44 protein-coding genes and 1 tRNA gene (1 of these 45 running past the window's edge) are annotated in these 57671 nt (G+C 61.7%); 17 read left to right on the top strand and 28 right to left on the bottom strand.

Translation table 11 applies throughout. The features are described 5' to 3' along the window. From ACR9Y2_RS33920 to ACR9Y2_RS33905, 4 genes are all read left to right on the top strand, one after another. Nucleotides 1-1521 carry the 3' portion of a bifunctional homocysteine S-methyltransferase/methylenetetrahydrofolate reductase gene (locus tag ACR9Y2_RS33920; protein WP_435046317.1) on the top strand. 360 nt of this gene lie to the left of the window's left edge, so the window shows 1521 of its 1881 coding nt (coding positions 361-1881); its start codon lies off the left edge, out of view; it ends in the stop codon at nucleotides 1519-1521. A 29-nt stretch (nucleotides 1522-1550) separates the two neighbouring features. Next, entirely contained in the window at nucleotides 1551-2189 is a 639-nt protein-coding gene (locus ACR9Y2_RS33915; RefSeq protein ID WP_435046316.1) for an L-threonylcarbamoyladenylate synthase, read from the top strand. Nucleotides 2190-2205: 16 nt separating this feature from the next. Beyond that, nucleotides 2206-2958, top strand: a complete 753-nt coding sequence (locus ACR9Y2_RS33910) for a hypothetical protein (RefSeq protein WP_435046315.1) — start codon at nucleotides 2206-2208, stop codon at nucleotides 2956-2958. A 275-nt stretch (nucleotides 2959-3233) separates the two neighbouring features. Then, on the top strand, nucleotides 3234-4016 hold the full coding sequence (locus tag ACR9Y2_RS33905) for a TIGR00282 family metallophosphoesterase (protein WP_435046314.1): 783 nt from the start codon (nucleotides 3234-3236) through the stop codon (nucleotides 4014-4016). Here the strand turns inward: ACR9Y2_RS33905 and ACR9Y2_RS33900 are convergent. Further along, nucleotides 3995-4369 (bottom strand): hypothetical protein, encoded by a 375-nt coding sequence (locus ACR9Y2_RS33900; protein WP_435046313.1) that lies wholly within the window; start codon nucleotides 4367-4369, stop codon nucleotides 3995-3997. The two genes, ACR9Y2_RS33905 and ACR9Y2_RS33900, sit on opposite strands and share 22 nt — an antisense overlap. Before the next feature lie 254 nt (nucleotides 4370-4623). Here ACR9Y2_RS33900 and ACR9Y2_RS33895 point away from each other — a divergent pair, with 254 nt between their 5' ends. Next, the gene (locus ACR9Y2_RS33895; RefSeq protein WP_435046312.1) at nucleotides 4624-6039 is read left to right on the top strand and encodes an ExeA family protein; all 1416 of its coding nucleotides are present in this window, start codon (nucleotides 4624-4626) and stop codon (nucleotides 6037-6039) included. Here the strand turns inward: ACR9Y2_RS33895 and ACR9Y2_RS33890 are convergent, their stop codons facing one another. Next, nucleotides 6040-6714, bottom strand: coding sequence for a class I SAM-dependent methyltransferase (locus ACR9Y2_RS33890; protein ID WP_435046311.1), 675 nt, complete (start codon nucleotides 6712-6714; stop codon nucleotides 6040-6042). Between the two features lie 304 nt (nucleotides 6715-7018). On the opposite strand from ACR9Y2_RS33890, the gene ACR9Y2_RS33885 reads away from it, so the two are divergent. Beyond that, nucleotides 7019-7267, top strand: a complete 249-nt coding sequence (locus ACR9Y2_RS33885; RefSeq protein ID WP_435046310.1) for a hypothetical protein — start codon at nucleotides 7019-7021, stop codon at nucleotides 7265-7267. Between the two features lie 82 nt (nucleotides 7268-7349). On the opposite strand, the gene ACR9Y2_RS33880 is transcribed toward ACR9Y2_RS33885, so the two are convergent. Further along, the gene (locus ACR9Y2_RS33880; RefSeq protein WP_435046309.1) at nucleotides 7350-7661 is read right to left on the bottom strand and encodes an ArsR/SmtB family transcription factor; all 312 of its coding nucleotides are present in this window, start codon (nucleotides 7659-7661) and stop codon (nucleotides 7350-7352) included. A gap of 135 nt (nucleotides 7662-7796) precedes the next feature. Between ACR9Y2_RS33880 and ACR9Y2_RS33875 the strand changes: the two genes are divergently transcribed. The 3 genes from ACR9Y2_RS33875 to ACR9Y2_RS33865 are packed head-to-tail and all read left to right on the top strand — an operon-like array spanning nucleotide 7797 to nucleotide 14121. Further along, a complete protein-coding gene (locus ACR9Y2_RS33875) occupies nucleotides 7797-10940 on the top strand; it encodes an efflux RND transporter permease subunit (protein ID WP_435046308.1) in 3144 nt (1047 codons plus the stop codon). Next, complete coding sequence (locus ACR9Y2_RS33870) at nucleotides 10937-12313, top strand: efflux RND transporter periplasmic adaptor subunit (RefSeq protein ID WP_435046307.1); 1377 nt, start codon at nucleotides 10937-10939, stop codon at nucleotides 12311-12313. The genes ACR9Y2_RS33875 and ACR9Y2_RS33870 overlap by 4 nt, the downstream gene beginning before the upstream one ends. Continuing rightward, nucleotides 12310-14121, top strand: a complete 1812-nt coding sequence (locus tag ACR9Y2_RS33865; protein ID WP_435046306.1) for a TolC family protein — start codon at nucleotides 12310-12312, stop codon at nucleotides 14119-14121. Before ACR9Y2_RS33870 ends, ACR9Y2_RS33865 begins: the two co-directional genes overlap by 4 nt. 74 nt (nucleotides 14122-14195) lie before the next feature. On the opposite strand, the gene ACR9Y2_RS33860 is transcribed toward ACR9Y2_RS33865, so the two are convergent. Both ACR9Y2_RS33860 and ACR9Y2_RS33855 read right to left on the bottom strand, forming a co-directional pair. Next, nucleotides 14196-17435, bottom strand: coding sequence for a M4 family metallopeptidase (locus ACR9Y2_RS33860; protein WP_435046305.1), 3240 nt, complete (start codon nucleotides 17433-17435; stop codon nucleotides 14196-14198). 26 nt (nucleotides 17436-17461) lie between these two features. After that, nucleotides 17462-18280, bottom strand: a complete 819-nt coding sequence (locus ACR9Y2_RS33855; RefSeq protein ID WP_435046304.1) for a NosD domain-containing protein — start codon at nucleotides 18278-18280, stop codon at nucleotides 17462-17464. A gap of 342 nt (nucleotides 18281-18622) precedes the next feature. Between ACR9Y2_RS33855 and ACR9Y2_RS33850 the strand changes: the two genes are divergently transcribed. Together ACR9Y2_RS33850 and ACR9Y2_RS33845 are read left to right on the top strand one after the other, a co-directional pair. Then, nucleotides 18623-19204: an ECF-type sigma factor gene (locus tag ACR9Y2_RS33850; RefSeq protein ID WP_435046303.1), complete on the top strand. Its 582-nt coding sequence runs from the start codon at nucleotides 18623-18625 to the stop codon at nucleotides 19202-19204. Then, on the top strand, nucleotides 19189-21009 hold the full coding sequence (locus ACR9Y2_RS33845; RefSeq protein WP_435046302.1) for a protein kinase domain-containing protein: 1821 nt from the start codon (nucleotides 19189-19191) through the stop codon (nucleotides 21007-21009). The genes ACR9Y2_RS33850 and ACR9Y2_RS33845 overlap by 16 nt, the downstream gene beginning before the upstream one ends. Nucleotides 21010-21024: 15 nt before the next feature. Here ACR9Y2_RS33845 and ACR9Y2_RS33840 read toward each other — a convergent pair whose 3' ends face one another. From ACR9Y2_RS33840 to ACR9Y2_RS33805, 8 genes are all read right to left on the bottom strand, one after another. After that, nucleotides 21025-21588 carry a DJ-1/PfpI family protein gene (locus ACR9Y2_RS33840; protein ID WP_435046301.1) on the bottom strand — a complete coding sequence of 188 codons (564 nt, stop codon included), beginning with the start codon at nucleotides 21586-21588 and terminating at the stop codon, nucleotides 21025-21027. Between the two features lie 149 nt (nucleotides 21589-21737). Continuing rightward, nucleotides 21738-23066 carry an MFS transporter gene (locus ACR9Y2_RS33835; RefSeq protein WP_435046300.1) on the bottom strand — a complete coding sequence of 443 codons (1329 nt, stop codon included), beginning with the start codon at nucleotides 23064-23066 and terminating at the stop codon, nucleotides 21738-21740. Next, on the bottom strand, nucleotides 23053-25176 hold the full coding sequence (locus ACR9Y2_RS33830; protein ID WP_435046299.1) for a TIM-barrel domain-containing protein: 2124 nt from the start codon (nucleotides 25174-25176) through the stop codon (nucleotides 23053-23055). The genes ACR9Y2_RS33835 and ACR9Y2_RS33830 overlap by 14 nt, the downstream gene beginning before the upstream one ends. A 79-nt stretch (nucleotides 25177-25255) precedes the next feature. Beyond that, a complete protein-coding gene (locus tag ACR9Y2_RS33825) occupies nucleotides 25256-27529 on the bottom strand; it encodes an FAD-dependent oxidoreductase (RefSeq protein WP_435046298.1) in 2274 nt (757 codons plus the stop codon). 2 nt (nucleotides 27530-27531) lie between these two features. Beyond that, complete coding sequence (locus tag ACR9Y2_RS33820) at nucleotides 27532-28275, bottom strand: glycoside hydrolase family 16 protein (protein ID WP_435046297.1); 744 nt, start codon at nucleotides 28273-28275, stop codon at nucleotides 27532-27534. A 376-nt stretch (nucleotides 28276-28651) separates the two neighbouring features. After that, nucleotides 28652-29278: a response regulator gene (locus ACR9Y2_RS33815; protein WP_435046296.1), complete on the bottom strand. Its 627-nt coding sequence runs from the start codon at nucleotides 29276-29278 to the stop codon at nucleotides 28652-28654. Further along, nucleotides 29275-32235, bottom strand: coding sequence for a two-component regulator propeller domain-containing protein (locus ACR9Y2_RS33810; protein WP_435046295.1), 2961 nt, complete (start codon nucleotides 32233-32235; stop codon nucleotides 29275-29277). The genes ACR9Y2_RS33815 and ACR9Y2_RS33810 overlap by 4 nt, the downstream gene beginning before the upstream one ends. A gap of 163 nt (nucleotides 32236-32398) precedes the next feature. After that, nucleotides 32399-33592 (bottom strand): cytoplasmic protein, encoded by a 1194-nt coding sequence (locus ACR9Y2_RS33805; protein WP_435046294.1) that lies wholly within the window; start codon nucleotides 33590-33592, stop codon nucleotides 32399-32401. Between the two features lie 398 nt (nucleotides 33593-33990). On the opposite strand from ACR9Y2_RS33805, the gene ACR9Y2_RS33800 reads away from it, so the two are divergent. Then, the gene (locus tag ACR9Y2_RS33800; RefSeq protein ID WP_435046293.1) at nucleotides 33991-36264 is read left to right on the top strand and encodes a 2OG-Fe(II) oxygenase; all 2274 of its coding nucleotides are present in this window, start codon (nucleotides 33991-33993) and stop codon (nucleotides 36262-36264) included. A 116-nt stretch (nucleotides 36265-36380) separates the two neighbouring features. Here ACR9Y2_RS33800 and ACR9Y2_RS33795 read toward each other — a convergent pair. The 7 genes from ACR9Y2_RS33795 to ACR9Y2_RS33765 form a co-directional block, all read right to left on the bottom strand. Continuing rightward, nucleotides 36381-36467 (bottom strand) — tRNA-Leu (locus ACR9Y2_RS33795). A 48-nt stretch (nucleotides 36468-36515) separates the two neighbouring features. Beyond that, the gene (locus ACR9Y2_RS33790; RefSeq protein ID WP_435046357.1) at nucleotides 36516-36947 is read right to left on the bottom strand and encodes an arsenate reductase ArsC; all 432 of its coding nucleotides are present in this window, start codon (nucleotides 36945-36947) and stop codon (nucleotides 36516-36518) included. A 44-nt stretch (nucleotides 36948-36991) separates the two neighbouring features. Beyond that, nucleotides 36992-37558 carry a pyridoxal 5'-phosphate synthase glutaminase subunit PdxT gene (pdxT, locus tag ACR9Y2_RS33785; protein ID WP_435046292.1) on the bottom strand — a complete coding sequence of 189 codons (567 nt, stop codon included), beginning with the start codon at nucleotides 37556-37558 and terminating at the stop codon, nucleotides 36992-36994. 33 nt (nucleotides 37559-37591) lie between these two features. Then, nucleotides 37592-38479 carry a pyridoxal 5'-phosphate synthase lyase subunit PdxS gene (pdxS, locus tag ACR9Y2_RS33780; protein WP_435046291.1) on the bottom strand — a complete coding sequence of 296 codons (888 nt, stop codon included), beginning with the start codon at nucleotides 38477-38479 and terminating at the stop codon, nucleotides 37592-37594. A 54-nt stretch (nucleotides 38480-38533) separates the two neighbouring features. After that, nucleotides 38534-40012 (bottom strand): PLP-dependent aminotransferase family protein, encoded by a 1479-nt coding sequence (locus ACR9Y2_RS33775; RefSeq protein ID WP_435046290.1) that lies wholly within the window; start codon nucleotides 40010-40012, stop codon nucleotides 38534-38536. Nucleotides 40013-40096: 84 nt separating this feature from the next. Next, a complete protein-coding gene (locus ACR9Y2_RS33770) occupies nucleotides 40097-40570 on the bottom strand; it encodes a deoxycytidylate deaminase (RefSeq protein ID WP_435046289.1) in 474 nt (157 codons plus the stop codon). 39 nt (nucleotides 40571-40609) lie between these two features. After that, entirely contained in the window at nucleotides 40610-41080 is a 471-nt protein-coding gene (locus ACR9Y2_RS33765) for a hemerythrin domain-containing protein (protein WP_435046288.1), read from the bottom strand. A 185-nt stretch (nucleotides 41081-41265) separates the two neighbouring features. Here ACR9Y2_RS33765 and ACR9Y2_RS33760 point away from each other — a divergent pair, with 185 nt between their 5' ends. Genes ACR9Y2_RS33760 through ACR9Y2_RS33750 form a run of 3 tightly spaced genes read left to right on the top strand, consistent with a single transcriptional unit; the run spans nucleotide 41266 to nucleotide 44106 of the window. Then, nucleotides 41266-41949, top strand: coding sequence for a cyclase family protein (locus ACR9Y2_RS33760; RefSeq protein ID WP_435046287.1), 684 nt, complete (start codon nucleotides 41266-41268; stop codon nucleotides 41947-41949). Next, a complete protein-coding gene (locus tag ACR9Y2_RS33755; protein ID WP_435046286.1) occupies nucleotides 41942-42958 on the top strand; it encodes a hypothetical protein in 1017 nt (338 codons plus the stop codon). The genes ACR9Y2_RS33760 and ACR9Y2_RS33755 overlap by 8 nt, the downstream gene beginning before the upstream one ends. After that, complete coding sequence (locus ACR9Y2_RS33750) at nucleotides 42955-44106, top strand: mandelate racemase/muconate lactonizing enzyme family protein (protein WP_435046285.1); 1152 nt, start codon at nucleotides 42955-42957, stop codon at nucleotides 44104-44106. Before ACR9Y2_RS33755 ends, ACR9Y2_RS33750 begins: the two co-directional genes overlap by 4 nt. 30 nt (nucleotides 44107-44136) lie before the next feature. Here ACR9Y2_RS33750 and ACR9Y2_RS33745 read toward each other — a convergent pair whose 3' ends face one another. From ACR9Y2_RS33745 to ACR9Y2_RS33715, 7 genes are all read right to left on the bottom strand, one after another. Then, nucleotides 44137-44982: an amidohydrolase family protein gene (locus tag ACR9Y2_RS33745; protein WP_435046284.1), complete on the bottom strand. Its 846-nt coding sequence runs from the start codon at nucleotides 44980-44982 to the stop codon at nucleotides 44137-44139. After that, a complete protein-coding gene (locus ACR9Y2_RS33740; RefSeq protein WP_435046283.1) occupies nucleotides 44982-45689 on the bottom strand; it encodes an RraA family protein in 708 nt (235 codons plus the stop codon). Before ACR9Y2_RS33740 ends, ACR9Y2_RS33745 begins: the two co-directional genes overlap by 1 nt. A 19-nt stretch (nucleotides 45690-45708) precedes the next feature. Beyond that, entirely contained in the window at nucleotides 45709-46140 is a 432-nt protein-coding gene (locus ACR9Y2_RS33735) for a hypothetical protein (RefSeq protein WP_435046282.1), read from the bottom strand. Next, complete coding sequence (locus tag ACR9Y2_RS33730) at nucleotides 46133-46576, bottom strand: hypothetical protein (protein WP_435046281.1); 444 nt, start codon at nucleotides 46574-46576, stop codon at nucleotides 46133-46135. Before ACR9Y2_RS33730 ends, ACR9Y2_RS33735 begins: the two co-directional genes overlap by 8 nt. A gap of 123 nt (nucleotides 46577-46699) precedes the next feature. Further along, nucleotides 46700-49432, bottom strand: coding sequence for a hypothetical protein (locus tag ACR9Y2_RS33725; protein WP_435046280.1), 2733 nt, complete (start codon nucleotides 49430-49432; stop codon nucleotides 46700-46702). 86 nt (nucleotides 49433-49518) lie between these two features. After that, entirely contained in the window at nucleotides 49519-50265 is a 747-nt protein-coding gene (locus ACR9Y2_RS33720) for an SDR family NAD(P)-dependent oxidoreductase (protein ID WP_435046279.1), read from the bottom strand. Between the two features lie 63 nt (nucleotides 50266-50328). Then, nucleotides 50329-51117, bottom strand: a complete 789-nt coding sequence (locus ACR9Y2_RS33715) for an IclR family transcriptional regulator (RefSeq protein WP_435046278.1) — start codon at nucleotides 51115-51117, stop codon at nucleotides 50329-50331. 148 nt (nucleotides 51118-51265) lie between these two features. Here ACR9Y2_RS33715 and ACR9Y2_RS33710 point away from each other — a divergent pair, with 148 nt between their 5' ends. Both ACR9Y2_RS33710 and ACR9Y2_RS33705 read left to right on the top strand, forming a co-directional pair. Then, nucleotides 51266-54475, top strand: a complete 3210-nt coding sequence (locus ACR9Y2_RS33710) for a carboxypeptidase regulatory-like domain-containing protein (protein WP_435046277.1) — start codon at nucleotides 51266-51268, stop codon at nucleotides 54473-54475. A 167-nt stretch (nucleotides 54476-54642) separates the two neighbouring features. Continuing rightward, a complete protein-coding gene (locus ACR9Y2_RS33705; protein ID WP_435046276.1) occupies nucleotides 54643-55965 on the top strand; it encodes a tetratricopeptide repeat protein in 1323 nt (440 codons plus the stop codon). Between the two features lie 18 nt (nucleotides 55966-55983). Here ACR9Y2_RS33705 and ACR9Y2_RS33700 read toward each other — a convergent pair whose 3' ends face one another. Next, complete coding sequence (locus ACR9Y2_RS33700; RefSeq protein ID WP_435046275.1) at nucleotides 55984-57657, bottom strand: tetratricopeptide repeat protein; 1674 nt, start codon at nucleotides 57655-57657, stop codon at nucleotides 55984-55986. Between the last annotated feature and the right edge of the window lie 14 nt (nucleotides 57658-57671).

Genomic DNA, 57671 nt, shown 5'->3' with positions numbered 1-57671 from the left:
CTGGGTGTCCACCTGGAGCCGCTGGGACCGACCTCGTTTGCCGAGGCGCGCGAGATGTTTCGCGAACAGATTGCGGTCTTCCTGGACGAAGGCGTGGATCTGCTGATTTTTGAGACGTTTTCGCAGTTGAGCGAACTGCGGGAGGGGCTGGCGGCGGCCCGCGAACTGGCCGGACCGGAGATGGTGATCGTGGCCCAGGTCACGATTGACGACGACGGCAACATGCCGGACGGCACGTCCACCGAGACCTTTACGCGGTTCCTGGATTCGTCGCCTGCCGATGTGGTGGGTTTGAACTGCTCAGTGGGGCCGAAGGCGACGCTGGAGACGCTGGAACGGATGATGGCGTTCACGGACAAGCCGGTCTCCGGTATGCCGAACGCCGGCCACCCGACCCAGGTTGAGGGGCGCGCCATCTACCTGAGTTCACCGGAGTATCTGGCGCAGTACGCTCGGAGGATGCTGTGGGCGGGCGTCAAGATGGTGGGCGGCTGCTGCGGCACCACGCCGGAGCACATCAAGAGCATCAAGAGCGAAGCCCGTTCGCTGCAGCCCGGGATTCATAAACTGAGTATCACGGTGGAGGAGCCGAAGGCCAAAGTCCAGTCGATGGAGAAGGTGCCGGTGGCGCAGAAGTCGTCATTGGGCGCCAAGTTGGCCGCCGGAAAATTTGTCGCTTTCGTAGAGATTCTTCCGCCACGCGGCGTGGATCCGGCGAAAGAAGTGGCCGGCGCGAAGCTCTGCAAGGACGCTGGAATCGATGTCATCAATGTGCCGGACGGTCCGCGGGCCAGCGCCCGGATGTCCGCCCAGGTGACGTGTCAGATCATCGAGCGGGATGCGGGCATCGAATCGGTGCTTCATTTCTGCTGCCGCGACCGGAACATCCTGGGCATCCAGAGCGAATTGCTGGGTGCGCACGCGGCCGGGATCCGCAACCTGATCTGTATCACGGGCGATCCGCCGCGCATGGGTTCGTACCCGGATGCGACGGCGGTATTTGACGTCGACTCGATTGGCCTGACGAATATCGTCAATAACTTGAACCATGGCCTGGATATTGGTGGAAACCCAATTGGTTCCCAGACGGCGCTGCTGCTGGGCGTCGGAGCCAATCCGGGTGCGCTGAACATTGAAGAGGAGATCCGCCGGACGGAGTGGAAGGTGCAGGCCGGTGCGGAGTACATCGTCACGCAGCCCGTTTTCGATATCCGCCAGGTGGAACGGTTCCTGAAGAAGATCGAGGGGTTCCGGATTCCGGTGATCACGGGCATCTGGCCGCTGACCTCGTTCCGCAATGCCGAGTTTATGGTGAATGAACTGCGCGTCCCGGTTCCGGACGAGTATATGAACCGGATGAGGAGCATGGAAGATCCGGAGCGGGCGCGGGCTGAAGGCGTGAAGATCGCGCAGGAGATGGTCGCGAGCGTAAGGCCGATGGTGGACGGCGTCCAGTTGAGCGCGCCGTTCGGGCGGTATGCGATGGCGGTAGAGGTTGCCCAGGCCATCGGGTCGCGCTAGACTGACGGCTTCCGCGGACAGGTGAACGAGTGGCAACAGATCTGATCGAAATCAATTCCGAACAGCCCAGCGTTGAAGCGATTGAACGCGCGGCGGTTGCACTGCGGCGGGGCGAGATTGTGGCGATTCCCACCGACGCTCTCTATACGCTGGTGGCGGATCCCTTCAATTTGCACGCCGTGGGCAGAGTTTTCGCCGCGAAGGGCCGTGAGCCGCACCGGTCGTTGCCGCTGCTGGTGGGCGATTTCCTGATGGCGGAGGACCTGGTGACGGAGCTTCCGGCGCGGTTTTACCTGCTGGCGCGGAGATTCTGGCCGGGTCCGCTGACGATTATTGTGCCGGCGTCGGCCAAGGTGCCGTTGAAAGTGACTGGAAACACGGGGCGGCTGGCGCTGCGGCAGTCGCGTTCGCGGGTGGCGCAGGCGCTGATCGACTGGATGGGCCAGCCTTTGATTTCTACGAGCGCCAACGTGAGCGGCCAGCCGACCTGCCAGACCGGAATTGAGGTCTTCGGCACGATGGACGGGCGCGTCGACCTGGTGCTGGATGGCGGCGGCTGCATTGGGACGGGTTCGACGACGGTCGATATTACGGAGCCGTATTGGCGGCTGATCAAATCAGGCAGCATCCAGGAAAAAGAGATCGCGGAGTGCCTGAAGGGCGCGTAAGGAAGTACTGTTTACGATGAGACGGATTGTCGGATGGCCGCTCGGACTCCTGTTGAGCCTGGGCAGCCTGGGTGCGCAGCCAGCCGGGAAGGGCTTGGATCTGGGCCGTCAGTGGAAGGTCCACCAGTGGATACTGCCCGCAGCCAACCTGGACGGCAAGTGGACGCGAATCGGCACCAGCAACGACTTTGACGTGGACTACACGAACCGGGTGACGAAGCTCAAGGTCTACTCACGGGTCACGGTAGTGTCGAGGACGGCCACGAAGATTGTGATCTCGATCCCCAAGTCCAACGCCAAGCTTGTGGGGAACTTCGGGATGGACGGCCGGACGATCCGAGGGACATTGGAGCCGTGTCCGCCTGGCAGCAGTTGCGGGTGGTCGGCCGAGACGGATATTCAGCCGCCACAAGCGGAGGTCGCCAGGAAGAAGGCAGAGACTCGAGGACTTTCGACCGACGATCTGGGCACGATCTGGCGAGTCCACGACTTCACCAACGAAGACTATGACTACTATGGGACCTGGACCATGCCGAAGCCGGGGACGGATGCGATCGAGTTTTCGTACAAGAACAAAGCGGATGGCGCGGTGGCGAAGGGTTCGTTTGTCATTGGGACGTTGTCGGGCCGGGTGTTGTTGATTTTCCACCAGGGCCGGCGGAAGTACATGCGGGGCACGATCCAGGCGGATGGAAAGACGGTTAAAGGCACGGCGGACTGGTGCAGGAATCCTTCACAATGTGGCTGGGAAGCCACGATTCTGAAGTAAGCACACAGGCCGTTGCGACGGCGAAGAAGGAATTCCTTTGAGGATCCACCCATGGCAGGGTATCCTTGCAGCTAGGGAGCGTTCCTGCGGAACGCGTGCTGGCTTCTATAATTGATCCGTATCAAGCGAATCTGGAGCTCTACTCGAACAATGGCGCCGGTGAGCATGCTCCGCAAGGAGAAGCCTAAAGGTGTCCGGAGGGCTCCCCCCATGTTATGCATCGGGGTCGATTCCGAGGCTGGGACGGTTGCTGTGGTGCGCTCCTCACTTCTTCCATGAAAATTCTCTTTATTGGGGACATTTTTGCGTCACCGGGACGCAGAATTGTCGCCGAGCATCTCCAACAGATCATTTCTGACGAGCATATCGATCTGGCGATAGCCAACGCGGAGAACTCCGCGGGCGGTTTTGGTGTGACTCCGAACGTGGCGCAGGAGCTGTTTTCGTTTGGCCTGGACGTGCTGACGACTGGGAACCACGTGTGGGATAAGCGGGAAGTCTACGATTACCTGAACCGCGAGCCGAGGCTGCTGCGCCCGGGCAATTATGCGGCTTCCCTGCCCGGCACGGGGCTCTACATGGGAAAAGCGCGCAACGGCGTGCAGTATGCCGTGATGAACCTGCAAGGGCGCGTGCATCTGCCTCCGATCGAGTGTCCGTTCCGAAAAGCCGACGAATTGCTGGCTTCGATCCCCGCGGACGTAAAAGTGAAGTTTCTGGACTTTCACGCCGAGGTGACCAGCGAGAAGATAGCGCTGGGTTGGTATCTGGACGGCCGGATCACGGGGATGGTGGGTACGCACACGCATATCCCGACGGCCGATGCGCGCATTCTGCCGAAGGGTACCGCCTATCAGACCGACTGCGGAATGACGGGCCCCTACGATTCGGTGATTGGGGTGGAGAAAGACACCGTGATCCAGCGGTTTCTGACACAGTTGCCGATGCGTTTCGAGGCGGCGAAGAACATGGTGGAATTGCGGGCCGTGATCATCACCCTGGATGAGACCACCGGCCGTGCGACCGAGATCAAGCCCTACGCAATTATCGAAGAGTGAACCCAGGTGGTGTACCGCATGCGGCGGATGACGCAGCGGTAGAAGACGCCTGAGCCGAGACCCGGGACGATGGCGAAGCCAGCAGCCACGAAGCGGGTGAGTGCGTCTTCATACCACGTGAACATGGGGTTATAGCCTGCGACCGCATGGGCGAAAGCGTTCACGGCGGGTGCGCCGGCGGCGAGGATCAGGCACCAGGCCCAGACTGGACGGGGCCAGCGGAGGCCAATCATCATGGAGAAGCCGAACAGCATGCCTGCATAGGCCAGGAACCAGGACGAGTGGTCCAGAATGCCAATCAGCACGCTGGCGATGGCAAGCGGAACGAACGGACGTGCGTCCGGGTGTTTCATGAACAACCTCCCTGGTGAGTTGATCGGCATTTTGGCGAAAGCCTTATAGGGGGAAGATTACCTATCCTTCACTTTAAGGTGATCGCCTGGGAACAAGCGGCGTCGATTGGCGGGTGTGACGCCGGATTGGACCCGAGTTCTTAGGACTATCGTTCCCTTCAGGAAGTGCATGTTTGTGGACATTCAGAGAGGCCGGTTTCCCATTTGGCCGCGCACTTTCGTAGGCTGTAAAGATGACTAGTCCCAGCAGTACTATGGGCCCTACGGAATGGCGCATTGAGACGCCAAGCCTGGTGATTGGTGCGCCGGGCTATCTGTTGGCGGAATTGGGTGATCTGGTGATGGCCGATAGGCAGACGCCGGGCCGGGAGAGCCTGGAAACAGGAGGCGTTTTGTTCGGCCGGCGGACCCTGGAGGGCGTGCGGGTGGAGGCTTACCGGACCGTTGCCTGTGAGCACGCGGAGGGGCCTGGATTCCGCCTGTCTCCCAGCGATCATGAGATGTTGGCGCAGGTGTTGGAGACGGCCTGCCAGGAAGAGGCGATCGCGGATCTGGAGCCGGTGGGCTGGTATCGATCTGAGTACCGCGACATGTTCTTTTCTGAGCGGGACCAGGAGCTGTACCAGCAGTATTTTCCCCACCCCTGGCAGATCGTGCTGATTCTGCGGTGGAGCAAGACGGAGCCGGTGCAGGCAGGCGTCTATACCCGCGATTTGAACGGCCGCGCCAAGTTCCGTTGTTCGGTGTTGACGGCCGTTGCGAAACAGGATGCGAGCCGTCGGGATTTGGAGGATTCGATCGCACCGGGGCTGGAGCAACCGGAGCAGGAGGAGAGTGTGGAGAACCCGGCCGCCTGGGCGAGGCTGGGGCTGAAGCACGACCCGTTTCCGCCGCGGCTGGATACGAGCTTTGTGCGAGTGAGCACGCAGCACCGGGAGGCGGTGGCGGAACTCTACTATGGCGTGAAGAAGCGGGCGGGGCTGATGCTGTTGACGGGTGAAGCCGGAACGGGCCGGCGCGAGGTCCTGGAAAGCCTGGGCGATCTCTTCAACCAGCAGCGCATTGAATTCGCTTTTCTCATCGAGGCTCCGAAGACGCTGGAGCGGTTCTATGAACTGGTGAGTTATGATCTGGCGCTGCCCTGCGGAGGCGCCACAAAGGTGGATGTTCTGTCCAGCCTGACGGAACTGGCGGCACGGCAGAACGCAGCGCAGAGCACGCTGGTGTTGATCCTGGACGAAGCGGACGCGTTACCGGCCGAAGTAGTGGCGGATCTCTGCCTGCTGGACAATCTTCAGAACCGGCACGGGAAGCTGCTGCAGGTGGTGCTGGCGGGGTCACCGGAGCTGGAGACACGCCTGGCTGCTGAGGACTTACGGGCCCTGAACCTGCTGATCCCGCAAAGGCTGCGGCTGCACAGGATGGATGAAGGCGAGGTAGCGGAGTACGCCGAGGGGCGCCTGCAGCGGGCCGGGGCGGCCAAGCAGGGTTTGATACCGGCGGCGCAACTGGCCGTGATCGCCTCGACCTCAAAGGGCCTGCCGATGGAAGTGCACCGGTTGTGCGGCGAGTTCCTGGAAGTGCTGGCGGCGGGTTCGAGCTCATCCGATTCCGCCCTGCGGTTACAGAGTGTATTGAACCGACTGCGGCAGGATGCGGCGCCGGAGTGATTACGCGCGGAAGTGCAGTTCCAGGAGTAACGGGAAGAGCGGGCCGCGCTTAAAAGATTTGCCGGTGAGCGGCGGCTGAAAGTCGCAGGGCCGCCACTCGCGGCAGGAAATCACCTGCAGACCCAGGCCGGCGCAGGCGTTCAGGTAGGCCTCGAACTGGTGCGGGTAGGCCGGCATATGGACCTCCTGCTCTCCGTCCTGAAAATGAGCGGCCACGCCACTGAGCGAGAGGAACGGATGGATCTCAAGGATGGCGATGCGACCGCCGGGCCTGAGGAGGCGGCGGGCTTCGCGCAAGGGCGCATCCAGCGCGCTGATGTGTTCCAGGGAGAGGCAGAAGAGCGCCAGGTCAAACGTGCCGGAGTCCAATGGAAGAGGCTCGGCCATGTCGTGTTGCAGCAGTTCGAGGCGCGCGTCGCGCTGACGGGCCTGCTGGAGCATGCCGGCCGAGAGATCGCACCCCGCGGCGCGGGCGGCGCCCGACTCCAGGAAGGCGGAGAGATTGCGGCCGGTTCCACAGCCGAACTCGAAGACCGACGCGTCCTGGACGCCTCCCAGGCCCTGGGCGACTACGCGTGTGGCGGCAGCGACCATCGGGTTGTCATAGGTGTCATAGAAGCGGGACCAGCGATCGTAGGCGCCGGTGACAGAGAGATGAATGGGGTCGACGGACATGGGCTCACTTCTTCACAGTTTCCACCGCCGGGATCTTCTGGATCAATTTCAGTTTTGCGCCTGACCAAACGAAGGAGCATGTGGCGCTGTCCTCCAGCTTCAGTGGGCGCGTACCTGCCGTCGTAGCGCAGAAGCGGGAGACCCCAACCCAGGATTTCGAATGGCGCGCGGTAAACTTCGCCGGATTTCCCATTGATGAGTGCAATGGAAATGCAGCCAGAGCCGCAGCCCCAAGCCGAAGGCTAACCTTACGAAGTTGGTATTGATTTTATCAACGGGTGTCATCCACTCCAAAGATCCCCGTATGACCCCGCCAACACCACCGGTCTATCTGTACCCGACAACTGTGTCGCTGCTCAGTCTGTATGGAGTGGGGGTACTCTACGGACTATTGTCAACCTCGAACGATCCGCAGCGGGGGATGGCGAACGGGTTCCTGATATTCGTGTTGTTGTTGCTGGTGGGGCTGGGTGCGTTGAGCTGGCTGGGGACGCATCCATACCGGCCGTGGCTGGCGCGGCTGGTGTTTGTGATTTGTGTACTACCGCCCTGAGCTTTACTGCACAGGGCGTCTTTTGGGTGATCCGGACACTGCGCAAGGAGTAGCCTTCGCCGGCGGCGGCCGCCGCATCCAGTCAGAGTCGGTTGCAGATCGCCCCGACGATGGAGCTCAACAAACCCGGGAATCTTGTATTGAGGTCGTCCGCGCGCAGGGAGTTGAAGTGGCGCGTACCCTCGATGCGCGTGGAGATCACCCCGGTTTCGCGCAGCACCTTGTAGTGATGTGACAGGCTTGATTTCGGCATATCGACACAACAGGTGCTGCAGGGCTGCTCACCGCGTTGCGCGAGGAACGCGACGATTTCCAGACGGACAGGATCGCTCAAGGCGTACATGACCTCACTGAGCTCGATCTGATCTTTGGTTGGTTCCTTACCCGCTCTCATACAAAAACCACCTTCCTACTCTACTCAATTGATGCTTGAAACATGCGGGGAGGTTGAATCGTTCGAGAACTGTCGAACATCAATCTGGATGACACCGTCAGGCTTCGAACGCCAGCGTGTCTGAGGAGCACAAGAATGTGGATCGTCAGACTTGCTCTCGACCGGCCGTACACCTTTGTCGTGGTGGCCATTCTCATCCTCCTGCTGGGAGGATTCTCCGTTGCGAAGATGCCCACAGACATCTTCCCGGTGATTGATATTCCGGTCGTTAGCATCATTTGGACCTATCAGGGGCTGCCTACGCCCGAGATGGAGAAGCGTGTAACAACATTCAGTGAATTTGTTTTAGCACTAGTCAACGATGTGAAGTCGATTGAGTCGCAGACCTTGAATGGCGTGAGCGTCATCAAGATCTACTTTCACCCGCAAGTGCACATCGATGCGGCGATGGCACAAGTATCCACGGCCGTGCAGGGGATCCGGTTCCGCATGCCTCCAGGCATCAATCCGCCCTGGATTCTGCGTTTTGGCGCCGATACCGTGCCGGTGATCCAACTAAGCCTGTCGTCCAAGACACTGTCGGAAGCGGCGCTCTACGACTACGGCATATTCCGAGTGCGCCAACAGTTGTCGACCGTGCCGGGCACGCTGCTGCCTGCTCCTTATGGCGGCAAGCCGCGCCAGATCATGGTCGACATCGACCAGAACCGCCTGCTCTCCAAGGGCCTGACATCGATCGACGTTTCAAATGCGATCAATACGCAGAACCTGTCGCTGCCCAGCGGCACGCAGAAGATAGGCAACCGCGATTACACGGTGAGCCTGAACGGCAATCCCACCTCGGCGCTGGAGTTGAACGATGTGCCGTTGAAGTATGTCAACGGCGCTACGGTTTACATGCGCGATGTGGCGAATGTTCGCGATGGTTACGCCGTGCAGACGAACGTCGTACGTTCGAATGGCGAACCGGCCGCGCTGTTGAGCATCATGAAGACCGGTGCGGTTTCGACGCTGGACATTGTCGATGAGGTAAAGAACCGGATTCTGCCGACGAGCCGCGCGGCAGCCCCGAAGGGACTGCAGATCAACGAACTGTTTGACCAGTCGTTCTTCGTGCGTGCCTCCATTCAAGGGGTGCTCAAGGAGGGCCTGATTGCGGCGTGCCTGACCGCGGCGATGATTCTGCTGTTCCTGGGCAGCTGGCGCAGCACGCTGATCATTGCGATCTCGATTCCGCTGTCTATTCTGTCTTCCATCATCATCCTCAGCGCGATGGGACATACGTTGAACATCATGACCCTGGGCGGACTGGCCCTGGCCATCGGCATCCTGGTGGACGACGCGACGGTGGAGATTGAGAACACCCATCGAAACCTGGCGATGGGCAAGCCACTGCGGCAGGCGGTGCTGGATGGCGCGGCGCAGATCGCGGTGCCGACCTTTGTGTCGACATTGACCATCTGTATCGTGTTCGTCTCCGTACTGTTCCTGACGGGTCCGGCGAAGTATCTGTTCACCCCGATGGCGCTGGCGGTGGTCTTCGCGATGGCTTCGTCGTATTTCCTCTCGCGTACCCTGGTGCCGCTGATGGTGAACTTCCTGCTCGCCCAGGAAGATCACAACACCATGCATGAAGGCCCCATCGGCAATGCTCACCAGCGTTTCAACAAGATCTACGAGGCGTTGCGCATGCGGTACGAGGCGGCGCTGCAGCGGGTACTGATGAGCCGCCGCGCGGCGTTTTACGCAATGGGTGGCGCCGTGGCCGTGGCTGTGGTGCTGATCCCGTTCGTCGGGCGCGACTTCTTCCCGTCGATCGACGCGGCGCAGATCCGCATGCACATTCGCGGGCCGGCCGGGCTGCGGGTGGAAGAGACACAGAACCTGTTCGCCCGGGTAGAGCACGAGGTACGGCGTACGATTCCGGCCGATGAGGTGCAGCTTGTACTGCAGAACATCGGCAAGTCGCCGGACTCCTTCAACCTCGCATTTGGTGACGGCGCGATGATCGGCACGTTTGACGGCGAGATGTCGATCTCGCTGAATCCCGAGCATCATGGGAGTGCGGCGGCTTACATCCGTAAATTCCGCCAGGAGCTGCCGAAACAGTTTCCGGGTGTTACGTTCTATTTCCAGCCGGCCGATATTGTCACGCAGGTGCTGAATTTCGGCCTGCCGGCTCCGATCAACATTCAGGTGGCGGGCTACGATCCGAACAACTATCAGATTGCCAGGCAGATGTCGGAGCGGCTGAAGGGCGTGCCTGGAGCGGTGGACGTGCATCTGCACCAGGTGGTGGACGGGCCTGACATCCGAATCGATGTGGACCGTACACGCGCCGCCGAATTTGGTTTGACGCATCAGGATGTCTCGAACAACCTGTTTGTGTCGTTGGCATCCAGCGGCCAGGTTCAACCGAACTTCTGGCTGGATCCGCGCATGGGCATCACCTACCTGGTGGCGGCCCAGACACCGCAGCGTGATCTGCAATCGATCAACGATCTGCAGAACACGCCGGTGTATGCGGGGCGGAACGCGGCGCAACCCCAGTTGCTGAGCAATCTGGCGAACCTGCGGCGCGGCGTAACACCGGTGAATGCGAACCACACGAACGTCCAACCGGTGTTCGACGTTTACGCGAGTATTCAGGACAGCGACCTGGGCTCAGTGGCTTCGGACGTTCAGAAGCTGGTGAAGGAATTCACGCCGAAGCTGTCGCCGGGCAGCACGATCAAGGTGCGCGGGCAGGTTCAGAGCATGAACGAGGCGTTTACGCGCCTGGGCCTGGGCCTGGTGTTCGCGGCGCTGATGGTCTACCTGCTGATGGTGGTGAACTTCCAGAGCTGGCGCGATCCGTTCATCATCGTGACCGCGCTGCCGGGCGCCTTCGTCGGCGTCGTGGTGGCCCTGTTCCTGACGCAGAGCACATTCAATGTACCCAGCCTGATGGGCGCCATCATGTCGATCGGCGTTGCGACGGCGAACAGCATCCTGCTGGTGACGTTCGCCAAGGAGCGGATGGATGAGGGCGAGACTCCGCTGCAGGCCGCCATTCAGGCGGGCTCGGCGCGTTTGCGTCCTATCTTCATGACGGCCTGCGCCATGATCATCGGCATGTTGCCGATGGCGTTGGGCCTGGGTGAAGGCGGTGAACAGAATGCTCCGCTGGCACGTGCGCTGGTGGGCGGATTGACGATGGCCACGGTCGCCACGTTGTTCTTCGTACCTGTGATGTTCACGACACTAAGCCGGAATCAGTCCGTGGGAGAGGCTCAATGAGTACCGAAAACACTTCGTCCTATACGAAAGAAGTTTCCCTGAAGCCGGGCAACCGTCGGCGGCCGGGGGTGGCCGCCACGATCCTGCTGGTGCTTGTTGTTTTTGGCGCGGTGGCTGCCGCGAAGTTCCAGAAGAGGGAGTCCGCCGTTCATTTTTCGCAGGAGGCCACTGGCGGGAAACCGCTGGTGAACACCGCGCTCGCCACCTCGGCTCCGCCGACCACGGAATTGACGCTGCCGGGCAATACAGAAGCCGTGGTGGTGGCGGATATCTATGCGAGAGCCACGGGCTATGTCCGGACACGGTCGGCGAATATCGGCGATCGCGTGAAGCGGGGCCAGGTGCTGGCGACCATCGAGTCGCCGGAACTGGACCAGGAACTGGCGCAGGCACGGGCGACGGTAGAACAGTCGCGTGCTTCGTGGAGACAGGCGCAGGCGAACGTGGCGCGGGCGGAAGCGAGTGTCGTGGAGGCTCGGGCGCGGTTGGAACAGACCAAGGCGAACGAGGCCCTGGCCTCGGCTACGTCAGACCGTTGGACGCGACTGGTGGATAAGGGCGTCCTGCCCAAGCAGGAAGGTGATGAGCGGCAGTACGCGTACAGCGCCCGGAAGGCGGAAGTCGCGGCTGCCGAGGCGTCGATTCATACGGCGACGGCATCGGTGAATGCGGCTCGGGCCAGTGTGGTTTCGGCTGAAGCCAACATCCGGGCGAACGAAGCCAACGTATCCAGGCTGCAGCGGTTGGTGGGCTTTGAGAGTGTGGTGGCTCCGTATGACGGCATCATTACGGAGCGACTGGTGGAACAGGGCGACCTGATTTCCTCCACCGGAGGGCTGGATGGCGGACGAAAGCTGTTTGCCATTGCACAGCCCAGCACGCTGCGGGTGCAGGTGAACGTGCCGCAGACGTTTGCTCCGGACATTCAGGTGGGCCAGGAAGCAAGGCTGGGCGTGAAAGAACGGTCGGGCGCGGAGTTCACGGGCAAGGTGGTGCGGACAGCAAGTTCGTTGAATGCGTCGTCGCGCACCATGCTGGTGGAAGTGCAGGTGGATAACCGCGACGGTGCGTTGCTGCCGGGCATGTTCTCGGAAGTGAAGTTCGCGTTGCCGAGGAGCCATCCGGCGACCGTGGTGCCGGCCGAAGCGCTGCTGGCGAATGCGAAGGGGACACGCGTAGCGACCGTGGATCCGAGCGGCAAGATCCGCTTCCGAACGATTGAGGTATCGCGCGACCTGGGTACGCAGATTGAGGTCGCGTCGGGCCTCAACCCGAATGAAGTGGTGATTCTGAATCCGGGCGAGATGCTGGCCGAGGGACAGGAGGTCCAGGCCGCGGGTCCGGTGACTCACCAGGAAAGAGCAAGAAGATGAATTTGAGGTTTGTCCTTGCAGGATTGCTGACCGCGCCGCTGTGGGCCCAACCCGCGGCGCCGCGGTTGGAGAATTCAGCTCGAATCGATCAATTGGTTCAGGATGGCAAGCTGCGGCTGTCGCTGCAGGACGCCATTGCGCTGGCGTTGGAAAACAATCTGGACGTGGAGTTGCAACGGTACAATCGCCGGCTGGCGGAGACGGATGTATTGCGGTCGAAGGCGGGCGGCGCGCTGCGGGGCATACCTTTGTCCGTGCGGGAGGGGCCGAACAGCCTGGGGGTGCCGGTGGTGACGGGGTCGGGCCTGGGCGGCGGAGATACTCCGACACTGGACCGGTTCTCGGGGACGGGCGCGCAACTGGACCTGTCGCTGCTGGGTTCCCTGCCCCTCTCGACCGGGCCGGTGGTACCGAACCTGGATCCGACGCTGACGGGGACACTGGGTTGGAACCACACATCGACGCCGCAGAACAGCACGTTCCTAGCGCCGCTGCGGTCGTTGAATGCGGACACGACGACAGCCAATGTCGGAATTGAGAAGGGTCTCAATACGGGCGGCACGATTGGGCTGAGCTTCCTGAATCAGCATCAGGACATCAACAACCCGCTGCTGAGCTTCAGCCCTTACTCGACGTCGACCTTGCGGCTGGACTTCCGGCAGCCGCTGCTGCGAGGGTTCGGACCCGCGGTGACGACGCGGTATATCCGGATCGCCAAGAACAACCAGAAGGTCTCGGACCTGGTATTCCGGCAGCAGGTGATCAGCACCATTCACGCGGTGATCCGGCTGTACTGGGACCTGGCGAGCCTGACGGAGGATGTGCGTGTGCGGCAGGATGCGGTGGTCTCGGCAGAGCAGTTGCTGAGGGACACGCAGGAGTCGGCCAAGCTGGGCGTCCGGGCCTCGATCGATGTGACCCGTGCCCAGGCTGAAGTGGCGCGGCGGCAGCGCGATATCGTGATTGCCCGCAGCCTGGCGCGGCAACAGAGCGAACTGCTGAAGGATTATCTGGTGCGGGCGTCGGAGAACAAGCTGCAGGAAGTGGTGATCGAGCCAGTGGACGCGATGGGGCTGCCGGCGGACTCTCCGCAGGAGCCTTTGGAACAACTGGTGGGCCAGGCATTGAAGGAGCGTCCAGACCTGGCGCAGGCGCGGATCCAACTGGAGAACTCGCAGATCAGCCTGAAGGGGTCGCGCAGTGCACTGCTGCCTTCGCTGGACCTGGTGGCTTCGGCGGCCAATAACGGGTTGGGCGGGTCGCCGAACGGGGTGCAGTTCAGTAATCTGCCGGCATCGACTCCGAATCCGTTCTTCGTCGGAGGCTACGGCGATGCATTGGGCCAGGTGTTCCAGCGCAATTTCCCGGACTATGGGGTGGCCGTGCAGTTCAGCGTCCCGATTCTCAACCGGGCGGCACGCGCCGATGTGACCCGTGACCAGATCCAGGTGCGGCAGCAGGAGATCCGGCTGAAGCAGTTGGAGAAGCAGGCGCGACTGGAGATTCGCAACGCCCAGATTGCGGTGGAAGAAGCAAGGGCGAGCTACGAGTCTGCCCGACAGGAGCGCATTCTGGAGGAACAGACCCTGGATGCGGAGAAGGAGAAGCTGGGCGTTGGAGCTTCGACGACGTTTCTGGTGATCCAGTACCAGAGGGACCTGACGCAGGCCCGGTCTTCCGAGGCGACGGCGCAGAGCAGTTACTGGAAGGCGCGTGCGGCTCTTGACCGGGCGATGGGTACGATGTTGACAGTGCACAATGTGGAGTTCGACGAAGTGGTCGCAGGTGCGGTGACGAAGGTCCGCTAGGAACGACTGATTGGGGGACAGCCACCCGCTGCCGGTGCGACTGGCAGCGGGTGGCTGTTCTGCATTCGGACGAATCAGGGGGCCAGACCGAGTACGGAGTAGGTTACCCCGACATTGTCGATGTGGAAGGTGGAGGGCCACCCGGCGTTCTCAGTGGCCTGGAATTCGAGGATGATCGTTTTGCCTTTGTAGGCTGTCAGATCGAAGCCATTGAACTTCTGGTGCGCATGGTAGTTGTCGGCGGTGTCGGTTTCAGTGGTGCTGGGAATCGTGGTGAGTGTCTCCAGTAAGGTGTAGGAGGCGAGATCGAGGACGTTCACTTTGAGGAAGTCGCCCGGGACCAGTTCTCCGGAATCGATACGCGTCCGGAACGTCAGCTTCACGTTGGAGACGCCTTTCGGGATGGCGACGTGTTGGCGCAAGGAGGCTGTATTCTTGGTCCCGAGGCCGCCGAGACGGGCCCAACGATCGCCGAGGAAGGCGGCATTCCCCTCACCCCACGCCGGATCGTATTTGATGACCTCCGCCGCGCCACCCAGATCCCACCAGCCGTTGCCGCCTTCAAACCCCTGGTTGACGATGATCTGGTTGACGGGCTTCAGTTGGAAGTGGACTGGGGCTGTGTGCGCCACCTCAGCGTCGAGCACATCAATGATGGAGGCGACCACCTGGTAGTCGGTGTTCACCTTGAACTCCGCCGTGGGCAGGACCGCCATGAGCTGACTGCCCAGGCGCGTGCCTTCGGTGCCTGGTTGGGCGACGCGGATCTGCTTGATCTGGGAGAGCTCGATGCCGGTGATGTTCTTCGCCTGGAACGTGACCGACCCCTCGGCTTCGTCGACGGCCACAAACAGGTCCAAGTGGGGTACAGCCTGGTAGACGACGTAAGCGTTGTCGATGCGGAAGCGCTTGGCTTTGGCCGAGGTGGAGCGGAACCTGAGGATGTAATCCCTGCCGGCGTAGCTGAGGGGGAGTGAATGGTTGAGTTGCTTGTAATCGCGATAGACCTTGTCCAGGGTGTTGAAGTTGGCGTAGATGGTGTCGAGGGTCTGTACCAGGACACCACCGGCGGTGAGGATCTCGACGTCCAGCCGTTCGATGGAGTCGACGTTGCCGGCCGCGGGGTCCACCGCGACGCGGTAGCCCACCGTGAGGCCCAGCAGGCCGTAGGGCACTGAGAATTTCTGCTGCACCCAGCCGGTGTTGTCCAAGGCGGCGTAGCCTGCGCCCAGGAAGGCCTTTGCAGAACTTGACTTGACCTGAGCACTGCCAGAGAGGTTCCAACTGTCCGCGCCTTGTTCGAAGCCGCGGTTCTTCAGTACATAGTTGGCGCCCTGATAGGCCAAGGGCTTCTGCGCGTTGCCTGTCTTGCCCATGCGATCGTAGGCCGTGGCGCTGAGCGTGTAGTTGCCGAAGCCGACCTTGCTGAGATCCAGGAGGCCGACCCAGACATTGCCCTGCACGGTGTGTTCGAGCACGGCATTGCGGAAGAAGTCGATGTGATGGACGCCGATGTCATCACTGGCGTTGAGGGTGACGAGCAACGACTGTTCGAGGTTATTGAGGATGGGCGCGGCCATCGCCACGGTGGGGGCGGCCGTGTCGGGCGCTTCGTCGCCGATTTGGACGGCGGCCCAGGCGTTCACGACCGTCTTATATTCCGGCGAATTCAGGCCGAAGAGATCCTCGGCGGCGCTCAGGTAAGCATCGCGCGTCTCTGGGAAGGTTGGGCTGGCATCCATGTACGCCAATGAGGCGAGATACCAGATACGCGCCGCGTTGTGCAGGCCGACGCCGACCAGGCCTTGCGGCAGGATGGGCGAGACAAGACAGCGGAACTGCGCGCCGTCCTCGGGATCGCAGGCTGGACCGGCATCGTACTCTTCGACGGAGGGCGCGCCCATGGCGAGTGTCGCGAACAGGCGGCCATAGGCACAGCCTTGGATGTGCTCCTCATAGTCGCCCATGTCGTCGACGTAGTAGGGCAGGCCCGGTTGACCACCGATCACATAACTCCAGGGGTTGATACTGCGGAAGAAGAAAAGACTGACATCGCCGGGGGCAGGCGAAGGGATGGTGCTGCCTGTTCCGCCGGCCAGCGCCCGGTAGTGATTCACGATGGCGCCCTGGATGTCGCCGTGGCCTTCATTCAGGCCGCGGCATTCCCCGCAACCATTGTCCGTCGTCACGAGTTGATCCCACAGGCCGTGGCCGAGTTCGTGGGCTACTGTGATCGTATCGGTGCGGCTGCTGTGGCCTGATTCGGTACCATCGCCGAAGCTGGCGTAGGTGCCATCCCAGTAGGCATCACCATAAGGCTCATCGGCCTGCTTGCGAATGTGAACTCGCAGTTTCATGGGGCTGCCGGCGTCGTCCAGGCCATCGCGGCTGAGGACGTTCTTGTACATATCCCACGTGAGACGGGCCCCGTAGTATGCCTCGACGGCGGCGGTCTGGCCGGTTTTGCCGGTCGTAGAATTGCCGAACGCCCAATCCAGGCCGTTGCCCCAGGTGGTGAGGGCCGGATCGGCGGGATTCTGTGTGTAGAGCGCGCCTTTGAAGGTCGACGTAGGATTCTTATCCTGCATGTCGTAAATGCGTGTCAAGCCACGCTGCGCATCCTGAAACTCGTAGCGATCCGTGACGGTGTTGCGGACGTGATCGATGGGGATCTCGCCGTAGCGTTGAGACTGGCCGGTCGTCTGTTCAGGAGTGAGTGCCTCGACCAGGTTGGACCAGCTTTTGACGATGGCGCCGGTCTGCGCGTCGACGAGGTAAGTGGTGGGAGGCCGTGAGTCGGATTCGACGCGTGCCATCCACACGAGCATGGGCGTGGCCCCTGCCCCATGAATGACCAACTCCGACTCGATGGACAGCTCAGAGCCGGCAGTTCGCAGCTCACGCGCCAGGGTTTCCTCCATCGCCTTGCGGGAAAGGCCGGGGGCGACCGGCGGCATCGCCAATGCCGGCCGGGGCCGGGTAGTGACCCGAGCCGACTTTCCGGCCGCATCCACCCCCAGTTTCAGGTCGCCTCCGAGAACGCGCACGCCTTTGTAGTAACGGTGAAACCGGACATTCAGCCTGCCGAGTTCGTCATAGACAGAGGACGCGGGTTCGAAGGTGTCGTCAGTCGAGAGGCCTAACACAAGCCTCTGGCTGTCGAGCATTGTCCTGGCGGTCTGAAGCCTTTGAGGCCGCTCAGCCAACAGGCGGGCCTTATCAAGTGCAACGAGTTGGAAGGCGAGCGCTCGAGGCGCCAGGATGTCACCAGCCGACAGGATGGCGGCTGTTGCGAAGAGAGTCAGACGGTTCATGGGGTTCCTCCGTTCACGCCAAGCGGTTAACGACTGAAGCCGAGCGCAGCGCACTGGGTGGTGTTGCGGTCGTCGGGAATATTGAAGGCACGTTGTGTCGAGAGGTTCTGGATCTGAATGCAGTCGCTGCTGAAGATGTTAGTCAGGATGCGGGCATCCTGAGCCTGTGACTCCACCAGAAGGCCGCGATGGGGCATCGTCATGCTGCCCAGGCCATTGCTCTCAAACCGTGAGTTGGTGACACGGGTACCGTAAGCATTGGTGCGGACCGCGCCGCGGTAGTTGGATTCCATGCGCACACCATCGATGAGCAAGTCGTTGCTGGTGTTGATGAGTCCGATGGGGGTGTCATCTCCGGGGCCGAGGACGTTGATCCCCCAGCCGCCGGCCTGACTCACGATGCCGTCGCGGATCCGCCAGCCGTTCGAGTTGTAACCGATAACGAGGTTGTCGCCACGGTTGTTTGAGATATTGCAGCCGTTGATGAAGACGGAGTAGCTACCTACGCCGGAAACGCCGGTTTGAAAGTCACTGACCCGGACATTGGTGAGATAGACGATATTCTGGTTTGCGATGGCGATCCCGGTGGAGTGAGGGGCGGTGGAGTTGCCTGGCGCACTGGGCCCGTAAAGATCAATCCCGCTGATGGTGACGTACCCGCTGGGCGCCTCCTGGCACATGGAGAGTCCAATGCCGTCGTTCAGGAATTTGATCTGGCCACCGGCCCCGATGCCCTTCCCTTTCAGCGTGAAGCGGGGCGGCAGGCGGAGCCCGGCACCGATCGTGCAGGCCTTGTCGACGATCAGTGTGCCCGTTGGGCCCAGTTCGAAGATGAGGTCCTGCAAGGTGGCTGCACTGGTGCAGAGCCCAGGGACCCGGGCACTCAGGTTGACGGTAGCACCGGAGCCTCCAAGGGGACATGGGTTGCCCTGAAGCCCAAATTGGGCGTGGAGAACGGTGGAGCCTGACGCGTGGAGCAGTGTGCACGCGATGAAGGCGGTTCGAAAAGTCTGGCGAGAAGTCATTGGTTCCTCCGCGGGCTCTGTCCGCCCGCAATGATCCGGCACGAGGATCTGTGCGGAAGTGTGCCGAGATCCGCCAGTTTCCGGATGAATTGCCAAATGCGGTGGAGAGACAGGTGAAACGGTTGAGGGACTGCTCTCACTACTGATCAGGCAGTGCTGGAGATGAACGCAGCCACCATTACAAACCGGTTGGAGGATTGGTGGCGCGGCGACCAGCAAGCCCTGCCCCAGGTGGTCTCAGAGCTGTACCCGCAACTGCGGCGTGTGGCAGCTCACTGTCTGCGGAGAGAGGCGCGCAATCACACGCTGCAACCGACGGCCCTGGTGCACGAAGCATACGTGCAATTGGCAGGCGGGCCGCCGGCGCATTGCGAGGCGAGATCCCATTTCCTCGGTATTGCTACGCGAATTATGCGGCAGATCCTAATTCAATATGCACGGCGGAGAGGGGCGGCGAAGCGTGGGGGCGGGTCCCGTTCGACACAGTTTGACGACCGGCTGATTGAGGCTCCCAGGCGAACACCGATCGAAGAAGCGCTGGAAGAGGCGCTGGAGGAATTGCGGCGAAGGGAACCAAGGCGGCATCTCGTGGTTGAGATGCGGTACCGGTTTGGATCCACCGTGGAGGAGGTCGCCGCGTTGACAGGCCTTTCGGTCCGGACAGTGGAGCGGGAGCTGCAACTGGGCCGAACGTGGCTGGAACGGGCGGTTTACGAGGGGGATGGACTGTGGCCTCACAACTGAGCATCGAGACCCTGTTGGCGGCATCACGAGGTGCGCTGCCGAAGGTGCCAGGCTACCGGCTGAGGGCGCTGCTGGGGCGCGGCGGCATGGGTGTTGTGTATGCCGCGGTGCCCGACGGGACTGAGTCACTGGTTGCCATCAAGATCCTTCGCAACGACGTGGCCACACCGGCCAACCTGGCCCGATTTGACCGGGAGCGCAGAATCCTCGAACAGTTGAGCCACCCAGATATCGCCACGCTGTTGGATTCCGGCGAGACCCTGGACGGGGCGCCCTACCTGGCAATGGAGTACATCGAGGGGCGCGCGATTGGCGACTATTGCGCCGCCCATGCCCTGGGCAACCGGAGCCGCGTGCGGCTATTCCATGCAGTCTGCGAAGTGGTGGCGGCAGCGCACGACCTGGCGATCATCCACAACGACCTGAAGCCGAGCAACATCCTCGTGGACCAGGACGGCCATCCGAAGCTGTTGGATTTCGGCATCTCCAAACTGATGGCGGCCGGAGAGGAACGGCTTACCGTCACAGGCTGCCGGCCATTGACGCCGGAGTACGCCAGTATCGAGCAATTGCGCGGCGGCACGATCACCCTGGCCTCCGACGTCTATTCCCTTGGGGCGATCCTCGCGGAACTGGCCGGAAGCACGGACCCGGCGCTGAACGCCATCATCCGGCACGCCATGGCGGAACAGCCGGAGCGGCGTTACCAGACCGCCAGGGAACTGGGAGACGATGTCGAGGCTTATCTGGAAGGCCGTGCGCTGAGTCTCGGCGCCGAGCCGCCGAAACTCCGGTGGCAGGCGATTGTCGTGGCAGTCGGTCTTGCCCTGATGCCGGCGCTGATGGTGCAGCTCTCGGAATCCCCTACGGCCGTTCCCAGCGAATCGGAGCGGGATTACCTCGTGGCCCGGCATCTGTGGAGCAAGCTTTCCATGCCCGAGTTGCGCAAGGCGGAAGCGTGGTTCCGAAAGTCTGTGGAGAAAGACCCGCGGTCGGCCATGGCACATGCCGGCCTGGCCGACGCGCTCTACTTCAAAGGGGAACTGGATGGCCGCAATCCCAGGGAGGTTTTCCGTGAGGCCAAAGTGGAAGCCCGGCGAGCCATTGAACTGGACGAGCGACTGGCGGTGGCCCACGCGGTGGCGGGCAGCGTCCTGTTCGCCTCGGATCTCAAATGGACCTATGCGGAAGCGGAGTTTCAGCAGGCCTTAAAGTTGGATCCGAAATGCGTTCGCGCTATGCAGGGCTACGCCTGCATGCTGATGCGGCTGGGACGCCTGGGAGAGGCGGGCGCGCTGATGAAGAGAGCGAGATTGTTGGATCCGGCTTCCCCGATCCTGGGCTTGCAGGAGGCGCGTGTGCCTTTCTATGCGGGGCGGTTCGAAGTGGCGCGGGATCTCTTCCGCGGCGTCCTGGATCGCGATCCGTCGTTCTCCCTGGCGCACTACTACCTGGCGCTTTGCTACCGGTTTCTGGGGCAAGCGCAAGCGGCTGAGGCGGAGATGAGAAAGACGAGCCTCAGTGAGTTGGGCATGGCTGTCGAAATCGCCTGGATTCGCGGCCGGGATGTGGCCCATGCCGAACTGCAGCGTCTGCTTGAGCAGGAAAAAGGCAATCCGAGTATTGTGTTTGTCGCGATCGAGTTGGGACGGAACGATCTCGCGTTCCAACTTCTGGAGAAAGCGATTGCGCAGAGGGAGACGATGATGTTGGGCCTAAAGGTGGACCCGCGCTTCGATGCCCTGCGGAGCGACCCCAGGTTCGACGCTTTGTTGAGACAGGCGGGGCTCCCCAACCTGCCTTAAGTGGCATTCTGGCCTTCAGCCAAGCACAACGAGGAATTGCTTCAACCACTCGACATGCGCCGTCCAGGCCGGGCCGGTGACGAGGTTGCCATCCGTGATGGCGCCTTCGAAGGGCAGACTGACGTACTCACCGCCACCCGCGGTGACCTCGGGCGCGCAGGCTGGATAGGCATTCACCTTCCTGTTGCGAACCACGCCGGCGGCGGCCAGGATTTGCGCACCGTGACAGATGGAGGCAATCGGCTTCTTCGTGTCGGCAAAGTGGCGGACGATTTCCAGGACACTGGCATGCAACCTGAGGTACTCGGGCGCACGCCCGCCTGGAATCACCAGCGCATCGTAGTCTTCGGCGCGGACGTCAGCGAATGTGGCATTGAGCGTGAAGTTGTGGCCGCGTTTCTCGGTATAGGTTTGATCGCCTTCGAAATCGTGAATCGCGGTCCTGACGGTCTGGCCAGCCTTCTTGTCAGGACAAATCGCATCCACCTGGTGCCCGGCAATCTGTAGAGCCTGAAACGGCACCATCACCTCGTAGTCTTCCACGAAGTCCCCCACGAGCATCAGGATTTTCTTCGACATGAACGGTTCCTTCCCCGAATCAGTGCAATAGTCCGGCTCGCTGGAGCCGTTGACCGCCCGCCAGGGTCAATGGGAGCACCGGCAGGCATCGCCATAGATCCAATGTAGCCTTCCTGCCACGCCGGTGGGTTACGCCAGCACGCTGAAGATCACTGACCCACCGGAACAGGCGCGACGCAGGGCTTCCTGGCCTGGATGCCGCGGACCAGAAGAAACGCCAGTGGATGAAGCACGCCCATCACAATGAAGACTGGCGAATAGGACCAGTAAGTCACCGCGCGCCCGACCAGATTGGTGGAAATCATCCCGCCGAGACCGGAGCCCGCCGCCACCAGCCCGAAAACGGTGCCGACCACTGGCTTGGGATAGATATCGACGATCAGCGCACCAATGGATATCTGCCAGGCCAGGTGGGCAAACGCAGCAGTGGCGGCGATGCCGACGGCCATCAGGGGAGAGGAGGCGGAGTTGATCAGGGGGCTGAGAGGCAGGAACAAGGCAGCGCCCGCCATGACCCAGATGCGGCTGCGGGCCGGCGCCATCCCGCGCCTGATGAGAATTCCTGAGAGGTAGCCGCCCGCGATGCACCCGATGTCCGCGGCAAGGTAGACCAGCCACGCGATCTTGCCCACCTCGGCCAGGCTGAGGTGACGGGCATCGGTCAGGTACTTCGGAAACCAGAAGAGATAGAAGTACCAGACCGGGTCGGTGATCATGCGGCTGACCATCAGCAGCCAGGTTTCCTTGCGGCCCAGAATGTGACGCCAACGGCCCTCCGGCGGCATGGCGTCGTCTTCTGGAGAGGAATTGCCCTCGTCCAGGATCAACTTCCGCTCCTCATCGCTGAGGCGCGGATGCTCCGACGGTTTGCGGTAAAGCCAGAGCCAGGGGAGCACCCAGATGAGTCCCAGCGAACCGGTGAACAGGAAGACGGAGCGCCAATGGAAGTGGGCTGAGAGGTATGCGATGACGGGCGGCGCGAGCGTAGCGCCGAGGGTTGCCCCGGCGGTGTAGATGCCGATCACGAGGCCCCGTTCCCGAGCCGGGAACCACTCGGAGACGGCCTTGGGCGCGGCGGTGTAGTTGCCGGGTTCGCCAACCCCCAGCAGGAAGCGGAAGACACCCAGGGACACAACGCTGCGGCTGAGTGAGGTGAGCATATCGGCCAGCGACCACCACACCACGAAGCAGGCCATGGAGACGCGTGTCCCCAATTTGTCGGTCAGCCGCCCGGCAAACAGGTATGAGAGCGTATACGCAAGCAGAAACGCCTGGACCACATAGCCGTACTGCATATCGCTGATCTGCAGGTCGTTCTGGATCGTCCGCGCGAGGATCGACAGGTTCTGCCGGTCCATGTAGTTGATGACGGTGGAGAAGAACAGCAGTGCGGTGATCCACCAACGCAGGTTGGACCAGTGGCGCGGCGCATCCGGAGCGCGAGCTGGCGGCTCGGATTGGACCTCATTGGATTTCATAGTTCACACCGGGCCGGATGGGGAACTCGAAGGCATGGCGTTCCCAGGACCCGGTGCAGTTCCCGCCGGAAGAGCATTTAACCGTCACCCGCTTCCAGTCGGCCACCCGTACGCGCAGGGTTGATTCAGAATTGCCATCGGGGTGGATGAAGCGGGTCTCCGCATGCTCGGCAACAGGGTAAATGCGAGCCACCAACCCGGCGCCTTTCTTCTCGATGACGATACCGGTGCCGCCGACAAAGAGCGGAGTCTGGCGAACAGGCAGTGCGAAGTTCTTCAGCAGGGTTGGCCCCTGGTGCCGCCGCCCGGAGTCGTACTCGATCCAGACACCCGCGGGGAGGTAGACATCGCGGGCCGTGGCGGTCTCATAGTCGTCGCCATACAGCGGTGCAGCCAACAGGGCATCACCGACCATCCACTCATAGCCGCGGACTTTCTCGTTCTCCCGGCCGTAGACCTGGGGGTCGTCGGGGAAAGCGACGGGCAGGGGTGTGAAGGACCACGGGTACCCGTCAAGAAAAAAGCGGACAGCCTGTGAGTAGAAGTACGGCTGCAGGCGATCGTGGAGTTTGGCGGCCTGCAGGAGAACAGCTTCCACCTCAGGGTCGCCGAACGTCCAGGGGCCCTGGCCCATGCTCATGGAAGGATGCAGGGCGGCCCACATCGCATTGCGCTTCATATACTGCCGCATGCGCGGCGTCACCTTCAAATCGAAGTGTCCTTCTCCGAAGGTGCCACCGACGATGTCCGGATACACGAGGGGGAAGCCGGAATAGCCGTAAGCCAGCGCATTGACGGGACCCCGGTCCTGATTCTGATTGAAGTTGAAATCGTTCAGGCGGTGCAGGTCGGCCGGCGAGGCAAGGTACGCATTGCGCCCCATGATAAACAGGCCTTCGCGCATGAGCGCCGCATTGACAGGATCGAGCTTGTCGTCGCCGAGCGGATATTTCCCATAGCCGAAAACATCTTCCTTGTAGCCATCAACGCCATAGGCGGTCCACTTGCGTGTGAGGTCGGCGAACCAGGCGACGGCCTGCGGTTTGCGCCAATCCAGGAAGTAAGTGGGACTCTTGGGCCAGCCGAACTGATACACCTTGGGGCGGCCATTCTCCTCGACGAAGTAGCCGTTGCGGACGCCCTCTTCGCTGTAGGGACCATCGACGATGAAGGTCGTTCGCAGGCCCTGGAAGAACTTCAGGCCCTTGGCATGAAACTGGGCGATGAAGGCTCGTGGATCCGGGTAGAGGTTCCTGTCGTACATGCCGAAGCTGGTGGTCTCGTGGAAACGCTTGTCATCCCGTGGCCAGAAACCAGAACCGACGACCATCCATTGCAAGGGGAACCCGAGCGAAAGATACTGGCCCACATTCTCGGCGACCGTCTTGTAATTGGTATCCCAGGCCAGCGCCCCGAATGCCTCCCACCCCACGCCGAAGAAATCGTACTTGGGCTTCATCACGGGATAGCCGAACATGTTGCGCGATTCCAGAAACTGCCGGTAGATCTCGGCGGGCGAGCCGGTGAACAGGGAGAAGCGGACCTCCGAGGTGACGTTACGGACACCTTGCAGACACTCCTCCGCAGTGCTGCGCACCATCTTGATGCCGGGATCCCAGACCAGGAAGCCGAAACGCTGCTTAGGGTAGAAAGTGAAGTTCGAGATCAGGCGGGTGAGCCCGGTGCCGGAGAGAAAGCGATCGTTGCGATAGCCGGTGATGTCGGTATCGAACGAGTCACGGTGCGTGACTGCATGGTCAGCCAGCCCGAAGCCGGGACTCAGCGGTGCGAACCGCAACATGACAGCCGAAGGGGTGGTGGGGCGAACAATGAGATCGGCCTGATTCGGTGTGAGCGATATGGTCACGGTGGCGGTCAGGCCGGAGGGCGTCCGGACAGTGAGGACGCGATGGCCCTGCTGATTGAACGCTTCGGAGACGACGGAGGCAGGCTCCGGCTTATCAGGATCCCCGAGCAGCAGGCTGCTGGCGGGATGCGCGGCCGCGATGGATGCGCCGCCGCGCTCCAGCGAAATGCGCACCGGATCCGGCGTAATGGTCAGCTTAGCGTCTCCGGCGGTCAGGACGAGCAGGGAAAGCAGCAGGGTCATCGGTTACTCCTGGAGGGCTCCGGAACGCGGGTGTGGCAGCGTTCTGAGCAATTGAGCTTCATCATCGACGAACAGCGATTCATCTGGAGTAGACCCTCACTTCAAAGACGGCAGCAGGGGCGCCATGCGTGGAGACGATCTCCAGTTGCAGCGCGCTGGTGGTCACAGCAGTATCAAACCTGATCGTGTTGCGCGTCTGATGGTTCTCCCTGCACTCATGCAACAGCGTGCCTTCGGCATCCAGCAAGCGGTAGCTGCGAACGCAGAACGGGATGTCACGCTCAGGGTGGCCCCAGAGCACGGACTCCAGCGGATGATCGAAGTCGGTATCGAAAGCGAGTTCAACGCGGCTGATCGTCTTCGACTCAGGCCAGGTGAAGGTGAGGCGTGGCGCGGGATCTGCCGGATCAGCCACCCAGGCATTGCTCTGGATCGTTGGACGAGCGATTCCGTTCGTGACGTTGCCTGCGCTGAACGGTGCCAACGGCGGTTCCACCCGCATTGCCAGATTCAATCCGCCGGGCCGCCGTGCCGGCAGCCAGAATTCGAAGGAGTCGATTCCGCTGTCCTCCGGAGGTTCCTGCCGCGTGCCTTTGGCTACGGCCGCGTTCATCGATTGCGTCAAGCTGAGGACGCCGGTCACGCGGGTCGAGGATAGCTGTACGGATACAGCGGGGTTTCGAAGCAATGTGTAGAACAGGTAGGCAGGCGCTTCGGTTTGTATATCAGGCGCGATGGTGACAGGCTGCGCTTCACCGGGCGCAAGCTCGATGGATTGCCGGAACAACTCAAGGTCCGGGGTGAAGTTGCCTGGACGTGCGCTGCAACGCAGTTCGACATCGAGAGTAGTGGCCGCGGAGACGTCCACGAAGTATGTGACCTTGGGAGCAGGGCCTGCCGCCACGGGCACCAGCATCGCTCGCGACAGTGCCAAGGTCGCGCTCTCTCCGCAGGGCTTCAGTTCATCCACCACGAAAGAACTGGTGGACGTGACCAGGGCGGACTGGGCCAGGTCATCCGGATCCTGCAACGCAACGCCCGGAATGTACTGGCCCGCCCGCAGCAGTTCACGCTGCAGCGCGGAGACTTCCACATCCGCGGGATTTACGCCCTTTCCCCGGCAGAGCACGGCAGCCATGCCGACAGCCTGCGCGGTGTGCGCACAGGTGGCCATCACCCGGGTTGATCCGAAGGCAACATGCGACACGCTGATGATCCGGCCGGCCAGGAACAGGTTCCGGATGTTGCGGGAGTAGAGGCAACGGTACGGGATCTGGTAGACGCCTTTGGAATGCCATTGCGTGCAGGGAGACAACGGGCTATAGACGCCATCTGCCGGATGCAGGTCCATGGCCCAGCCGCCGGCCGCGACCGCATCCGGGTGCGTGCGCTGTTCCACAAGATCCTGCTGCGTGAGAATGTAGTCGCCCTCAAAGCGCCGGCTCTCGCGCTTGCCGGGAATGGTGCCCACCCACTCCAGCGTCATGGTATCGGCCTCGGGGAACTGGCCGGAGTTCTTGATGTAGTCCCACGCGCCGTAGATGACGCGCCACAATTCCCACTTGATCTTTTCCGTCTCGTGGACCGTATCGAGACGTCCGCCGTACTCGAACCACCAGAAGCGGCAGCCGGAGTCGCTGGCCTTGATATCGCGGTAGCGCGGGATGGTTGTGATGTCCTTCAACGCGAAGGAGGGCGCGGTGTACTTGACCGGGCGGCCCGTATCCTTCGAGTAGAAGTACATGGAATGGCCCAGCAGTTCGCCGTAGCCTGCATCGGGTGCGAAGCCTTCTCCGAACTCAGACCGCGGTTCCGCGCCCATCCGGAAGGCGGCCCCCGAGAGGAAACCGGCAATCCCGTCCCCCGAGGCGTCGCAGAACAGCGGAGCTTTCACCACATAGGCCGTGCTGTTCTGGCTGCACCAGGCGCGCACGGCGGAGATTGTGTCGGCTGAAGACTTCTCCACTTCGTGAACGGCTGTATTCAGCAGCAGCGTGATGCCCGGCTCGCTGACCACTTTTTCCAGCAGAATGGTGTCCAGGATCAAGGCGTTGCCTTCAGGGTTGCGGTGCAGGTTCTCAATGAGGATCTCGTCGATGACACCGCCTTCCCGTGCCCAGCGGTTGTTGTTGCCCATGTGGGAGGTCGCCCCCAAGACCCACAGGCGCACCTCGCTGGAGGCATTGCCGCCCAGTACTGGACGATCCTGGATCAACGCTACGCGCAGACCGGCCCTGGCGGCGGTGATGGCCGCACAGGTTCCAGCCAGACCGCCGCCAATCACTGCTAGATCCGCATCCAGGGTGATGGTTAGTTCGATGCGCGTACCCGGTACGCCTTGATCGCGCTGCATGCTCAGTTGCCCTTTTCGTAGAAGCGCACGTATTCGTACTCGACCCGTCCCGGCAGCTTTGAATCATCGACGGCGTCGGTTTTCCCCAACTGGGAGGCAATCGAGGTCAACCAGATGCTCAGGTCGCTGTGCGGCATCTGTGTCAAGTCCACGGTCTGCACCAGTGCGCCATCCATGAAGTATTTCACCGATGCCTGGGTGTATTCACACCCGAAGACGTGAAAATCAGCGAGCGTGGAGACTGCCACCTTCTTGTGGCCGTGGCTGGTGTGCTGGCCCTGCCATTTGTGGGTTGTCGTGCCGTAGGAGGTCAGGTCGATGGAGTCATTCTCGATGACATCCAACTCGAGCGCTGTGGCCGTGGTGGCCGTGCTGCCTGAACCATCGTGACCCATCATCCAGAAGGAAGAGTGCCAGCCCTTTCCCGCCAGCACGCGGAAGCTGGTTTCGTAGTAGCCGAAGCGGAAGGTGGGTTTGGAGATCACGCCCGCGCCAGTGTAGTGCATCCCACCGGCTTCCTCCTTCTTCAGCAGTAGGACCAGCCGGCCCTTTTCCTGGATTACATTCTCCGGCCGCTGCGTGCTCCAATGCTTGGAATCGGTGCGATACACCCACTTCGAGCGGTCGACTGTTGAGCTTTTGAATTCATCGGACCATTTCAACTTGTAGCCTTCCGGCGGGGCCGCCCAGGCGCTCGCGGACAGCAGGCTGGAGATTAGCAGGAATGTAATCGAAAAGTATTTCATGGGAGAAGCGATTCTGTAGATGGAAAGGGGCAGGACCAAATGGGAGCACCCGTCTTCATACTGACGGGCTTTGAGGCGGAGTGAGCAGCTCATGGCGGCCTAGCAGTCCGCCTTCGCGGGGAGCGGAGGGCTTTCCACTCCCACAGCCCAACTCACGCCGGAAGGGGTTCGCCCGTGCGGGCGGTGTGCGCTCCGCGGGCGAGCCGTATGGCGGATGGAGGTCAAATCGGATTTCGACATGGATTCAGACCTCATGGTCCCGGTCGTCCAATAACATCCTTGACACTGACAGATGGCGAAAATTGATTCATCTGAGCAATGGACTAGGGGCGAGTAGTCATTTTGGACTATGTGCGCCGCACACCGCCAGGGCCGGCTAATCCACGTGAACAATGCCGCGCTGAATCGCGGCAATCACTGCTTGCGTACGATCTTCCACGCCCAACTTCTGCAGGATATGCGTGACGTGGATGCGAGCGGTGTTTTCCGAGATGCCCAGGGATTCGGCGACCACACGATTACTGGCGCCTTTTGCCAGCAGTCGCAGCACGTCCTGCTCCCTGTCTGTCAGTTCCGAACCGGGCATCCGCTCAGCCAGCAGGGCGCCCACCGATGACGGCAGATACCGTTTCCCGCGCGACACGGCCAGGATCGCCTGGATCAGCTCTTCCTTGCCCGTGTCCTTCGTCAGATACGCCATCGCTCCAGCTTGCAGGACGCGATGGACATCTTCGCTGCCTTCGTAATTCGTCAGGACGAGAATACGGGCCGCGGGATGCTTCTTGCGGATGATGCGGATGGCTTCAAAGCCCGATTGGCCCGGCAGGCGGAGATCCATGATCACGACATCCGGCTGGTGCAGATCGAACAAGTCCGCCGCTTCGTTGCCTCGCCCCGTCTCGGCGACGATCTCCATATCCGGACGCGGGTCGATGATCGTATGCAGCGCAAGACGCGCGATGGATTGATCTTCAACCAGCAAAATGCGGACGGCTTGATTCATTTCAGGGTGCCGGCGGTCGTCGTGGGAATCACCGCCTCTACGATCGTACCTTTTCCCGGTTCGCTGGTCAGCTTCAAACGGCCGCCAAACCGTTCCGCCCGTTCCGCCATCACCGCCAGCCCGAAATGGCCGCGGGAGAGGCCCATCACTTCATTGGGAACAAACCCCGCTCCATCGTCCTCGACGCGCACCTGAATCTCCTGTGGCCGGTAAGCCAGCTCGACAGTGATCCGCTGCGGACGCCCATGCCGCTTCGCGTTCGACACCGCCTCCTGGCAGATCCGCAGAACATTGCGCTCCAGTTCGTCCTTCAGCTTCACAGGTACACCCTGGGTCTGCACCGACACGGCCAGGGCGGAACCTCTTGCGATCTGCTCCAGCACCCCGTTGACAGCGCTCGCCAGCGTCTCCGAATCCAACCGGCTTTCCCGCAGATCCCAAATCACGCTACGCGCCTCGGCGCGATAGTGCTGCACCATCTTGAGCGCCAGTTCCACGGTGCTCTCAGCCTGTGCCGGCATCTCCTTCAAGCGGGAGAGAGTCTCCTCCAACTGCCACGCGATGGCTGCAAATCCGGCCAGCAGCGTGTCGTGCCATTCCCGGGCAATGCGATTCCGCTCAGCGAGCACGGCGGAGTAGCGCCCCCGGATGATATGGATCCGCCAGCGGTATAACGCCGAAGCAACACCGAGAGAGAACAGGAACAACAGCGCCGTGAACCAGCCCGTCTGGAAGAACCGCGGCGCTTGCTGCACAGCCAACTCGGCCGTCTGCGTACTCCATTCCCCGCCCGGCATGCGTGCTTGTACCAGAAACCGATAATTGCCGGGCGGAATGCGGCCATAGCGGGCTGATCGCAACTGCCCTGATTCGATCCATTCCGGATCGACTCCTTCCAGGCGGTAGCGAAAGCGGATCTTCTCGGCCCAGGCGAAGCGCAGCGCCGTGAAGTGGATTTCCAGGGGATGGGTTCCCGCATCCAGCCGTAGCGGACCGTCCGCCGGCACCACGTGTCCATCCCAGATCGACTCTTCAATGCGCGCCTGGGGTGGCGGAGTCCGCCCCATCCTGCGGCTGAGGGCGAGCACGAAACCGCGCGTCGTCGGGAACCAGGCGCCGCCATGCGGATCGGCCCATCCAGCCGGCTGGGAAACATGGTGGCACTCCGGCGTGCGCATGCCATCGTCCTGGTCGAATAGGGCGACCTCCAAATGCTTCCGGCGGCCCGCCAGCAGTTGCCCCATCTGTGCGGACTCGATGCGTAAAATGCCTTTCGCCGAGCTGGCCCACAAGCCTCCGGCTCCGTCATCCAGCAACCGGTAGAGCGGCGACCCGGGCAGCCCCTGCTGCGTTCCGATCACGAGTGGAACACCAGGAGCCAGGTGGTAGAGTGAACCACCCAGGGAAGTCGCCCAAATCCTGCCCTGTCCATCCTCTGTGATGGCAGAGACACCTTCGACAGGCACTCCGGCGACCGGAGTTGCGCCGGGTGCGGGGCCATCCGAGAGCACGCCGGGTCCCTTCGGGGTTCCATACCAGATGCGTCCCAGCGAATCCTCAAACAGACTCAGGATCTCTATCCCCGGAAGAAACGATGCCAGGGGCCGCGTGGCGTCGCCTCGCGGAAACAGGTACACCCCATTGTTCGATGTCGCCAGCCACAAGCGGCCCCGCCGGTCGAACAACATGGCACTGACAAGGTGATACGGCGACCCCGCCGGAGCGTAGTTCACATAGCGCTGCCCGTCAAAACCAAAGAGCCCTTCCCAATTGCCGATCCACGGGTGACCTGCGGGATCGATCGCCAGCGCGCGTACGGAACAGTACAAAGCCGGCACGGGGGTCGGCTGCGGTTCGAAACGGTTCTCCGCCAACCGGTACAAACCGCCGCGCCAGGTTCCAAACCACAGGTGTCCATCCGGCGCCTTCGCGACGGTGGTGGCATAGTTGCCGCCCAGCCCTTCCGACAGGCCGTAGGGCACGATGGGCGTATCCTTGCAACGCACCAGCCCGCCGCCGCGGGTCCCGATCCACAGATTCCCTTCCCCATCCTCATGCAAGGTGCGGATGAAGTCATCGGGCAAACCCTCGCGGGCCGACCAGGAATCCACCCGATCGCCGACGACGCGGAAGACACCCTGCCCCCAGGAGCCCACCCAGATCACTCCGTCCCGATCCTGCAGGATGCTGACCACGGGACCTGGCACTCCGGCCACGGCTGTGCTTGAGTTGCCGTTGATCCGAATCAGGCCCCGCGCCGTCCCGACCCACACCATCCCCGCGCGGTCCACTTCGACAGCCAGCGGCTCCCCAGAAGTCCGTGTGTCGAATGCCACTGGCGACACGGTATTGTTGCGGACGCGAAAGAGCCCGTCGAGTGTTACCGCCCAGACTCCGCCCTCGCTATCCTGCGTCAGCACGTTCCAGGCGGTCTCCGGCGGACGTGTCAGGCCGGACACCGCGCGAAATTGCCCGGCCTCCGAGCGTATTACGCCAGTTCGCGTACTGGCCCAGATCCGTCCGTCCCGATCTTCCAGCAGGGCAAAAACCGTCCCGCCGGCGTTGAACTTTGTCTGGACCTGCCCACCGCGGTACTCATAGATCCAGCCGTCGAAGGTGCCCACCCAGAGGCTGCCGTTCCTGGCGCTGATCAACGCACCAATCCAGCGCCGCGCCAGCCCCACGCCAGGCTGCGGATCATATGGAACGAACCGGACCCCATCAAACCGCGCCAGCCCTTCGTCCGTCCCCACCAGAAGGTAACCATCCGCGGAAGGTTCCACGCACATGACGTAGTTGCGCGGCAGTCCATCCTGCACCTGCCAGTTGCGCTTGTGGTACTGCGAGATGGCGCGCGCCGGATCCAGCGCCAAGGCGAGAGGGAGCAGACTCCACATCATCGCCAGACATCGCATGCCCCACTTCATGTTGAAATAGGCGCCGCCGCCCGCGCCCACACAATTCTCCCACCGGGACCGCGGCGCCGCCAAGCAAGCCGGATCAGGGCCGGTCGTTCCACCACCCCTGTGTCAGCAGCGGCTTCGACTGCGGCCAGACCTGGTCCAGGGTGTCGCCATTAAAGAGTTCAACATCCATTCGAAGGCAGCGCTCGCAACACTATTACTCGACGTCCGGCTCCCATGGGTGCCGCTTGCGGACATCGTCGATGACGAAACGGACACCCTGATTGTCGGACGGGTTCAGCCACAACATCCGGTCGAACACAGCCAGACTTTCGTCGAAACGTTTGAGTCTCCAGAGGCAAAGGCCGTATCCATTCAGGCAGCGCAGGAACGGGCGGTTGTCGATCAGGCCCCATGGCAGAACACCGTCGAAGCCGGCAGGCAGTGACAATTCGCCAATCCGGACGCCAACTTCATAGTTCCGGATAGCATCCTTCGGACGCGTATCGAAGGACAGATTGCCCAAGTGAGTGTGAGCATCCAGGCAGCGCAGGTCGGCGCGGCAAAGGCCCATCAGAATGTCACAAGCGCCTGAATAATCCCCGGCCTCCTTCAGATCGTTGGAATCGATGATCGGATCGCTGCATTCGTGGGGGTCTTCGCCCGGGATCACCTGCTCCATTTCGAACTGCGGTCTGCGGCCGCGCTTGATAATCTTCTTCGCCCAGGCTTCGACCGGCTCGCCAGGCTCGCCCCAGTACTCCTCCTTGGGATCCCAGTCACCGCAGGCTTCAATCCGAAGCGGCGTCAGCCCAAGAGCTTTCGCGTCCAACCGTGTCGACTTGATTTTGCCGGACAGGTACGGCTTGCTTCCGTAGGTCCATTGTTTGTGTGGTTCGATCGTCGCAATCTCGCCCGGCACAACCTGCCAGAGCCGGGCGGCACGCAGTGTGATCATTTCGCCGCTGTGCAGCATCCTGCACCGCGCAGCCCGGGCGGAGAGCGATAGGACGACAACGTCAATGTCGCCTGCGGGCATCTCGGCCCCTGGCGCCTCGGACTTTTGGGCGCGCTGTGGTCCCGGCGTCAACGGGGCAACCCCCATCCATTGCCGATACGCCGCGATGTAGCGATGACTGGAAGCATCGGCCAGAAGAATGTCGGCAGCGGCAACCACATGCCGGGCGTCATCTGGCCTGCGAATGGTGGCCGTGATTCCGCGCCGCGCGTTGCCGTCGTAATCGAACTTGGCCGCTTTCACCGATTCGCCAGCGAAGCTTGCGGCGCAAGGAACCTTCACATTCTCTTCGAGCGCATTCAGCAGCGCCCAAAGTTGCTCCTCATCGCCATGGGCATCTGTGAGAATCTTGTCCAGCAGCGCATCCAGTTCAGTGCTTCTTCTTTTGCTCATCGGGTTGTCCGATTCTGCCGTTGGCCATGGCAGCTCCAGAAATGAGAATGGCACGATTTGAGGAACTGGAGGACGATCGTACTGCCCGGCTGGTCTTCGTCGTATACCGCATCCCTATCAGGATCCGGCAAGGCCGCAGAACACCTCGCCTGCGGGCGCCGGCCCCGCCTGGAGAGCGTCCAGTGGTAGGTCATTCAACGGCCATCGCACTCGCACAAGCGCCCTCACGGCAGGCACCTGCTTGTTACGATATTCAGACTAGTCTGGGATCGGGCGCCATGAGATACATCGACGTCGAGTACAACCGCAAACTCAAACCCCTTCAGGCTCTCTTGTCCGATGTGAAGTATCCGGGCGAATTCTTCGTCGCTGGATCGCTGGAGATTCCGCTGCCACGAGTGGAAGTGAACGGCGTTGGTACTCTTTCGTTCCCGATACCCGATTCGCAAATCCAGGCGCTGGTGAGAGCGGCGACGCAGGCGCCTTACGGCCGCGGTGAGGAAACAATTGTGGATACCTCCGTGCGCAACGTCTGGCAGATCACTCCCAGCGGAGTTAAGATCAGCGGCAAGTCGTGGGCGGCGAACTTTGACCACATCCTCTCGAAGGTGACCGCTGGCCTCGGCTGCCAGAACGCGCTGGTCGCCGCGAAACTTTACAAGCTGCTGGTCTATGATCGCGGCGGATTCTTTCTGGCGCACCGCGACACCGAAAAGACTGCCGGAATGTTCGGGACCCTGGTGGTGACGCTGCCATCCCCGCATCGCGGTGGAGCCCTGCGCCTCCGTCACTCTGGTCGTGAAGTCACAGTCAAATCTGACGCTTCGGAGCCGTCTGAAATCTCCTTCGTCGCATTTTATGCTGACTGTGAACATGAGCTTCTCCCCGTGCGCCACGGCAACCGGGTTTGCCTCATCTACAATCTCCTCCAGCAGCGCACAAAGACCAGCCAGCACATTTTGAAGGTGCCCAACTACGAACATCACATTGCGGAAGCGGCAACCATCCTCGAAGAATTCTGGCTCTCGGCGGGATCGCCCCCAAAAATCGCGTGGCTCCTCGATCACCACTACAGCCCGGCCGGACTTTCCTTTTCGTTGCTGAAAGGCGCCGATGCGGGAAGAGCCCGAGTCCTCGCGCAAGCGGCTGCCCGAGCGCGATGTGTCGTGCATCTTGGGGTCGTCCACATCGGACAAACCGGTAGCGCCGAGGACGACGGCGGCTATCACGGCTTCCGGGGCGATGAAGAGCACGAAGAAAGCGAGGACGAAGACTCCACCGCGAGCATGGTCGACGACTCCTGGCAGTATGTGGATGAATGGCGTGACACTGGGGATCGCGCCGTGGACTTTGGCCGAATTCCGCTGACACCGGGCGAGTTGCTCCCGGCCGGTTCTCTCGACAAAGAACCTCCCGACGAGAAGCGTTTGACCGAAGCGTCTGGCAACGAAGGCGCTACCTACGAGTGGAGCTATCATCGCGCGGCGCTCGTAATCTGGCCGGCGAACCGAATGATGGACGTACTGCTCGAAGGTGGCGTGGCGGCCGCCGTACCGTACTTGCAACGGTTGGCGCAAACAGGCGAAAGGACTCGTACAGAGGCGATGGCAGCCGCGCAACGCGTCGTGGAAGCATGGTCTGCCGCTGACCTTCCGTCGAATCGCTATTCGATGGGCGCCATCGCATCGCCAGGGGCATCCGACCGGGCACGCATGATCTCGGCGCTCGTCGAACTCAATGCACCCCCACTGCTCGAACAGTTCGTTCGCGACGCCGTCATCTCCGCCTACAATGGCATCGAAAACGCAGCCTTGGTTGCTTCGACTCGCGTCCTCGGGAGCGCGAGGGCCGCCCGCATTCTATCGGCACTGGCAGACGCGCGAATGGGGGATCAACCGTGCGGGTGTGTCGAGTTGTTGCCCAAGCTTGCCGCGGAGCCGGTGCCATCTTTTGGGAAGATCGCCGCGGCGGTTGTCGCGGGCCTCGAGAGCATCCAGGTGCCGAAGAATCTCGAAACTGATGCCCTCTGGCAGTTACGCGCAATAACCGCCAAACTGGAGCCCAAACGAGATTTCGCGCCGGAATTCCTCAGGAATCTGTTTTCAGCGCTACGGCCTTTCAAGCAGCAGTTGTCCTACGCCGCCGCGGAGACAATCGGCTCACGTCCAGATGTCTTCGCGCCCACAACCCTGGTTGTTCCTTCAATCGGACGCCTGTTCGCTGAACGCGGTGATGATGACCGAGCCATCCAGCACTTATGGACGTGCGCCGCACAGTTCCTGCTGTTGCGCAGCGAGGTTCCTCCGCAGCCTCCGCCAGACTGGCGTCTCCAAGCGAAATTCCCCTGCCGCTGCGCCGACTGCCGCGAACTGCAGGCCTTTGTCCGCAACCCAACGGAGAAGGTGCATCGTTTTCGCGTCAACAAGGAACGCCGTAGGCACCTTCACCAAGTGATCGACCGGCACCGGCTCGACATGACGCACGTGACGGAACGCGTGGGTTCACCACAAACCCTGATCTGTACCAAGGACCGCCGGACATTCGACTCGCGGATGAAGGAATACCAGAGTGAGATCGCAGCCATGCAAAGGCTCGTAACGCTGGCGCCCCCAACGGCGACTGCTGGTGGCCTGTGTAAGCGTATGGAAGCAGCAGTGAAGGCGTCCGGCTGAAGCCACTACCACCAACCGGTTGGCGGATCCGAATCGACCAGTCGAAACGATCCCGCACGAAGTCCCACAAAACTAAAGAAGCCCTCCAAAGGAGGGCGTCTGAATCTTGAATTTATTGGTGCGGATGAGAGGACTTGAACCTCCACACCCTTGCGAGTACTAGAACCTGAATCTAGCGCGTCTGCCAATTCCGCCACATCCGCACGATGTGCTTACAACAGTCTTAGTATCTTCAACTCAGGCCATCCGTGTCAACCCCGCGGAGCACTTGCCGCACCGGTCGGCCACGACTGCCGGTGATTGCGCATTTCCAGAATCAAACTCATCACCAGGTTCTCGAGTTCGTCCCGAATCTGCCGGTGGAATGACTCTTTCTGCCCTACCGGATCCTTCACTTTCCAGTCCCTGGAACGCGTAATCGGCAGGCCCCGCAACGCGACTCCGGAAAGGTTCACAACCAGGTCCACGTCATGCAACTGCAGATCCATGACATCCTTGGGAAACTGATCGTCCATCTTGATCCCCTTTTCCAGCATGACCTTGCGGGTCACCTCGGGAATCATCGAGGCCGGACTCAGACCGGCGCTCTCCACTTCCAGCACGTCCGCCCCATAAGCCCGCGCAAATCCTTCCGCCATCTGGCTGCGGCAGGCGTTGCCGATACATACGAACAGGACTTTCATACGTCGCACGGGTAGTCTTCGTCTCCACTCAACTTCGCTGCGGACTAACCCAGTTTCGCAAGAAAGTGGCTGTGGATGCGTAAATCGTTACTGAGCTCAGGATGGAAAGTCGCGACCATGTGACGGCCGTAGTCCACCAGCACCGGATCGTTGAGATAGGTAGCCATCACAGTGCCTCCTTCGCCCACCCGCCGGATGATGGGCGCCCGGATGAAAACGGCCTCCAGCTCGGGATCGCCTTCCAGGCCATGACCGCTCAACTTGACCACCCGGCTATCCAACTGACGGCCATAGGCATTCCGCTCAATGGCCAGGTCGATCAGGTTCAGCGAGGCCTGAGACGGATTCATGACCTCGCTGGCCAGTAGAATTGCACCCGCACACGTCCCGAAGATCGGCTTGCTGGCCCCGAATTCACGCAGTGGTTCGAATAAGTCGTAGTAGCCCATCAGCTTGAGCATCGTCGTGCTCTCGCCGCCCGGGATCACCAGACCATCCACTCGCGCCAAATCCGCTTTGGTTCGAACTTCCAGCACTTCCGCGCCCGCGCGCCGCAGAGACGCGCCATGTGCCTCGAAGTCACCCTGCAGGGCCAGCACTCCAATCAGCATCGTGAAGGTTCCTCTTTCCTGTCGCCCGCCCGCTTACCAGCCGCGCGTCTGCATCAGGTCGCCTTCCGCCATCTGGCGGATATCCAGGCCCGGCATGGCGTCGCCCAGCTCTTCGCTGGCTTCCAGCACGGCGAGCGGCTCGTTGTAGTGGGTGTTGGCCTTCACAATCGCCTTGGCGCGCGTTTCCGGATCGGACGACTTGAAGATGCCGCTGCCGACAAACACCGCTTCGGCGCCCAACAGCCGGGCCAATGCCGCATCCGCCGGGGTCGCAATGCCGCCCGCCGAGAAGTTCGGCACCGGCAGCTTGCCATGGTCGTGGACATACTGGATGAGTTCGAGCGGAGCCTGGTGCTTCTTCGACTCGGCCACCAACTCCTCCTGCCCCAGCACCGTCAACTGCTTCATTTCCTTCACGATGGTGCGCATGTGGCGCACGGCCTCGACGATGTTGCCGCTGCCCGCTTCGCCCTTGGTGCGGATCATGGCCGCACCTTCGGCAATACGCCGCAGCGCCTCGCCCAGGTTGCGGCAGCCGCAGACAAAGGGCACTTTAAAGTCGCGTTTCCAAACGTGGTGCTCTTCATCGGCCGGGGTCAGCACTTCGCTCTCGTCGATGTAGTCGACTTCCAGGGCTTCCAAAACACGCGCTTCGGCGAAGTGGCCGATGCGAACCTTGGCCATTACGGGAATGCTGGTGTTGGCCATGATTTCGCGGATCTTGCTGATCGCCGCCATGCGCGCCACACCGCCCTCTTTGCGGATGTCTGAAGGGACGCGCTCCAGCGCCATCACCGCGCAAGCGCCGGCCTTTTCGGCGATTTCGGCCTGCTTGGCGTCCGTCACGTCCATGATCACGCCACCCTTGAGCATTTCGGCCAGACCGACTTTCACGCGGAAAGCTTCGTCGAGATACATCATGTTAAGGTCTCCTTCCAAGACTCTGTGCCCACACCCATACGTACTGTATGGGGCTTATACGATTACCGGAGCCAAGCCCGCCGACTGCGCGGCGCGAGCAGCGGCCAGTTCTTCCTGACACACCCGGCCGAGAATCGCCAATCCGGACTCAATCTGCTCCGGCGGCAATCCGGCAAAACTCAAACGCAACGCACCGGGCTCCTGTCGCGAAACCGCGAAGTAGCGCCCGGGCAGAAAACTCACCCCCGCCCTCTGGGCTCTCGGCAACAGCTCGGAGGCATCCAACGGATCCGGCAGTCGAACCCACAGGTTCATACCGCCTTGCGGCCGCGTAAATCGCGAGCCCTGCGGCAGATACCGTTCGCAGGCCGATAAAACGGCGTGCAGCCGGGCGCGGCCGGCCTCCACCATCCGCTGCCGGTGGCTTTCCAGGCTTCCTGATTGGGCAAACCGAAGCAGCACCGCCTGGGACAACTGGTCGGAGTGCAGGTCTGTCCACTGCTTCAGCTCCGCCAACCGGCCAATGACCGGCCGCGGACCAGTCACCCATCCGACTCGGAGGCCCGGAAAGGCCAGCTTCGAGAAACTCTTCATCTGGATCGTCTCGCCCGAATCGTCCATCTGTTTGAGCGACGGCAGATCCGGTCCCTGATACCGCAATTCGGCGTAAATGTCGTTCTCTACCAACACCATCCGGTGCTCACGTACAATCCGCAGCAGCGCTTGCCGGGCAGCTAGCGGCATGGTTGCGCCGGTCGGGTTCTGGAAGCTGGGCGTCACGACGATCAACCGCGGCCGTTCCCGGGCGATCAGTCGAGGAAGCGCATCGACATCGAGGCCATCGGGACCTACCGGCACTCCCACAATCCTCACGCCCGCGTGCGCGAAGACATTCCGGAGCCCCGGGTAAATCGGATCCTCCACCAGGACACAGTCACCAGTCCGGGTGAACAGCCGCTGCAGCAGGTCCAGCGCCTGCTGGCAGCCATTCGTGATCAGCAGGTCTTCGTCCTGGCGCTTTTGGCCCTGCAGATAGGCACGTAGCGGAGCGTAGCCCAGCGGGGAACCAAGCTGCAGAATCTCCACGGCTTCCGGACCGTCGATCACTTCGCGGCAGGCTGTGCGGAATGCGGTGAGCGGGAAGAGCTCCGCCGCCGGCCGGGCCGAGGTGAAGCTGATCAGATGAGTGCCTGGAGCGGCCACCGGAACCGGCGGATCCGGGGCTCGGTTGGCCACGAACCGGTCTTCCCAGTCCATCGCACCGGATGCGGTTGCCAGATTGGGATCGTTCGGGCCAGCCACGAAACTGCCACGGCCGACATGACCGCGAATCAGGCCTTCGGCTTCCAGCAGTTCATAGGCCGCAGCCACGGTGGTCCGGTTCAGGCCAAGTAGGCCAGCCAATTCCCGAGTAGGCGGGATGCGCTCGCCCGGCGCGAGACTTCCATCCTGAATGGATGTCTTGATCCTGGCATGCAACTGCCGGTAGATGGGCTCATCCGAATTCGAGTCGAGCTGAGGAAGCGGGATCATCGCCGAAGTCGAAGAATACCAAATTGGACTGTCGGCGGCAAGCCAAGACGACCTCATTGGATGGCTTGGCTGAGCGGGAGGGCTTCATTCAGGCGGAGCCGGATCGAAGGGCACAGTTCGAATCGTGACTCCAGCTTCCTGGAAGAGGTCCATAGTGCGTTGAAAATGTTCGTTGTACTGCGCGCTGGAGTACTGCTGGAAGCGCGTCTCGTCGGTGACCACGGCGATGATGCCCGCCTGGACGATGGCCCGGGCGCAGTCCATGCACGGCATCAGGTCGGTATAAATGGTGCAGCCTTCCAGCGCGGTGCCGGCTCGCGCCGCGTTGTAGATGGCGTTGCGCTCGGCGTGCTCGATCCAGAGGTATTTCTCGGGCCGCTCCAACCGGGCTGGAACGTCGTCGCGTACATGCCGCGGGAGACTGTTGTATCCGGTGGACCGGATCTCGTGGGCCGGTCCCACGATCACGCATCCGACCTTGGTGGAGGGATCCTTGCTCCGCTTGGAGACGACGCGACAGATTTCCAGGTAGTAATGATCCCAGTCGGGAACAGGCATTCCATTAAGGTAATGCATGAACCCAGGCGGCTGCATCCGTCAGAGGGTGGAAAGTCCGCGGCGGCGGGCAAACTCAGTGCCTAGCTCTTCCAGCCGGCGCTTGCCCAGCGCCTTCCTGGCGACATCGAACAGCACCCGCTCTTCGACGGCGAAATGCTCCCGCGTCAACTCGATGACTTGGCCCAGGAGTTTCCGTACCGTTTGGGTGGTCTTTGCGGAGCGCAGCTCTTCCAACAAGCGCCGCTGCTCATTGTGCTCACCAAACATCGCGTCCAGGGTCTTCTTCACGCTGTCACGCTTCTCCGGAAGCGAATGAAACAGAAGAGCATCTTCCTCGATGGCATGGGCCATCAGCAAAGCCTCAACGGAGTGTCCGGCACCCTGCATCTCGCGCAGGCCCATCTCGGGGAGGCGTTGCTCCAGGTTGCGAAACAGAGCCAATATGGCCGCATGTTCACCCAGGAGCAACCCGATCAGATCGTGGTGTGGATTCTGGACCAAAGCAGACATAATGCTCTAATTGTCTTATTGTGGCAGAGCCCGCCGTAGAAACGAAGAAAAATGTTGAAAAATGTACATCATTACGTTCTCTAATGATGACGTTGTAGTACACGATCCAGCCCGTTCCAATACCGTGGAAACAGGGCGTACCCACGGTGACGCTCGATTGAGACTGTTCGCTAGAATGGCGCAAGATGCTCATCAAGCTGTCCTACAACCTGTCTGAGCACACACCCTTCTACAGCACCCTGCCGAAGCCGAAGCTGGACCAGGTATACGACCTGGGGAAAGGCCATGCGTGCAACTCGTTTTACTTCACCACCAGCAACCACGTTGGCACCCACGTGGACGCTCCGCGCCATTTCAATCCCAACGGCCGAGCCATCACGGACTATTCCCTGGACGAGTTTTTCTTTCGCTGCCCAGCAATCGTTGACGTCGCTTTGAGTGACGAGGAACTGATCCAGCCGCACCACCTGACGCCGGCGCTCGCCCAGATTCCCTCCGACTCCGAAATCGTACTTATTCGGACGGGATGGAGCCGACACCGCGGCGACGAACGGCGTTATATGGACCATGGCCCCGGTTTTGGGCCGGCGGCGGCCGAACTTCTGATGGAGCACTGCCCCGCCCTGCGCGCGATCGCGATGGACATTCCTTCGGTCTCGGCCCTCACCCACGACGCGGAGGGCGCCGAGGCACACCGGGTCTTTCTTGGGTGCACAGCGTATCCCCAGCGGCCCATCCTGTTGATCGAAGACGCTCATTTACCAGCAGATCTGCCGCCGCTTCAACGGGTCATCCTGATGCCGTGGTTGTTCGATGGACTGGATAGCTCGCCCTGCACATTGTTCGCGGAAACCGCCAATCATGACTGAATCACCGAGATTGCTGCACGACCTCTCCGCCGTAGACTTTGACACACCCGGTAAGCGCCACTATCAGTTGGGCTTCCATCTGGACTCTGCCTGGGGCTACTCCCTGGTGCCGCTCACCGTGGTGCGGGGCATGGCCGGAGACGCTCCGGGCGTGGCCGTGATTGGCGGGACGCACGGGAACGAATACGAAGGCCAGGTCGCCGTGAAGCGCCTGTGCGCGGATCTTGATCCAACCGCAATGTCCGGATTGGTGGTGTTGATTCCTCAGTTGAGTGAGAGCGCCTGCCGGGCCGGTACGCGGCTCTCGCCTCTCGACAATGTGAACATGAACCGGGCGTTTCCCGGCAATCCTCGGGGCACCATCTCGTACCGCATCGCCAACTTCCTGAAGACACAGGTCTTCCCGCGAGTACGGGTGGTGATCGATATCCACTCAGGCGGCCGCGAGGCCGTCTTCCCGCTTTGCACGTCGTTTCACCGGTTGCCGGACGCCGCCCAGTTCGCGGAAATGTCCAAGGCAGCCCGGCTTTTTGATACGCCGTTCCTATTTGTGTACTCGCGGCAAATGGGCTCGGGCCTGCTCACTGACGAAGCCGAGGACGACGGCAAGATTGCCATTGGCGGTGAGTTCGGCTCCGGCGAACTGGTCAGCCCGGAGGGCGTTCAGCACGCCTACGAGGGATCACTCAACGTGATGCGGCAGTATGGATTGCTGCCGGGTACAGTACGGCCGAGCACCCGGAAGCAGCGCCTGATCCAGGCTCCGAATCTTGATGACTATCGTCCATGTCCCCGGGACGGGGTTTGGGAGCCGCTTGCCCTGCCGGGTGAAGACGTGGCCGAGAACCAACTGCTCGGCCGGTTGCACGATTTTTCGGATCACACCGCACCGGCGATGGAGATCCGGGCGCACCGCGCAGGGGTGCTGATTGCGCGTTATGCCGCCGCGGTATGCCCCAAGGGCCTGACGCTGTTCGTGATCGGCGAAGAGACGGAGTTCCCCGCATGAAGATTACAAACGTCGAAGTGCTGGTGCTGAAATCGCCGGGGCTTTACCGGTCGCCCGAAGCCGATGAAGAGGCGATTGGGCCGACGTACATGGGGCTAGTGAAGATCACGACCGATGCAGGCATCGTCGGGTACTCGGACATGGAAACGTCGGCTCCGGTGGCCAAGGCGGCCGTCGAGGCTCCGCAGTGGAGCGAACCCGGCATGGAGTGTTTCGAGGGACTCGCCTCGCTGCTGGTGGGCGAGAATCCGTTGGAAGTGGAGCGGCTGTGGTACAAGATGTACCGCGGGTCGATCTACTACGGACGTCGCGGCGTGGCCATCCAGGCGATTTCCGCCATCGACATTGCCCTATGGGACATCTGTGGCAAGTTCTACGGCCAGCCGGTGTGCGTGCTGATGGGCGCCCGCTGGCACGAGAAGATCCGGGCCTATGCGAGCTCCCTGTTCCGGCCCACTCCGGATGCGATGCGGGCGGCGACGCAACGCTACCTGGACCAAGGCTTCACGGCCATCAAGTTTGGTTGGGGTGTCTTCGGGGAGGATCCACGCCGGGATTTGGAACTGGTGGCTGCTGCCCGCCAGGCGATGGGCGACCGGAATGACCTGTTGGTGGACACGGGCTGGTTTGTCGACCGGACACCGAAACAAGCGATCAACGTGGTGCGCTCACTGGAGCCGTACCGGCCCTTCTTTATCGAGGAGATCCTGAATCCCGAGGATTATGACGGCTACCGGACCGTGGCCGAAGCGGTCACCACTCCGATTGCCTGCGGCGAGCAGGAGGCGACGGAGTGGGGTTTCCGCGAACTGATTGAACGAGCCAAGGTGGATATCCTGCAGCCCGACCTGACGCGCTGTGGCGGGCTGACCGTGGCGCGCAAGATCGTCCACATGGCGGAGCGCGCGAATGTCCACGTGATTCCGCACTCGTGGTCTTCGGACCTGCTCACCGCGGCTTCCCTGCACCTGAATGCGTTCCAGCGGCGGGCGGTGCTGATCGAGTTCAACACGGCGAGTGGGCCGCTGAGCCGGGAACTCGGCAAGGATCCGATCCGACTAGAGGATGGTTACCTGAGAGTGCCCAGCGGCCCGGGCCTGGGTGTGGAAGTGAACGAAGAGGTGATTGCGAAGTATCGGATCGCGTAGCGCACCAGGGCGCGGTCCGCTACGCGCGGCTTAGCCGAGTCCGAGCAGATCGAGCGTATCCCGGTGAATCATGTCCTCAATCGCCTTCTCCGGGATCCTGGGCAGGTTGGTGTTCTCGGCCATGCGGTTCACTGTCCGCAGCGCGTCCATCGTGCCTTGCGGAGTGGTGAACGGATAGTCGGAGCCCAGCAGCAGGCGGTCGAGCACTCCATATTCCATGGCGGCCACCAGCGCGTTGTAGAACTGCCAGGGGCGGTAGAACAGCGCGGAGATGTCCGCGTACATGTTGCGGTTCTTGCGAATCAACACGAGCGTCTCGTTGATCCAGGGGTGGCCCATGTGCGCGATCACCGTGACCAGCTTCGGGAACTCCAGCGCGAGCGGCTGCAAGAGGATCGGGTTGGCGATCTCCAGCGACACGTTCTCACAGAACGTCGTGCCCTGATGGATCAGCATCGGGATGCGCAGCTCTTCCGCCCGCTTCAGAATGCGGCGGAAGCGAGAATCGGTGGGCGCTACGTTCTGATAGATGGGCCCCATTTTGAGGCCCTTCAGTCCCAACGTCTGAACACAGTGGTCGAGCTGTTCCACCGAATCCGGATCCTGCGGATCGATGGAGCAGAAGCCGATCAACTTCTCCGGATGCTTGCCGACATACTCGGCCACATACTCGTTTGGGACAAGGACGCCGACATGCCGTGCCCGGAAGCCGAGCACGATGGCGCGATCGACTGGCTCCATGGCCGCCCAGTGTCTGTCGAGGTCGACGTGAATGTCCTTGTAGCCGGCTCCGGCCGTTACCTTGGCGTCGTGGACAAATCGCTCGCCGATGTGGCAGGGACATTCCCAAACGTGCGTATGGACGTCAACGATCACTAAAGCACCCCGTATTTATCGTAGACCTGGCGCAGCAGCATACCGTTCATGAGTTCGGCGCGGCTGTGGTTCTCCCTGGAGACCTTGTCGGTGGCCATGCGCACGGCTTCGGTCACGACGGCTGCCGGCACGACGACGACGCCATCGAAGTCGGCCACCACCAGGTCGCCGGGTGTCACAAGAACGCCCTGGCATTCGACGGGGATGTTGTAGTCGACGACCAGGCCGCGGCCGCGTGAATCCACGGGCTTGATGCCGGTGGCGAAGACCGGGAAGCCGAGTGCCTGGATCTTCTTCACATCGCGCACGAGTCCATCGATGACGGCACCACGCGCGCCGCGGGTTAAGGCGGCCGTGGAGAGCAGTTCGCCCCACGGGGCATTCCGCTTGGAATCACCGGTGGCGACCACCGCGATCTCACCGGGCAGCAGGCTATCGACGGCCTCGATCTCGATGTCGTAGGGGTTCTCGGACATGTGATAGACATCCATGCACGAGATGGTCCGCGCCCAACCGGCGAACACGAGATCCGGCGACAACGGCCGGATGGTCTCCCTCATGGCCTGCTGGCGGAAGCCCAATTCATCCAGGGCATCGGCCAGCACCGCCGTGTAAAGGTTCTGTTCTACATGTTCGAAGAGCTCCACATCCGCCGTCTGCAATACCCTGCCTGGCGCTCGTCCGTTGCTTTGATGTTCAGTGGCCAACTTGCACCTTCCTTCGCCGTCAGGCAACGCTCAACATGACTAACGACGCGATTCCTAACACCACACCGCAAAATCCGTAGGGGCCGATGCGCTCCTTGAACAAAAGGAGACCGGCTGCCGCGACCAGAAAGAGCGAGCCGCCGGTGGTGAGCGGGAACGCAATGTGTCCCGGTACGCCGCGCGACAACGCCATGGCCGTGAAGCTCTGGCCGGCCAGGCTGCAGCCGCCCATGGCCGCGCCCAGCAGCACTTCCCGCAAATTCACTCCATCCCGGCTGACAAGCAGGGCCGCCATTGCGAAGATGAAACCGCCCAGGTACCAGAAGAGGAGGTACTGCTGTTGATAGGCGGCGAGTCCGCGCTCTGTCAGTATTTTGAGCCCGAAGGGACCGAGTCCGTTCGCCACGAAGGCGACGAGCATCAGCCGCAACCAGACGTTGGTCTTACTCATGCCGGCGCTCCGCATCGCGCTTGTCCTTCCACAACAGGGCCATGGAGACGGGAATCAGGCTGAGGGCAATGGCGCGCTTCAGGCCGACTGGCTCGTGATAGATGAGGATCGAGGCCAGGGTGGGCAGTCCCGAGGAGAGATTGATGGCCAGCCAACTGGTGGCGATGTCGCCGTAGCGGATACCCGCCTGGAAAGAAAGGATCGCAATGGATGCGCTGACCCCGAAGGGGAGCGCCAGCGACCAGACCCCCGTGGGCCCGTGCCACTCAGCGCCACGCACGGTGATGGTGATGATGACGAACACCAGCGACCAACCGTACATAAGGGCGTTCACAGGGCTGGGCCGGCACTTCAGAGTGTCAGCCAGCTTGTGAAAAATGCCAAGCGCACTAAATGCCAGCAGCCCCAGCAACGTGTATAAGTAGCCTTCGCTCATATTTCCCTGGACACCCCTGGCCCTTTGACCCGTGGGGCGCTAAGCACCATTACAACCCACAAATCGACGTTTCCCGGACAAAGTGCAGCCACTCCGGAATCACATTCCCATTAGCTGGAAACATCAGTAGCGCACCACGATCGCATGACTTTTCTCCTGGGGAGCCGGTAGGCGCACCCATTCTTTGGCGGCATCGAAATCGGTCCACTCACGGCCATTCACCGTGACTGCGGTCATCCGGCTGCCGGCAGGATGACGGAAGCGAACGAGCAGCGCGGATGGCCGCGCGCCTACGCCCAATTCGACAGTGGCCTTTAGTTGGCGGCCGCCCTTGTTCTCAATGGTCATGGAAACCGGGCCGAACCGGCTGGGCGCGCGCTTCACGGAGATCGTCTTGCCTTCGCCCAGCCAAGCTCGCGGCGTGAAGCCTGCCAGCAGCAGCGAGTCATCATCGCGCTCCAGGATGAGCATGTTGCGGTAGAGCTCGAACCAGGCTCCGTCGGTGGAGGGCGGGCCGAAGTACTGGCCATGCGTCGAGCGGTGCTCCACCGGCTCCAGGGCCGAGTGGCTGAACGCGCTGGCCATGTAGCTATAGAAGGTGCGGATGACGGCCTTCGGATCGTCGCGCCAGAGATAAGCCGTGGCGGTTTGATTGTAGACGGGTTCGTTTGCGATGCCCCAGCCGCGAATGAACAGGTTGTCCTCGTGGTCATTCAGCAGCCAGTCCGCGAGATCGCTGGTGGGGGCAACGGCCTTCAGGCGCAGCATGTGCGCGGCTCCGGTATCGACATCGGTGGGATACCAATCGTCCAGGATGCGCCGGAATGTATTGGCTTCGCAGGGCACGTAGGGGATCCAAGTATGATCGCGCAATTGTACGAGGGGCGAGTTCGCGCTGGCTGTCCGGAAACCGTGATCCACGGCTGAGGCCAATTGCTTAGCGGCCGCGCGGGCGGCGGCTCCCTGCGGATGGCCGAGCTGTTCCAAGGCTTTGCCGAAGAGATCGAGGCCGGCATACATGTAGGCCTGGTTGAAGGCCCATAGCCCTTCGCCGGTGAGATCATTCAGAGGACCAGAGACGAGCCCCTTCGCCGGCCCTTCGCGATGCTGGGCCGCGGCGACTTGCGCCATGCACCATTCCAAGGCTTTCAACGACTCGGGCATCACGCGCTGAAGAGCGGCCTTGTCGCCAGACAGGAAGTAGTTCTGCGCGGTGGCATAGAGCATGCCTGGCGTGTAGACGAGCCAGTTCGCGTAACCGCTGACATGGCCATTGAGCTCCTGGTTATTGCGGTACTGCGCCTTGAGTTCCTCGGCCGCAACGTCGCCGTAGCCGCGCAGGCCGAAGAGCATGTAGTCGATGTAGACGGCCTGATTGACGGGCCACGGGGTTCCGGTTTGGTCGTAGGCGAAGTTGGAATAGGGCAAGTCGATGCGGGTGTCGTCACCGGTTCCATGGCGCCGCGGCAGGCGTAGTGCGTGCCAGAGGCTCGCCCGGAAGAGATCGTTGACCACTTTTTCGGGGACCTGGAATTGAGCTCCTTTGTCGAGCCAGGAGTTCCAGAAGTTCACGGTGGCCGTTCGGGCCTGGTCGTAGTCGAGCTTGGCGAGAAGTTCTGCGCCGGCTGCGTCCACCATGGGGGAAGGCAGCTTCACGATCAACTCGCCGGCACCTTGGGCAGGGATTTCCAGCGGAATGGAAAGATTCACGCGCCTCATCTTCTGGTCGTCGTAGTCCTGCACTCCGGACCAGACTGCGCGGCCATTGCCGCCATCGATCTCCAGTAAGGTCTGGCCGAAGCTGCGGTTGTGGACGACGGTCTTCGCGCCGGACTGTTCCACCTCGAAGAGGGCGCTCAGCCCGCCCGGCATCGCCCTCCGGTGGCTGAGATTGATGGGGATGCGGCGGGCCTTGCCGTCGAGTGTCGTGACACGCAGGCGTTGCATGAGCACCATGCGCATGTCGCCGCGGCGTTGCGATGGCGGTCCTTCGAGCGGGTAAGCGAACTGCTCGATTTCGTAGTGGATGCCTTCTCGTTCGAAGACGGTAGTGACCAGCGGCAGGCCGTCGAAGAGTCCCTGTTTCTTCCAGCTCCTGGCGATGCCCTTGGTGATGTCTCCGACTTCGAACCAGAAGCGGAATCGGTCGGGATTGCCGAAGTCGTTCCTGACGCCGGCGCCCCGGTCGATGCCGAACTTATGAATGGAACTGTCCCAGGCGAGGCCGATGATGTGGCCCGCACCGGTCTGCTGCGGGTTCACATATGCAGGGCTGCCCATGTCCTCCCAGCGGCCGGTGTACTCTTCGTAGCTCGCTTCCGGCGCGGCCTGGATTTGCTCCAGGATTCGCTGGCCTTTCCACGGCGCGAGAGATTTCAAATGCTCCGCGAAGGGGACAAACGGATCTCCGGCAGTGATGTAGAGGTCGAGGGAGGGCACCCAGATCGCGCGTTCCCTTTTCAATTGCTCGATCGTGACGGCGAAGCCGCCGGTGCCGTCGCCGCGTGTTTTCACATAGAGCCTGGGGGCATGCGGATCCATCGCGGCGTCATCACCCAGGCGACGGGCGGTGTCGGCATCGGCGGCGGCCAGCAGATCGGCCCAGATTACCTGGAGCTTCTGTAGTTTCGGCTCTGTGCGCGCCGGGCTCTCGAGGATGAAGCGCAGACCATCAACGGCGCCGTCGGCGGCTCCGGTTTTGGCCAGGCTCCCGATGGTCATGCCGCCATCCGCTGTGACTTGCAGTGGCATCGCCGCCGCCGCTTTGGAACCGTGGCCCCAGGTGACGCGGACGGGCAACTGCTCAGCCCAGCAGGCGGCCAGCGTGATCGACAGAAGGAAGACGCATCGATTCATCAACTGCGATTATACGGACCACCGCACGCGGCGCCATGCCCCTTCGCGGGCAATCCGCCCCATCAGTCCAGCTAATCGGAAACCGACTAGCGGGCCGTCCAACCGCCATCCACGGGCAGCGTGGCGCCGGTGACATAGGACGACTCGTCGGAGGCGAGGAAGAGCGCGGCCTGGGCCACTTCGCGCGGCTGTCCGACGCGGCCCAGCAGTGTCTGGGCGCATTGCCAGTCATAGGAGGGTTCACCCGGCTTGGGCGAGATGCGGGTCTGGATGGGACCCGGGCAAAGGGAGTTGACCCTGATGTTGTCCTTGCCATAGTCGTAGGCTGCGCTGAGGGTGAAGCCCAACAGGGCGGCCTTTGCCGCCGTGTAGGCAACCGAGGTGGGGCAGCCAACCATGGCCTGGATGGAGACGACGTTGACTATCGACCCGGCTCGCTGATTGATCATGTAAGGCAGGACCGCCCGGGTGCAGTTGTTCGTCCCGAGAAGCTGCACTTTGAGGCACTTGTCCCACTCGTCGTCGCTGGCTTCCAGGACTGCGTGGAATTCGCCCAGGTAGGCGGCATTGTTGCAGAGCACGTCGATGCGGCCGGTCCAGCGGGCCGCGATGTCAATGGCTTCGGAGACGGCTGTCTTCGAGCTGACATCGGTCTGCCAGAACTCCGCTCGGCCGCCGGCGGTGCGCATGGACTCCGCCAGTGCCGCACCGGCCTCGGCGTCGAGGTCGGCGATGAGGACAGCAGCGCCCTGTTCGGCGAAGACTTCGGCAATCGCACGGCCAATTCCGTGGGCTCCGCCCGTTACAATCGCAACTTTATCCTTCAGACGCATATCGCCATTCTCCCGCGCGTCGCTGCCGACGCAAACCCGGATTCCAGGGTATTGGAAATTAGTTCAGCTCTCGCGGGCCGATGGCGCCCAACCGAGCCGTCGGGACATTTCGAAAGCCGCCTCCTGGACCAAGGCGCCCATCCGCGCGACGTCTTCGGTCCGGATCTGCTCCACCGTGCCGGAGACGCTGACGGCGGCTTCCACCTCTCCGGAGACACCCAGCACGGGCGCTCCAATGCAACGAATACCGATCTCTTCTTCCTCGTCATCGACGGAGTAACCGGCCTGGCGAGTGCGCATCAATTCCTGCTTGAGGCGGGTCAGGGTCGAGATGGTATTCTCGTTGTGACGCAGCATGCGGCGCTCCTTGACGAGCCGGTTGATCTCTTCCTCACGCCGCCACGCGATCAACGCTTTACCGAGGCTTGTGCAGTGATAGTCGATGCGTTTCCCGATCCATGTCGCCACCGGCATGATCCCGGAAGGTTCGACTTTGGCAACCAGCAAAGCCTCGTTGTTTTCCAGAATCGCGATGTGGGCGGTAAGCCCTGTGCGTTGCGTCAACTCGCACAGCAACGGGCCGGCCTTCTGCCTCAGCGTGATGCCGTATGAGGCTACGGTAGCGATCCGCACCAGGTTCAAGCCGGCCACGTATCGGCCCGAGGACTCCAGTTTCTGCAGGTAGCCGAGGCGCTCGAACGTCACAAGAATGCTATGGATCGAACTCTTTGGAAACGCCAGTTGCGATGCCAGTTGCGAGAAGGTAAAGCCGTTCTTGGACTTGGCCACCAACTCGAGAATCGTCAGGCCGCGCTCCAGTGCAGGAACGGTGGGTGTCTTGTCAGCAGGCATCGAATTCTCCTCAAGAAATCCAACCTGCTGGATTCTAGCAGCAAACGAACGCTCCGGAAACCAACTTTCCAATATGCAGGAAAGTGGGGCCCAACTTCAATTGACTCAACCCGCTTCCACCCCGAAGATTGACCCAAAGGAGCCACCAATGCGAATCGTGAGTCTCGCATGTATTTTTTTGTTTCTCACCGGATTCCTGCTGCCGGCCCAGATCGGTACCGAAGGCGCGTTCTTCGGGACGGTCACCGACAGCTCCGGTAGTGCCGTACCTGGGGCGGAAGTCGCAGCGCAGCATCTCGGAACCGGTCTTATCAAGCGCGCAACAACCGACGCGGATGGCAGCTTCAGCATCCTGTCGCTGCCTATCGGCCAGTACACGATCACAGTGAAGGCCAAGGGCTTCAAGACCTGGGAAGTTGTCAAAGCAGAATTAACGGTAGGCGACCGCAGCCGTGTTTCCCCCGTGCTGACGGTTGGCGAGATTACGGAGTCGGTCTCGGTGACGGGCAATGCCGAGTTGCTCCAGACGGAGAAGACCAGCGCGGAGACGGTGGTCCAGATGAGGCAGATCAGGGAGTTGCCGCTGGACACCCGAAACCCGCTGGCGCTTGTTTCGCTCGTCCCTGGCATGCGCTGGGCGAGCACTCAATCCGGCGGCGAACGCGCCACCTATGTGCAAGGCCAGGGACTGCGGAGCAATAAAGCCGCATTCCAACTGGATGGACTGGTCTCCAACGCGCCCATGGATGAGGGCGGCACCGGCATGCCGAACGTCGACACAGTAGCGGAGTTCACCGTGGAGACGCTGAACTTCAGCGCCGAGAATGGCAGGGACCCGATACAGGTAAAGGTGGCCACGAAGTCGGGCACCAACGAATTGCACGGGGCTGCCTGGGAGTTCCTGCAGAACGATGCGTTCAACGCTCGCAACACTTTCGCCACTAAGCCGCCGCGGGTACGCCGCAACCAGTTCGGAGCGGCGGTGGGCGGGCCTGTGATCAAGAACCGCACCTTCTTCTTCGGCAGCTTTGAAGGCACTGTGATTCACAATGAGCAGATCTGGAATACGCAGGCCGTAACGGCGGCCATGAAGACAGGTGACTTTTCGGGCACTGGCCGGACCATCCTGGATCCACTCACGAAGTCTCCTTTCCCGAACAACGTGATTCCCGCCAACCGGATCTCCGGCGCGTCGAAATACTTCCTGCCGAAGCTGCTGGAAGCCAACTCGCCAGGTGGCCTGTTCAAAGCCAACACGGGCACGGTGAACAACACGTGGGAGGGTACGGGCCGCGTCGATCACCAGATCAACGATGCGCAACGAATCTACGCCCGCTATGTCACCATTCGCCAGCCCAGCACACAACTCGGATACAAGCCGAGTGCGGTGACGGACGACACGGTGAGCCAGCACAACATCGGGGTCAACTACACCTGGACGATGTCCAGCAACACGGTGCTCACGCTGCTGGGCGGCATGCTGCGCACCCGGGAAAACTACACGAACGCGGAGCTGGGGGTGAACAACGACGCTCTCTCCGCGGGTATCCAGGGCTTCCCGACGGCGGGTCGTGAGAAATGGATCGGGCCGCCCAACCTGAACATCGGCAGCGGGTATCAGGGCATCTATTACTCGGGCTGGGGCGCTCCCGGTTCGTTGTGGGGCAGCGTCTACAACGGCAAGGCCGACCTGCGGCATTTCCGCGGCGCGCACACGATGTCCGCCGGCTTCGAATATGGTGATTCGCACACTTATGGCGACCATGGCAGCTGCTGTGTGCGCGGCACCTACAATTTCGGCAACCTGTATACGAACGACGGTTTCGCCGACTACCTGCTGGGTCTCACCTCCTCCAGTTCTCGCAATGCCCCGCTGGCGGAATTCGGCACCAACCGCGCACCCTACACGGGCTTCTACTTCAACGACAGCTGGCGTCTGCGGCAGAACTTCACGATCGAGTTGGGCCTGCGGTATGAGCGCTGGTATGCCCGCAAGAACATGCGCCAGGCCACCAGTACCTGGGATCCGAAGCTGCAGAAGGTGGTCGCCGCGGTCCAGGGCGACGGTAACATCAATATCAACGCGTTCCTGAATACGCCGAACGTGGCAGCGGCCACAGCTGGACTGTGGACCACGTCGCGGCAGGCCGGGTACGGTGACAACCTGCTGGAAGGCAACGGCAACTGGGCTCCGCGCATCGGGGCCGTCTATCGGCCGTTCTCTCAAAGGCAGATCGTCCTGCGCGCCGCCTACGGACTGTTCTACAACAGTTTCACGGGCAACCGGTCGGCCTCCTCGGCCGCCAATCTCCCGTTCTGGGGTGTGGAATCCCTCGGGTTTGGCCTCTCACAGCTTCAGCCCTGGGAGACGGTGTGGAGTTCCGATCCTAACGCCTTTGGTATCTTCGGTATCGGCGAAGCCGTCGACCCCCGGCTGAAGGCGGCCCGCACGCACGAATGGAATATGACCGTCCAGACGGCTCTGCCGTGGAAGTCCGCGTTGACGCTGAGTTATGTCGGGACCAAGGTGGACCGTGAGGTCATCTTCATCCCATATAACGCGCCCACCGTAGGCCCGCACACCAACCTGCAGGCCGATCGTCCGAATCCGCTGATCAGCAGTGTCCAGCGGATGGAGAACTACGGACGGAACTGGTATAACGCCCTGCAGGCGAAGGCGGAGCGTCGGTTCGCCAACGGTGTGTCTTTCACATTCTCCTACTCCTTCTCCCGGTCGATGGGCGAAGCCTCGAATGGAACGGATGAAGGCACTTCGATCCTGGCCTTCTCCCCGGCCTGGTACAACCGCGGCCGCACCTCGTTCGACTTCCGCCACGTCGAATTCGCCACCCTGGTGTGGGAACTGCCCTTTGGCAACGGGCGGCACTACCTGTCTTCGGTCAACCGGCTCGCCGATGCCGCACTGGGCGGATGGGACTTCTCGTTCACGCAGCAAGGCCGGTCGGGTGCGCCGTTCTCTATCGGGGGCGGCTACTCGAACCTGGGGAACGGGGATGGCTCGCGCGCCAACCTGGTGGGTGATCCGCACATCTCGAACCCGACGCCCGACCGCTGGTTCAACACCGCCGCCTTCGCGAGCCCGGCCCTGTACACCTGGGGCAGCGCTCCCCTGGGCATCCTGGAAGGGCCAGGGGCCATCCAGTTCAACACTTCCCTCTCCAAGCGATTCCGTGTCGCTGAGAAGAAGGATCTGCAGTTTCGCTGGGAGGCATTCAACGCCCTCAATCGTGTGAACTACAACACGCCGAACACCAATGTGGCCAGTACACAACTGGGCCGCATCACCGGTGCCGGCAGCGCCCGCTACATGCAACTTGCGTTGAAGTTCCTGTTCTAGCCTGTGACCCCTTTGCAGGAACGAGAGTGCGGCACGCCCGTGGTGCCGCACTCTCTTTTTGTGTCCTGGAGACCATGTTTTTACCGTAAAATCCCTACCGTAAGCTAACCCTCGCATTACTCCGAAGCGACCCCTCTCCTGCCTCAAGATGCACGTAAGGAGAGGCTATGAGTTCCATCTGGGTTTCACATTCCGCCACGTCGCAGCCGCTGCCCACCCACCTGCAGCGGCTGGCCCGCGGCCTCACCATTTCGTTGGTTTTGCTGGCTGGCCTTAAAGCTTCGGGTCCCGCGCTGGACGACGAATTCACCCTAGCCGCCCTGGCGCACAATCAAGGCCGCCACGCCGATGCGGAGACAATCTACCGCAAAGTGCTGGCCCGCATGGAACATAGCGGCCACGAGGAACCCCGCCTGGCACTCGTCCTCAACAATCTCGGCGCTGAGTGCCACCTGCAGTCCAAAACCGCCGAAGCAGAAACCTTCTACCGGCGAGCCGCCAAGGAATGGCCGAAGAGTTCGATCAAGCCCAGCGGCCTGGGTACCACACTGGTCAATCTGGCGGGCATCCTGCGCCGTCAGGGACATCTGGAAGAAGCGGCCGCACTTTACCGGGACGCGCTGAAGGCGATTCTGCCGGTCCAGGGCGCCGATAGCCTGGAATACGCCGGTGCATTAGCGAATCTGGCTGACCTGCTGCGGGATACGAACAAGCTGGATGAGGCACGCCAGTTCGCTGAGCAGTCCGTCAGAGTTGCCGATCACTGGCTGGGGACGGCCGACCCGCATCTTGGGCACAAATTACGGGTCCTCGCCAGCATCTACCTGGCCTTGGGACGGCTGGAAGAGGCTCAGGCTTTGTGTGAAAGGATCCTCACCGCCTCCACGGGCAGCAGCAACTCGGCGCGCGCCGATGTGGCCGCTACATGGAACGAACTGGGCGAGATTGCGGCGAAATCGGGCCGCTACGAAGAGGCCGATCGTTGCTTCCGCAAGTCGGTGGAGCTGTGGCAACAGCACCCTGCCCCGACACCGCATATGAAGGCTATCGCCATTAACAATCTGGCACAGACTTACAGGCGGCAGAAACGTCTGGACGAGGCGGGTCCGCTGTTTGTCGAGGCCCAACTCCTGCTGGAAGCATCCGGGGCTGACCACCAGAGGGAGTTGGCGAGCATTCTGGGCAACCTGGCTGGATTCCAAGCCGAAGTTGGACGCTATCCCCTGGCCGTGGCCACCTTCCGTAAGGCGATCGATCTCTCAGTCCAAACCAGGGGCGAGGAGAGCGCTGACGTGGCGCTGCTGCGGCTGGAATTCGCCGCACTGCGCCGGGCACAGGGTCACTATGTGGAATCAGTGGATTTGTATCAGCAGGCGATGCCCGTGCTGGCCCGCACGTTCGGGTCGGACGACGAGCGGGTTCAGCAGTCCGCGGCGGATTACAAACGCTGCCTCAAAGAGGCGCAGGCGCATGTCGTGATGTTGAAATAGTTGGGGGAGTGCTGGGCCTTAGCCACGCAGGCCCAGCTTCCTGACCATCGCCTCGTATCGCGGCTCACCATGCAGCAGATCATAGCCGGGATGTACGCCCAGCGAACTCACCGGCAATTCCCTCCGTTCGCACGCGCCTTCCAGCCAATCGAGTGCGGCGCTCTTCTCACCCAGCCCCAGGTGGCCCAGCGCCCGTGCGGTAGAGGGTACGTAGCGATGGTGAGCCATCTCATCCAGTTCACGCAGCAGGGCCCGCGCCCGTTCCGGGTGGCCCGCCAAGCCATAAGTCTGCGCCATCGCGCCCAACAGACTCGGCAGATTGGCCGGCATCGACCGTCCCTCCTCAAAAAGCGCCAGCGCCTCGTCGTAGCGGCCCATGTGCGCCAATACCCGCCCCATGCCTGTAACGAACTTGTAATGCCGGCCGTGGATTTCGAGCCCGCGCTTGAACTCCAGCAGCGCTTCGTCGTAGCGACGTGCCAGCAGGTAGGCCAACGCCATCGAGTCCTGAATCGCAATCGACAACGGATCGAGCTGCACCGCCAGCTTCATTCTTTCAATTGCTTCGTCCGACCGGCCGAGCAGCACAAGATAATCGCAGGCGTACCAGTGCTGGGCCGTTGCATAGCCGGGATGCAACTCAAGCGCCCGGCGGTAACGAACGCCTGCTTCCCTCCAACGCCATTCATACAGTGATTCGATGAGCCCCAGGGAAGTGTGTGCCTCGGCGAGATCGGGATCGAGTTCCAGGGCCCGCAATGCCGCGGTTTTCGCCATCGGCATGGTGTCCCTGGTAGACGCAAAGCCCAGCTCCGCCATCACACTGTAGCTATCCGCTAAACCAGCATAGGCCGGGGCGAAACCGGCATCGATGGTGACGGCCTGTGAGAACAACTGGATAGCAGACTGGAATCCTTCACGGGTCCGCTTGTTCCATTGGTAACGGCCCTGCAGGTAGCGGTCGTAAGCATCGACGTTCCAACGCCGCCTGCTGCTCTCCGCGGGAGCCGGGCTGCCCAGCAATTGAACGCGGAGACTCTCGGCGATCTCGCGAGCGATGTCTTCCTGTATGTCGAATAAGTCAGCCATCCAACGGTCGTAGGTTTCAGCCCAAAGGTATTGTCCGGACTCCGTCAGCACCAGCCGTACCGTGATCCGGATGCGCTCTCCGGATCGCCGCACGCTGCCCTGCAGAACCGAGCCCACCATCAGACGGCGCCCCACGGCTGAATAGTCGTCGCGACCCTCTTTCAATTGAGCGGCAGTCGTCCAGGCCACGACGCGCAGGCCCCGCACCTTGGTCAGGGCATGGATCAGCTCTTCGGTCAGGCCATCGCTGAAATACTCCCCGTCCGGCTCGGGACTCAAGTTCGAAAACGGGAGAACGGCGATACTGGTGGCTGGATTCTCTTCCACTACTGCCTCGGGCCGGCTCTCGCCGCGCATGCGGAATGCGGCGGCATAACAGCCGGTGGGCATCTCGATGATCAGGTCGTCTTCCTGACCTTCGCCATCGTAATAAGCCTTGAGTTTTGAGCGAAGCCGGCGTGCTTCCACGCGCACAATCGGATCAGTTCGCGGATCGAACGCGCTGGTTCGGTCAAAGACCTCCACGCCCAGCAGATATTCTTTGAGCTCTGAACCCTGACCGGCCAGTGATCGATGGACCACGAAGCGCAGCAAACGGCTCATTCGCTCGGAAGTGC

The sequence above is a fragment of the Paludibaculum fermentans genome, assembly GCF_051172195.1.
GTDB classification, from domain to species: Bacteria; Acidobacteriota; Terriglobia; order Bryobacterales; family Bryobacteraceae; genus Paludibaculum; species Paludibaculum fermentans_A.
Note: the sequence above shows the minus strand (reverse complement) of the source record. Positions and strands in the feature narration are given on the sequence as shown.

What these genes read in the sequence shown, in the direction of transcription:
- ACR9Y2_RS33705 (WP_435046276.1), top strand. Translation starts at nt 54,643, where the DNA reads ATGAGTTCCATCTGGGTTTCACATTCCGCCACGTCGCAGCCGCTGCCC.
- ACR9Y2_RS33850 (WP_435046303.1), top strand. Translation starts at nt 18,623, where the DNA reads ATGAACGCAGCCACCATTACAAACCGGTTGGAGGATTGGTGGCGCGGC.
- ACR9Y2_RS33885 (WP_435046310.1), top strand. Translation starts at nt 7,019, where the DNA reads ATGACCCCGCCAACACCACCGGTCTATCTGTACCCGACAACTGTGTCG.
- ACR9Y2_RS33865 (WP_435046306.1), top strand. Translation starts at nt 12,310, where the DNA reads ATGAATTTGAGGTTTGTCCTTGCAGGATTGCTGACCGCGCCGCTGTGG.
- ACR9Y2_RS33910 (WP_435046315.1), top strand. Translation starts at nt 2,206, where the DNA reads ATGAGACGGATTGTCGGATGGCCGCTCGGACTCCTGTTGAGCCTGGGC.
- ACR9Y2_RS33875 (WP_435046308.1), top strand. Translation starts at nt 7,797, where the DNA reads ATGTGGATCGTCAGACTTGCTCTCGACCGGCCGTACACCTTTGTCGTG.
- ACR9Y2_RS33840 (WP_435046301.1), bottom strand. Translation starts at nt 21,588, where the DNA reads ATGTCGAAGAAAATCCTGATGCTCGTGGGGGACTTCGTGGAAGACTAC.
- ACR9Y2_RS33710 (WP_435046277.1), top strand. Translation starts at nt 51,266, where the DNA reads ATGCGAATCGTGAGTCTCGCATGTATTTTTTTGTTTCTCACCGGATTC.
- ACR9Y2_RS33775 (WP_435046290.1), bottom strand. Translation starts at nt 40,012, where the DNA reads ATGATCCCGCTTCCTCAGCTCGACTCGAATTCGGATGAGCCCATCTAC.
- pdxT (WP_435046292.1), bottom strand. Translation starts at nt 37,558, where the DNA reads ATGCTGATTGGAGTGCTGGCCCTGCAGGGTGACTTCGAGGCACATGGC.
- ACR9Y2_RS33765 (WP_435046288.1), bottom strand. Translation starts at nt 41,080, where the DNA reads ATGTCTGCTTTGGTCCAGAATCCACACCACGATCTGATCGGGTTGCTC.
- ACR9Y2_RS33750 (WP_435046285.1), top strand. Translation starts at nt 42,955, where the DNA reads ATGAAGATTACAAACGTCGAAGTGCTGGTGCTGAAATCGCCGGGGCTT.
- ACR9Y2_RS33895 (WP_435046312.1), top strand. Translation starts at nt 4,624, where the DNA reads ATGGGCCCTACGGAATGGCGCATTGAGACGCCAAGCCTGGTGATTGGT.
- ACR9Y2_RS33870 (WP_435046307.1), top strand. Translation starts at nt 10,937, where the DNA reads ATGAGTACCGAAAACACTTCGTCCTATACGAAAGAAGTTTCCCTGAAG.
- ACR9Y2_RS33735 (WP_435046282.1), bottom strand. Translation starts at nt 46,140, where the DNA reads ATGAGTAAGACCAACGTCTGGTTGCGGCTGATGCTCGTCGCCTTCGTG.
- ACR9Y2_RS33880 (WP_435046309.1), bottom strand. Translation starts at nt 7,661, where the DNA reads ATGAGAGCGGGTAAGGAACCAACCAAAGATCAGATCGAGCTCAGTGAG.
- ACR9Y2_RS33890 (WP_435046311.1), bottom strand. Translation starts at nt 6,714, where the DNA reads ATGTCCGTCGACCCCATTCATCTCTCTGTCACCGGCGCCTACGATCGC.
- ACR9Y2_RS33815 (WP_435046296.1), bottom strand. Translation starts at nt 29,278, where the DNA reads ATGAATCAAGCCGTCCGCATTTTGCTGGTTGAAGATCAATCCATCGCG.
- ACR9Y2_RS33905 (WP_435046314.1), top strand. Translation starts at nt 3,234, where the DNA reads ATGAAAATTCTCTTTATTGGGGACATTTTTGCGTCACCGGGACGCAGA.
- ACR9Y2_RS33830 (WP_435046299.1), bottom strand. Translation starts at nt 25,176, where the DNA reads ATGACCCTGCTGCTTTCCCTGCTCGTCCTGACCGCCGGAGACGCTAAG.
- ACR9Y2_RS33700 (WP_435046275.1), bottom strand. Translation starts at nt 57,657, where the DNA reads ATGAGCCGTTTGCTGCGCTTCGTGGTCCATCGATCACTGGCCGGTCAG.
- ACR9Y2_RS33805 (WP_435046294.1), bottom strand. Translation starts at nt 33,592, where the DNA reads ATGAGCAAAAGAAGAAGCACTGAACTGGATGCGCTGCTGGACAAGATT.
- ACR9Y2_RS33900 (WP_435046313.1), bottom strand. Translation starts at nt 4,369, where the DNA reads ATGAAACACCCGGACGCACGTCCGTTCGTTCCGCTTGCCATCGCCAGC.
- ACR9Y2_RS33730 (WP_435046281.1), bottom strand. Translation starts at nt 46,576, where the DNA reads ATGAGCGAAGGCTACTTATACACGTTGCTGGGGCTGCTGGCATTTAGT.
- ACR9Y2_RS33755 (WP_435046286.1), top strand. Translation starts at nt 41,942, where the DNA reads ATGACTGAATCACCGAGATTGCTGCACGACCTCTCCGCCGTAGACTTT.
- ACR9Y2_RS33715 (WP_435046278.1), bottom strand. Translation starts at nt 51,117, where the DNA reads ATGCCTGCTGACAAGACACCCACCGTTCCTGCACTGGAGCGCGGCCTG.
- ACR9Y2_RS33725 (WP_435046280.1), bottom strand. Translation starts at nt 49,432, where the DNA reads ATGAATCGATGCGTCTTCCTTCTGTCGATCACGCTGGCCGCCTGCTGG.
- ACR9Y2_RS33770 (WP_435046289.1), bottom strand. Translation starts at nt 40,570, where the DNA reads ATGCCTGTTCCCGACTGGGATCATTACTACCTGGAAATCTGTCGCGTC.
- ACR9Y2_RS33760 (WP_435046287.1), top strand. Translation starts at nt 41,266, where the DNA reads ATGCTCATCAAGCTGTCCTACAACCTGTCTGAGCACACACCCTTCTAC.
- pdxS (WP_435046291.1), bottom strand. Translation starts at nt 38,479, where the DNA reads ATGATGTATCTCGACGAAGCTTTCCGCGTGAAAGTCGGTCTGGCCGAA.
- ACR9Y2_RS33835 (WP_435046300.1), bottom strand. Translation starts at nt 23,066, where the DNA reads ATGAAATCCAATGAGGTCCAATCCGAGCCGCCAGCTCGCGCTCCGGAT.
- ACR9Y2_RS33790 (WP_435046357.1), bottom strand. Translation starts at nt 36,947, where the DNA reads ATGAAAGTCCTGTTCGTATGTATCGGCAACGCCTGCCGCAGCCAGATG.
- ACR9Y2_RS33720 (WP_435046279.1), bottom strand. Translation starts at nt 50,265, where the DNA reads ATGCGTCTGAAGGATAAAGTTGCGATTGTAACGGGCGGAGCCCACGGA.
- ACR9Y2_RS33825 (WP_435046298.1), bottom strand. Translation starts at nt 27,529, where the DNA reads ATGCAGCGCGATCAAGGCGTACCGGGTACGCGCATCGAACTAACCATC.
- ACR9Y2_RS33820 (WP_435046297.1), bottom strand. Translation starts at nt 28,275, where the DNA reads ATGAAATACTTTTCGATTACATTCCTGCTAATCTCCAGCCTGCTGTCC.
- ACR9Y2_RS33860 (WP_435046305.1), bottom strand. Translation starts at nt 17,435, where the DNA reads ATGAACCGTCTGACTCTCTTCGCAACAGCCGCCATCCTGTCGGCTGGT.